General features: G+C 60.7%; 55 protein-coding genes (2 of these 55 cut by a window edge). 20 read left to right on the top strand and 35 right to left on the bottom strand.

The window, feature by feature from the left end:
• The 3 genes from P3S72_RS22635 to recR all read left to right on the top strand — a co-directional run.
• Positions 1 to 190: the 3' portion of a YbaB/EbfC family nucleoid-associated protein gene (locus P3S72_RS22635; RefSeq protein ID WP_017527493.1), read on the top strand. 149 nt of this gene lie to the left of the window's left edge; 190 of the gene's 339 nt are visible here — the last part of the coding sequence; its start codon lies off the left edge, out of view; it ends in the stop codon at positions 188 to 190.
• A 169-nt stretch (positions 191 to 359) separates the two neighbouring features.
• Positions 360 to 1,394, top strand: a complete 1,035-nt coding sequence (locus tag P3S72_RS22630; RefSeq protein WP_276194305.1) for an NADP-dependent oxidoreductase — start codon at positions 360 to 362, stop codon at positions 1,392 to 1,394.
• A gap of 66 nt (positions 1,395 to 1,460) precedes the next feature.
• On the top strand, positions 1,461 to 2,063 hold the full coding sequence (gene recR, locus P3S72_RS22625) for a recombination mediator RecR (RefSeq protein WP_017845247.1): 603 nt from the start codon (positions 1,461 to 1,463) through the stop codon (positions 2,061 to 2,063).
• Between the two features lie 191 nt (positions 2,064 to 2,254).
• Here the strand turns inward: recR and P3S72_RS22620 are convergent, their stop codons facing one another.
• Positions 2,255 to 2,803 carry an adenine phosphoribosyltransferase gene (locus P3S72_RS22620; protein WP_247406047.1) on the bottom strand — a complete coding sequence of 183 codons (549 nt, stop codon included), beginning with the start codon at positions 2,801 to 2,803 and terminating at the stop codon, positions 2,255 to 2,257.
• Positions 2,804 to 2,884: 81 nt separating this feature from the next.
• Positions 2,885 to 3,619 carry a fumarate/nitrate reduction transcriptional regulator Fnr gene (fnr, locus tag P3S72_RS22615; protein WP_276194304.1) on the bottom strand — a complete coding sequence of 245 codons (735 nt, stop codon included), beginning with the start codon at positions 3,617 to 3,619 and terminating at the stop codon, positions 2,885 to 2,887.
• A 152-nt stretch (positions 3,620 to 3,771) separates the two neighbouring features.
• Between fnr and P3S72_RS22610 the strand changes: the two genes are divergently transcribed.
• Positions 3,772 to 4,236 (top strand): hypothetical protein, encoded by a 465-nt coding sequence (locus P3S72_RS22610; protein ID WP_276194303.1) that lies wholly within the window; start codon positions 3,772 to 3,774, stop codon positions 4,234 to 4,236.
• A 6-nt stretch (positions 4,237 to 4,242) separates the two neighbouring features.
• Here the strand turns inward: P3S72_RS22610 and hemN are convergent, their stop codons facing one another.
• The 14 genes from hemN to ccoN (P3S72_RS22540) all read right to left on the bottom strand — a co-directional run bounded on the left by hemN (position 4,243) and on the right by ccoN (P3S72_RS22540) (position 18,415).
• Entirely contained in the window at positions 4,243 to 5,625 is a 1,383-nt protein-coding gene (gene hemN, locus P3S72_RS22605) for an oxygen-independent coproporphyrinogen III oxidase (protein WP_276194302.1), read from the bottom strand.
• 103 nt (positions 5,626 to 5,728) lie between these two features.
• Positions 5,729 to 6,412, bottom strand: coding sequence for a sulfite exporter TauE/SafE family protein (locus P3S72_RS22600; protein WP_276194301.1), 684 nt, complete (start codon positions 6,410 to 6,412; stop codon positions 5,729 to 5,731).
• Positions 6,405 to 6,623, bottom strand: a complete 219-nt coding sequence (ccoS, locus tag P3S72_RS22595; protein ID WP_276194300.1) for a cbb3-type cytochrome oxidase assembly protein CcoS — start codon at positions 6,621 to 6,623, stop codon at positions 6,405 to 6,407. The genes P3S72_RS22600 and ccoS overlap by 8 nt, the downstream gene beginning before the upstream one ends.
• 22 nt (positions 6,624 to 6,645) lie before the next feature.
• Complete coding sequence (locus P3S72_RS22590; RefSeq protein ID WP_276194299.1) at positions 6,646 to 9,096, bottom strand: heavy metal translocating P-type ATPase; 2,451 nt, start codon at positions 9,094 to 9,096, stop codon at positions 6,646 to 6,648.
• Between the two features lie 115 nt (positions 9,097 to 9,211).
• Positions 9,212 to 9,751 carry a FixH family protein gene (locus tag P3S72_RS22585; protein WP_276194298.1) on the bottom strand — a complete coding sequence of 180 codons (540 nt, stop codon included), beginning with the start codon at positions 9,749 to 9,751 and terminating at the stop codon, positions 9,212 to 9,214.
• Between the two features lie 15 nt (positions 9,752 to 9,766).
• On the bottom strand, positions 9,767 to 11,182 hold the full coding sequence (gene ccoG, locus P3S72_RS22580; protein ID WP_276194296.1) for a cytochrome c oxidase accessory protein CcoG: 1,416 nt from the start codon (positions 11,180 to 11,182) through the stop codon (positions 9,767 to 9,769).
• A 335-nt stretch (positions 11,183 to 11,517) separates the two neighbouring features.
• On the bottom strand, positions 11,518 to 12,495 hold the full coding sequence (gene ccoP / locus P3S72_RS22575) for a cytochrome-c oxidase, cbb3-type subunit III (protein WP_276194295.1): 978 nt from the start codon (positions 12,493 to 12,495) through the stop codon (positions 11,518 to 11,520).
• Positions 12,492 to 12,677, bottom strand: coding sequence for a CcoQ/FixQ family Cbb3-type cytochrome c oxidase assembly chaperone (locus P3S72_RS22570; protein ID WP_016775513.1), 186 nt, complete (start codon positions 12,675 to 12,677; stop codon positions 12,492 to 12,494). The genes ccoP (P3S72_RS22575) and P3S72_RS22570 overlap by 4 nt, the downstream gene beginning before the upstream one ends.
• 6 nt (positions 12,678 to 12,683) lie before the next feature.
• Positions 12,684 to 13,292 carry a cytochrome-c oxidase, cbb3-type subunit II gene (gene ccoO, locus P3S72_RS22565; protein WP_247401679.1) on the bottom strand — a complete coding sequence of 203 codons (609 nt, stop codon included), beginning with the start codon at positions 13,290 to 13,292 and terminating at the stop codon, positions 12,684 to 12,686.
• A complete protein-coding gene (gene ccoN, locus P3S72_RS22560; RefSeq protein ID WP_276194294.1) occupies positions 13,292 to 14,734 on the bottom strand; it encodes a cytochrome-c oxidase, cbb3-type subunit I in 1,443 nt (480 codons plus the stop codon). Before ccoN (P3S72_RS22560) ends, ccoO (P3S72_RS22565) begins: the two co-directional genes overlap by 1 nt.
• Positions 14,735 to 15,217: 483 nt before the next feature.
• Positions 15,218 to 16,165 (bottom strand): cytochrome-c oxidase, cbb3-type subunit III, encoded by a 948-nt coding sequence (ccoP, locus tag P3S72_RS22555; protein ID WP_276194293.1) that lies wholly within the window; start codon positions 16,163 to 16,165, stop codon positions 15,218 to 15,220.
• The gene (locus P3S72_RS22550; RefSeq protein WP_017845261.1) at positions 16,162 to 16,368 is read right to left on the bottom strand and encodes a cbb3-type cytochrome c oxidase subunit 3; all 207 of its coding nucleotides are present in this window, start codon (positions 16,366 to 16,368) and stop codon (positions 16,162 to 16,164) included. Before P3S72_RS22550 ends, ccoP (P3S72_RS22555) begins: the two co-directional genes overlap by 4 nt.
• A 3-nt stretch (positions 16,369 to 16,371) precedes the next feature.
• Positions 16,372 to 16,980 (bottom strand): cytochrome-c oxidase, cbb3-type subunit II, encoded by a 609-nt coding sequence (gene ccoO, locus P3S72_RS22545; RefSeq protein WP_276194292.1) that lies wholly within the window; start codon positions 16,978 to 16,980, stop codon positions 16,372 to 16,374.
• Positions 16,981 to 16,990: 10 nt separating this feature from the next.
• On the bottom strand, positions 16,991 to 18,415 hold the full coding sequence (ccoN, locus tag P3S72_RS22540) for a cytochrome-c oxidase, cbb3-type subunit I (protein WP_276194291.1): 1,425 nt from the start codon (positions 18,413 to 18,415) through the stop codon (positions 16,991 to 16,993).
• A gap of 79 nt (positions 18,416 to 18,494) precedes the next feature.
• Here ccoN (P3S72_RS22540) and P3S72_RS22535 point away from each other — a divergent pair, with 79 nt between their 5' ends.
• Positions 18,495 to 19,187, top strand: coding sequence for an alpha/beta family hydrolase (locus P3S72_RS22535; RefSeq protein WP_276194290.1), 693 nt, complete (start codon positions 18,495 to 18,497; stop codon positions 19,185 to 19,187).
• A gap of 124 nt (positions 19,188 to 19,311) precedes the next feature.
• Here the strand turns inward: P3S72_RS22535 and P3S72_RS22530 are convergent, their stop codons facing one another.
• Entirely contained in the window at positions 19,312 to 20,877 is a 1,566-nt protein-coding gene (locus P3S72_RS22530; protein ID WP_247401672.1) for a PAS domain-containing methyl-accepting chemotaxis protein, read from the bottom strand.
• Positions 20,878 to 20,950: 73 nt separating this feature from the next.
• Positions 20,951 to 21,742, bottom strand: coding sequence for a CPBP family intramembrane glutamic endopeptidase (locus tag P3S72_RS22525; protein ID WP_276194289.1), 792 nt, complete (start codon positions 21,740 to 21,742; stop codon positions 20,951 to 20,953).
• A gap of 436 nt (positions 21,743 to 22,178) precedes the next feature.
• On the opposite strand from P3S72_RS22525, the gene P3S72_RS22520 reads away from it, so the two are divergent.
• Positions 22,179 to 23,039, top strand: coding sequence for a DMT family transporter (locus P3S72_RS22520; protein WP_276194288.1), 861 nt, complete (start codon positions 22,179 to 22,181; stop codon positions 23,037 to 23,039).
• Positions 23,040 to 23,070: 31 nt separating this feature from the next.
• Here the strand turns inward: P3S72_RS22520 and P3S72_RS22515 are convergent, their stop codons facing one another.
• Entirely contained in the window at positions 23,071 to 23,967 is an 897-nt protein-coding gene (locus P3S72_RS22515) for a DMT family transporter (RefSeq protein ID WP_247401669.1), read from the bottom strand.
• Between the two features lie 256 nt (positions 23,968 to 24,223).
• Between P3S72_RS22515 and aceK the strand changes: the two genes are divergently transcribed.
• The 5 genes from aceK to P3S72_RS22490 all read left to right on the top strand — a co-directional run bounded on the left by aceK (position 24,224) and on the right by P3S72_RS22490 (position 32,205).
• The gene (gene aceK / locus P3S72_RS22510; protein WP_276194287.1) at positions 24,224 to 25,945 is read left to right on the top strand and encodes a bifunctional isocitrate dehydrogenase kinase/phosphatase; all 1,722 of its coding nucleotides are present in this window, start codon (positions 24,224 to 24,226) and stop codon (positions 25,943 to 25,945) included.
• 70 nt (positions 25,946 to 26,015) lie between these two features.
• Positions 26,016 to 29,927 carry an ATP-dependent RNA helicase HrpA gene (gene hrpA, locus P3S72_RS22505; RefSeq protein WP_276194286.1) on the top strand — a complete coding sequence of 1,304 codons (3,912 nt, stop codon included), beginning with the start codon at positions 26,016 to 26,018 and terminating at the stop codon, positions 29,925 to 29,927.
• Positions 29,928 to 30,155: 228 nt separating this feature from the next.
• Positions 30,156 to 31,277, top strand: a complete 1,122-nt coding sequence (locus P3S72_RS22500) for a beta-ketoacyl-ACP synthase III (RefSeq protein ID WP_276194285.1) — start codon at positions 30,156 to 30,158, stop codon at positions 31,275 to 31,277.
• A gap of 86 nt (positions 31,278 to 31,363) precedes the next feature.
• Positions 31,364 to 31,978, top strand: a complete 615-nt coding sequence (locus tag P3S72_RS22495; protein ID WP_247403507.1) for an RNA polymerase sigma factor — start codon at positions 31,364 to 31,366, stop codon at positions 31,976 to 31,978.
• Positions 31,972 to 32,205 (top strand): zf-HC2 domain-containing protein, encoded by a 234-nt coding sequence (locus P3S72_RS22490; protein WP_276194284.1) that lies wholly within the window; start codon positions 31,972 to 31,974, stop codon positions 32,203 to 32,205. The genes P3S72_RS22495 and P3S72_RS22490 overlap by 7 nt, the downstream gene beginning before the upstream one ends.
• Before the next feature lie 120 nt (positions 32,206 to 32,325).
• On the opposite strand, the gene P3S72_RS22485 is transcribed toward P3S72_RS22490, so the two are convergent.
• Positions 32,326 to 33,648, bottom strand: coding sequence for a putative porin (locus P3S72_RS22485; RefSeq protein ID WP_276194282.1), 1,323 nt, complete (start codon positions 33,646 to 33,648; stop codon positions 32,326 to 32,328).
• A 283-nt stretch (positions 33,649 to 33,931) separates the two neighbouring features.
• On the opposite strand from P3S72_RS22485, the gene P3S72_RS22480 reads away from it, so the two are divergent.
• Positions 33,932 to 35,056 (top strand): GNAT family N-acetyltransferase, encoded by a 1,125-nt coding sequence (locus P3S72_RS22480; protein ID WP_276194281.1) that lies wholly within the window; start codon positions 33,932 to 33,934, stop codon positions 35,054 to 35,056.
• Between the two features lie 12 nt (positions 35,057 to 35,068).
• Here P3S72_RS22480 and aqpZ read toward each other — a convergent pair whose 3' ends face one another.
• The 5 genes from aqpZ to P3S72_RS22455 all read right to left on the bottom strand — a co-directional run bounded on the left by aqpZ (position 35,069) and on the right by P3S72_RS22455 (position 40,175).
• Positions 35,069 to 35,770, bottom strand: coding sequence for an aquaporin Z (gene aqpZ, locus P3S72_RS22475; protein WP_276194280.1), 702 nt, complete (start codon positions 35,768 to 35,770; stop codon positions 35,069 to 35,071).
• Between the two features lie 180 nt (positions 35,771 to 35,950).
• Entirely contained in the window at positions 35,951 to 37,783 is a 1,833-nt protein-coding gene (locus tag P3S72_RS22470) for an ABC transporter ATP-binding protein (protein WP_276194278.1), read from the bottom strand.
• Between the two features lie 83 nt (positions 37,784 to 37,866).
• The gene (locus P3S72_RS22465) at positions 37,867 to 38,430 is read right to left on the bottom strand and encodes a peptidylprolyl isomerase (RefSeq protein ID WP_253397827.1); all 564 of its coding nucleotides are present in this window, start codon (positions 38,428 to 38,430) and stop codon (positions 37,867 to 37,869) included.
• Between the two features lie 3 nt (positions 38,431 to 38,433).
• Positions 38,434 to 39,237, bottom strand: a complete 804-nt coding sequence (locus P3S72_RS22460; protein ID WP_276194277.1) for an alpha/beta hydrolase — start codon at positions 39,235 to 39,237, stop codon at positions 38,434 to 38,436.
• 14 nt (positions 39,238 to 39,251) lie between these two features.
• A complete protein-coding gene (locus P3S72_RS22455) occupies positions 39,252 to 40,175 on the bottom strand; it encodes a LysR family transcriptional regulator (protein ID WP_253397824.1) in 924 nt (307 codons plus the stop codon).
• Between the two features lie 49 nt (positions 40,176 to 40,224).
• Here P3S72_RS22455 and P3S72_RS22450 point away from each other — a divergent pair, with 49 nt between their 5' ends.
• The 4 genes from P3S72_RS22450 (at position 40,225) to P3S72_RS22435 (ending at position 42,853) form a co-directional block, all read left to right on the top strand.
• The gene (locus P3S72_RS22450) at positions 40,225 to 40,539 is read left to right on the top strand and encodes a 3-phosphoglycerate kinase (RefSeq protein ID WP_247397373.1); all 315 of its coding nucleotides are present in this window, start codon (positions 40,225 to 40,227) and stop codon (positions 40,537 to 40,539) included.
• A gap of 151 nt (positions 40,540 to 40,690) precedes the next feature.
• Complete coding sequence (locus tag P3S72_RS22445; protein ID WP_276194276.1) at positions 40,691 to 41,290, top strand: FMN-dependent NADH-azoreductase; 600 nt, start codon at positions 40,691 to 40,693, stop codon at positions 41,288 to 41,290.
• 202 nt (positions 41,291 to 41,492) lie between these two features.
• Positions 41,493 to 42,368, top strand: coding sequence for a carboxylate/amino acid/amine transporter (locus tag P3S72_RS22440; protein WP_247397379.1), 876 nt, complete (start codon positions 41,493 to 41,495; stop codon positions 42,366 to 42,368).
• A 68-nt stretch (positions 42,369 to 42,436) separates the two neighbouring features.
• Positions 42,437 to 42,853 carry an Lrp/AsnC family transcriptional regulator gene (locus P3S72_RS22435; RefSeq protein WP_247397381.1) on the top strand — a complete coding sequence of 139 codons (417 nt, stop codon included), beginning with the start codon at positions 42,437 to 42,439 and terminating at the stop codon, positions 42,851 to 42,853.
• 37 nt (positions 42,854 to 42,890) lie between these two features.
• On the opposite strand, the gene P3S72_RS22430 is transcribed toward P3S72_RS22435, so the two are convergent.
• From P3S72_RS22430 to P3S72_RS22405, 6 genes are all read right to left on the bottom strand, one after another.
• A complete protein-coding gene (locus tag P3S72_RS22430) occupies positions 42,891 to 43,568 on the bottom strand; it encodes a phenylalanine--tRNA ligase beta subunit-related protein (RefSeq protein ID WP_247397383.1) in 678 nt (225 codons plus the stop codon).
• A 4-nt stretch (positions 43,569 to 43,572) separates the two neighbouring features.
• Positions 43,573 to 44,790, bottom strand: a complete 1,218-nt coding sequence (locus P3S72_RS22425; RefSeq protein WP_276194275.1) for an ATP-grasp domain-containing protein — start codon at positions 44,788 to 44,790, stop codon at positions 43,573 to 43,575.
• 11 nt (positions 44,791 to 44,801) lie between these two features.
• Positions 44,802 to 45,983, bottom strand: a complete 1,182-nt coding sequence (locus tag P3S72_RS22420; protein WP_276194274.1) for an MFS transporter — start codon at positions 45,981 to 45,983, stop codon at positions 44,802 to 44,804.
• A gap of 8 nt (positions 45,984 to 45,991) precedes the next feature.
• Positions 45,992 to 46,306 (bottom strand): Rieske 2Fe-2S domain-containing protein, encoded by a 315-nt coding sequence (locus P3S72_RS22415; protein WP_276194273.1) that lies wholly within the window; start codon positions 46,304 to 46,306, stop codon positions 45,992 to 45,994.
• Positions 46,307 to 46,318: 12 nt separating this feature from the next.
• Positions 46,319 to 47,416 (bottom strand): iron-containing redox enzyme family protein, encoded by a 1,098-nt coding sequence (locus P3S72_RS22410; protein WP_276194272.1) that lies wholly within the window; start codon positions 47,414 to 47,416, stop codon positions 46,319 to 46,321.
• A 557-nt stretch (positions 47,417 to 47,973) separates the two neighbouring features.
• Positions 47,974 to 49,263: a mechanosensitive ion channel family protein gene (locus P3S72_RS22405; protein ID WP_276194271.1), complete on the bottom strand. Its 1,290-nt coding sequence runs from the start codon at positions 49,261 to 49,263 to the stop codon at positions 47,974 to 47,976.
• 193 nt (positions 49,264 to 49,456) lie between these two features.
• Between P3S72_RS22405 and P3S72_RS22400 the strand changes: the two genes are divergently transcribed.
• Both P3S72_RS22400 and P3S72_RS22395 read left to right on the top strand, forming a co-directional pair.
• Positions 49,457 to 50,803: a DEAD/DEAH box helicase gene (locus tag P3S72_RS22400; protein WP_276194270.1), complete on the top strand. Its 1,347-nt coding sequence runs from the start codon at positions 49,457 to 49,459 to the stop codon at positions 50,801 to 50,803.
• A gap of 211 nt (positions 50,804 to 51,014) precedes the next feature.
• Positions 51,015 to 51,404 carry a transcriptional regulator gene (locus P3S72_RS22395; RefSeq protein WP_247397393.1) on the top strand — a complete coding sequence of 130 codons (390 nt, stop codon included), beginning with the start codon at positions 51,015 to 51,017 and terminating at the stop codon, positions 51,402 to 51,404.
• A gap of 32 nt (positions 51,405 to 51,436) precedes the next feature.
• Here P3S72_RS22395 and P3S72_RS22390 read toward each other — a convergent pair whose 3' ends face one another.
• The 3 genes from P3S72_RS22390 to P3S72_RS22380 form a co-directional block, all read right to left on the bottom strand.
• Positions 51,437 to 52,303, bottom strand: coding sequence for a DUF6279 family lipoprotein (locus P3S72_RS22390; RefSeq protein ID WP_276194269.1), 867 nt, complete (start codon positions 52,301 to 52,303; stop codon positions 51,437 to 51,439).
• Positions 52,304 to 52,369: 66 nt separating this feature from the next.
• Entirely contained in the window at positions 52,370 to 53,092 is a 723-nt protein-coding gene (locus P3S72_RS22385) for a TorF family putative porin (RefSeq protein WP_276194268.1), read from the bottom strand.
• 210 nt (positions 53,093 to 53,302) lie between these two features.
• The gene (locus tag P3S72_RS22380) at positions 53,303 to 53,482 is read right to left on the bottom strand and encodes a hypothetical protein (RefSeq protein WP_003193095.1); all 180 of its coding nucleotides are present in this window, start codon (positions 53,480 to 53,482) and stop codon (positions 53,303 to 53,305) included.
• Positions 53,483 to 53,804: 322 nt separating this feature from the next.
• Between P3S72_RS22380 and P3S72_RS22375 the strand changes: the two genes are divergently transcribed.
• Positions 53,805 to 54,641 (top strand): S1-like domain-containing RNA-binding protein, encoded by an 837-nt coding sequence (locus tag P3S72_RS22375; protein ID WP_028617391.1) that lies wholly within the window; start codon positions 53,805 to 53,807, stop codon positions 54,639 to 54,641.
• 51 nt (positions 54,642 to 54,692) lie between these two features.
• Positions 54,693 to 55,091, top strand: a complete 399-nt coding sequence (locus P3S72_RS22370) for a DUF2177 family protein (protein ID WP_276194267.1) — start codon at positions 54,693 to 54,695, stop codon at positions 55,089 to 55,091.
• 104 nt (positions 55,092 to 55,195) lie between these two features.
• Here the strand turns inward: P3S72_RS22370 and P3S72_RS22365 are convergent, their stop codons facing one another.
• Positions 55,196 to 55,358 carry the 3' portion of a YbfB/YjiJ family MFS transporter gene (locus P3S72_RS22365; RefSeq protein ID WP_276194266.1) on the bottom strand. It continues 1,055 nt past the right edge of the window, so the window shows 163 of its 1,218 coding nt (coding positions 1,056-1,218); its start codon lies beyond the right edge, outside the window; the stop codon is at positions 55,196 to 55,198.

Here is a 55,358-nt window from a genome sequence, read left to right as displayed (position 1 = left end):
CATCAAGCGCGTGAGCATCGACCCGAGCCTGCTCGAAGGCGTCAGTGATGACGACCGTGAAGTGCTGGAAGATCTGTTCGCTGCGGCCGTCAATGACGCTGTGCGCAAGATCGAAGCCAACAGCCAGGACAAAATGTCCGGCGTGACCGCTGGCATGCAACTGCCTCCGGGCATGAAACTGCCGTTCTGATCGGCCAGCCTTAGCTAGACTGAAATGCCAGGCATCGCGCCTGGCATTTTTTTTGGCTGTTAACCCCTCTGCATTTGCTACCGGGCGGCAACTATGACGAACCTCGGCGCCTTGGCCAGTGTCTGCACTTAATGCCATTGAATTCGCTCATCGATAAAGGAGTCCCTCGATGCCTCAAGCACCGATTCTTAACCAGCGCATTGTTCTCGTCTCGCGCCCTCAAGGCGCGCCAACCCCGGAAAACTTCCGCCTCGAACGCGTGACGCTGCCGGAACTGGCAGACGGCCAAGTCTTGTTGAAGACGCTGTACCTGTCCCTCGACCCCTACATGCGTGGGCGCATGAGTGATGCTCCGTCCTACGCCGCTCCGGTAGAAATCGACGAAGTGATGACGGGTGGCGCTGTCAGCCGTATCGAGCAGTCGCGCAACCCGAAATTCGAAGTGGGCGACCTGGTGGTCGGCTCCACTGGCTGGCAAAGCCACAGCGTTTGCGACGGTCGCAACCTGATACCGGTGCCCAACGGCCTGGCCAGTCCGTCGATGGCATTGGGTGTGCTGGGCATGCCGGGCATGACCGCCTACATGGGCCTGATGGATATCGGCCAGCCCAAAGCCGGGGAAACCCTGGTGGTGGCGGCAGCGTCCGGTGCGGTGGGCTCGGTGGTGGGCCAGGTGGCCAAGCTCAAGGGCCTGCGCGTGGTGGGGGTTGCGGGCGGGGCCGACAAGTGCCGTTACGTGGTGGATGAACTGGGCTTTGATGCCTGCATTGACCACAAAAGCGAGCACTTCGCCGATGAATTGGCCCATGCCTGTTTCAAGGGCGTGGATATCTACTTTGAAAGCGTCGGTGGCAAGGTGTTCGATGCCGTGGTGCCGCTGCTCAACCCCAAGGCGCGGATTCCGCTGTGCGGGCTGATCGCCGGTTATAACGCCGATGAAGCGCCGAGCGGCCCTGATCGACTGCCGGCGCTGCAACGCACCTTGTTGACCAAGCGCGTGCGTATCCAGGGCTTTATCGTGTTCGATGACTACGGCGATCGCCAGCCGGAATTCCTCAGCGCCATGGCGCCGTGGGTACGTGACGGCAAGATCAAGTTCCGCGAAGACGTGGTCGATGGCCTGGAGCAGGCGCCTGAAGCGTTTATCGGTTTGCTCGAAGGACGCAACTTCGGCAAGTTGGTGGTACGCGTCGCGCAGGATTGAGCATTTGACGCTAATCCGGGGCGCGGGTATAAACCGCGTCTCGTTGTTTTGTCGGACCTTTCGCCCATGAGCTTCAGCCCCCTGATTCGCCAACTGATCGACGCCCTGCGTACCTTACCCGGCGTCGGCCAGAAAACCGCCCAGCGCATGGCGCTGCAACTGCTGGAGCGTGATCGCAGCGGCGGTACCCGGTTGGCCCAGGCCTTGAGCCAGGCCATGGAAGGCGTTGGCCACTGTCGCCAGTGCCGCACCCTCACCGAAGAAGAACTCTGCCCGCAATGCGCCGACCCTCGCCGCGATGACACGCTGTTGTGCGTGGTGGAAGGACCGATGGACGTGTACGCGGTGGAGCAGACCGGTTATCGCGGGCGCTACTTCGTGCTCAAAGGCCATCTGTCGCCGTTGGACGGTCTGGGCCCCGAGGCCATCGGCATTCCGCAACTGGTGGCGCGGATTGAAGCGCAGGGCACCTTTACCGAGGTGATTCTGGCCACCAACCCGACCGTGGAAGGTGAAGCGACCGCCCATTACATTGCCCAACTGCTGAGCAACAAAGGCCTGGTCACCTCACGTATCGCCCACGGCGTGCCGCTGGGTGGCGAGCTGGAATTGGTGGACGGCGGCACCCTGGCACACTCGTTCGCAGGGCGTAAACCGATCGCCCTCTAAGCCACGCCGCAGGACAAGTTGTGGGAGGGGGATTGCTCCCGATAGCGGTGCTTCAGTCACCTTTGCATTGGCTGATATGCCGCCATCGGGAGCAAGCCCCCTCCCACATTGGTTTTGTGTTGTCGGTGATATACGTGCCTGGTTTGATGGGCAAGCAAGTTGTCCATCGAGGGCGCCAGTTCAGACAACCCTCAGCGCTCGCTCAACGCAAACTGCGTCAGGCAAAACGTTGGAATCTCCATATCTTCCAGGCGTTGCGAGCCACCCAGCTCCGGCAGGTCGATAATCGCCGCCGCTTCAAAAACCTTCGCGCCCATGCGCCGCACCAGGTTCGCCGCAGCGATCAGCGTGCCGCCGGTGGCGATCAGGTCATCGAAGATCAGCACCGAGTCGCCCTCACACAGGCTGTCGGCATGCACTTCGAGGAAGGCTTCGCCGTATTCGGTCTGGTAACCCTCGGCCAGCACGTCGGCCGGCAGCTTGCCTTGCTTGCGGAACAGGATCAGCGGTTTGTTCAATTGGTAGGCGATGATCGAGCCGATCAGGAAACCCCGGGCATCCATCGCACCAATGTGGCTGAAATCGGCTTCGACATAGCGGTGGACAAAGGTGTCGGCCACCAGGCGCAGGGCCTTGGGCGACTGGAACAGCGGCGTGATGTCGCGAAAGATCACCCCAGGCTTGGGGAAGTCGATGACAGGGCGGATCAGGGATTTGATGTCGAACGAATCGAAGGTCATCGTCGAAGAGTCCTGGGGCGGAAAACGGACTCGAAGTATACCTTGCGGCCTTGCCGATTGGCGCGGCCGCAAATGTCTGGATCAGCCCTCCAGGGAGCCGCCCGCCAACGCACACAGTTGGATCGGGTCGAGGATATGCACTTCCTTGCCTTCGGCGGCAAGCAGCTCGTTCTGCTGGAAACGGGTAAACACCCGGGACACGGTTTCTACCGCCAGGCCCAGGTAATTGCCGATTTCATTGCGCGACATGCTCAGGCGGAACTGGTTGGCCGAGAAACCACGGGCACGGAATCGCGCTGACAGGTTGACCAGGAAGGTGGCGATACGCTCGTCGGCGGTTTTCTTCGACAGCAGCAGCATCATTTGCTGGTCGTCACGAATCTCGCGGCTCATGACGCGCATCAGTTGGCGGCGCAGTTGCGGCAATTGCAGGGCCAGTTCGTCCAGGCGCTCGAAAGGAATTTCGCATACCGATGTGGTTTCCAGGGCCTGGGCCGACACCGGATGAATCTCGGTGTCCATTCCCGACAGTCCGACCAGCTCGCTCGGCAGGTGGAAGCCGGTGATCTGCTCTTCGCCGCTGTCGCTCAGGCTGAATGTCTTCAATGCACCCGAACGTACTGCATAGACGGAATCGAACTTGTCGCCCTGGCGAAACAGAAACTCGCCTTTTTTCAGCGGGCGCCCGCGTTTAACGATTTCGTCCAGCGCATCCATGTCTTCCAGATTCAATGAAAGTGGTAAGCAGAGGGGTGCCAGGCTGCAATCCTTGCAATGGGCCTGGCTGTTAGCGCGCAGCTTAACGGGCTCGGACATTTCTTAAATCCTTGTGGGAAAACACACATAAGACGTAAGGGTAACGCACTGTGGGTAGAAGAGGCCAGCATGGACGAAAAACCAATGGGTATGAAGATTTTCCAGCAGCGGCCGATGCATTGCTGTCGAACAGAAACTCAGTGGTTTACAAAATGCTTTCTTTTACTACGAATTTGGTTTCTCGCACCCTGATACAGGTGCAGCCTGAAACCAAACAGGTTAATGCCGCAAACGAAATTGCTGCGGCGTCGGCTACCGATGAGGTCAAACCGGCGGTTTCCGTCACTATTTCCGGCGCTGCAATGAAAGCTTCGGCAACCGAAAAAAACGCCAACAGTGACATTGACGACAGCGGCCTGGCAGACAACGTCAAGAATTTGCTGAAGATGCTTCGTAATATCAAGAAGCAAATTGCCGAGAAGCAGGCAGAGATGGCTGCAGTGATGGCTGATAAGCGCCTCAGCCCTGAACAAGCACGCGCCAAGCTTTCCGGCTTGCAAGCTGCTTTGGGCGGGCTGCAAGCCAGCATGACCAGCGCTCAGGCTTCCCTGGCCAAAGTGATGAAGGGCATGGGTGCCAGCGATGCGATGACCACCGCCAGCCTGGCGATGAAGTAGGCGCGCTCAGATCACCCGCGAAAACCGCTGCCTGTTCTGATGCTCAAGATAGGCATCGAACACCATGCACACCGAGCGCACCAGCAGCCGCCCGGCGGGTAGAACGCAAATGCCTTGTGCGTTCAGTTCGATCAAGCCGTCTTCGGCCATCGTTTCAAGTTGTGGCCAGATGTCGTCGAAGTAGCCGCGAAAATCGATATTGAACGCCTGTTCGATCTGCTCGAAGGTCAGGCTGAAATTGCAGATCAATTGCTGAATCACTTCCCGCCGCAACCGATCATCGGTGGTGCAGATCAGGCCGCGGTTGGTCGCCAGTTGCGCATCGGCCAGGGCGTGCTGGTAGCTATTGATGTCGCTGGTGTTCTGGCAATACAGATCGCCGATCTGGCTGATGGCCGAGACCCCAAGCCCGATCAGGTCGCAATGACCGTGAGTGGTATAGCCCTGGAAGTTGCGTTGCAGGGTGCCTTCTTCCTGGGCGATGGCCAATTCGTCATCCGGTAGCGCGAAGTGGTCCATGCCGATATAGCGGTAGCCAGCGTTGGTCAGTTGTTCGATGGTGGTTTGCAGCATCAGCAGTTTTGCCTCCGGGGACGGCAGTTCATCGGCGTTGATCCGCCGCTGAGGCATGAAACGTTCCGGCAAGTGCGCATAGTTGAACACTGACAGGCGATCCGGTTGCAGCTTGATCACCTCTTCTATGGTGCGCGCGAAGTTGATCGGTGTTTGCTTGGGCAGGCCGTAGATCAGGTCGATATTGATCGAGCGGTACTGCAGGGTGCGCGCCGCATCGATGACGGCGCGGGTCTCTTCCAGGCTTTGCAGGCGGTTGACCGCCCGTTGCACTTCGGGGTCGAGGTCTTGCAGGCCGATACTGACGCGGTTGAAGCCCAACTCGCGCAGCAGCCCCATGGTTGCCCAGTCGGCTTCGCGCGGGTCGATCTCGATGCTGTAGTCGCCGGAATCATCATCGAGCAGGTTGAAATGCTTACGCAGGGAGGTCATCACCTGGCGCAGTTCGTCATGGCTGAGAAAGGTCGGGGTGCCGCCGCCGAAATGCAGCTGTTCCACGGTTTGTTTCGGGTCGAGGTGGCAGGCGATCAGTTGGATCTCCTGTTCCAGGCGCTGCAGGTAGGGTTGGGCGCGGCCGCGGTCCTTGGTGATGACTTTGTTGCAGGCACAGTAATAGCAAATGTTTGCGCAGAACGGCACGTGCACATACAGCGACAACGGTCGTGCAGCCTTGCGGCTGTCGCGCAGGGCGTGGAGCAGGTCGAACGAGCCAACCTCGCTTTCAAATTGCACAGCGGTGGGGTAGGACGTGTAGCGCGGTCCGGCCAAGTCGTAGCGGTGAATCAGATTGGTGTCCCAACGAATGGCGTCGAGCATGCGGGCGTTCCCCCGGATAGACTAATGGGTCGAGTCTAGGGGCGTGGCGGATAGCGCATCTTGATTTGCGTCAACGGGGAGCGGCGCTATGCCACACGGCCTTTTAGTGGCCCATTAGCCAGTGCTGATGGGGCCCGGGCAAGGTCCAAATCCCGAACAGCATCACCAGCACGCCGCCGGCCGTGCGCACACTGCGCTTGCGCAATAGTGCCGTGACGCGTTCGGCTGCCAGTCCGGTCGCCAGCAGCACTGGCCAAGTACCTAGCCCGAACGCCAGCATCAGCACCGCACTGTCCAGTGCATTGCCTTGGCTGGCGGCCCACAGCAGGGTGCTGTAGACCAACCCGCACGGCAACCAGCCCCACAGCGCGCCCAACAGCAGGGCGCGGGGCAGGCTGGATACCGGCAGTAAACGGTTGGCGAACGGCTGGATGTGCCGCCACAGGCCGCGGCCGAGGCTTTCGATGCGGGTGAGGCCGCTCCACCAGCCGGCCAGGTACAGGCCCATGCTGATCAGCAGCAGGCCGGCCAGCACGCGCATGAACATCGCCGCCGGGCTGTTGGCCACGGCCCAGCCGGCCAGGCCGATCAGCAGGCCGGCGGTGGCATAGCTGAGGATGCGTCCCAGGTTGTACGCGAGCAGCAGGCGGAACCTGCGGCTGCGTTGCTCCTTGGGGATCGCCAGGGTCAGCGCGCCCATCAGGCCGCCGCACATGCCCAGGCAATGGCCGCCCCCCAGCAGGCCAAGGATCAGCGCGGAGACCAGCAGCGGCGCCAAATCAAGCATGGGGCGGATCTTTGGGGGCTGCGGGGGGCTCGGGGCTTTTGGCCTTGTCGATGGCGGCCAGGTGGTTGGGGTCCTGATCGTCGAACAGCACGCTGTGGGCCGGACCATCGAGGTCGTCGTACTGGCCGCTGTCCACTGCCCAAAAAAAGATATAGATGGCGATGGCCACAATCAGCAGCGCCGCTGGAATCATTATGTATAAAGCTGGCATCTGCACTCCATGCCCGTGCGGCTCATACCGGCAGCGGACGGGTTACTGAGGGGGCGCCGACGGCCGGCGCGCTCGGCAGGCGAGTCAGGCGCAGGGCGTTGAGCACCACGGTCAACGAACTGAGGGACATGCCGACCGCCGCCCAGATCGGTGTGATCCAACCGAGGGCCGCAAACGGCAGCATAAGGCCATTGTACAGTCCGGCCCACAGCAGATTCTCCGTGATGACCCGACGGGTGCGGCGCGCCAGGGTAAACGCTTGTACCAGGGCGTCCAGGCGGTTGGACAGCAACACCGCATCCGCGCTGGTTTTTGCCAGGTCGGTGGCCGAGCCCATGGCCACGCTGATATCGGCAGCGGCCAGCACCGGCACATCGTTCACCCCGTCGCCGAGCATCAGCACTTTGCGCCCTTCTTTATGCAATTGTTGCAGCACTCGCAGCTTGTCATCGGGGCGCAGGCCGCCGTGGGCTTCGTCGATGCCCAGTTCGGCGGCGACGCTTTCGACCATCGGCGAACTGTCGCCCGACAGCAGCAGTGTGCGCCAGCCGCGGGCCTTGCAGGCCGCGAGCAGGGCGGGGGCGTCGCTGCGCAGGCGGTCATCCAGGACGAACCAGGCGAGGGCGCCGTCACGGTCGCCCAACAGCAGCCATTGCCCGGCTTCATCCGGCGCGGCAGGGATCGGGCAACTGCTGAGTTCGCACGCATAGCCTGGCTGGCCGATGCGCAGTTGGCGCTCGCCCACCCAGCCTTCCAGACCGAGTCCGGGGGCGCTGAGCACTTCGTCGGCGGCCAGGGGCGCTCGGCCGAAGGCGCGGGCGATCGGGTGTTCGGAGCGATTTTCCAGGGCGGCGGCGAGGCCCAGGCACTGGTCGCTGTTCAACGCGCCCAGGGGGCGGATCGCACGCAGCGCCAGGCGCCCCTCGGTGAGGGTGCCGGTCTTGTCGAAAATCACCGTGTCGATCTGGTTCAGGCCTTCCAGCACATGGCCACGGGTCAGCAGCAGACCGAGTTTGTGCAGGGTGCCGGTGGCGGCGGTCAGGGCGGTCGGCGTGGCCAGCGACAGCGCGCACGGGCAGGTCGCCACGAGCATTGCCAGTACGATCCAGAACGCCCGCGATGCGTCCAACTGCCACCACAACAGGCCGATCAGCACGGCAGCGATCAGCGAGCACAGCAGGAACCACTGCGCGGCGCGATCGGCGATTTGCGCCAGGCGCGGTTTTTCCGCCTGGGCCCGCTCCAGCAGGCGCACGATGGCGGACAGGCGCGTGTCATGGCCCAAGGCGCGGACTTCGACGGTCAGCGCGCCTTCGACGTTGAGGGTGCCGGCCGTTACCGCATCGCCGACTTGACGCGGTTGCGGCAGGTATTCGCCGGTGAGCAGGGATTCATCGATGCTGGACTGGCCGTCGAGGATCACCCCATCTGCCGGCAGCACTGCGCCGGGATGAACCAGCACGCGGTCGCCCAGGGCTAGTTCGGGGAGCAGGATGCGTTCGCTCTGACCTTCAGCATTCAAGCGCAGGCACGAGGCCGGCAGCAGGTTGACCAACTGCGCGGTCGCGGCGGCTGTGCGTTCGCGGGCACGCCGCTCCAGGTAGCGGCCGGTCAGCAGGAACAGCGCGAACATGCCCACCGCGTCGAAATACAGTTCACCCACGCCGGTGATCGCGGTCCAGATCCCTGCGAGGTAAGCCCCGCCAATGGCCAGGGATACCGAGACGTCCATGGTCAGGTGGCGGGTGCGCAGGTCGCGCATGGCGCCCTTGAAAAACGGCGCACAGCTGTAGAACACAATGGGCGTGGTCAGAAACATCGCGACCCAACGCAGGATGACATGCAGCTCCGAGCTCAGGTCGATATTGAATTCCGGCCAGGTGGCCATGGTTGCCATCATCGCCTGGAACCACAGCAAGCCGGCAACGCCGAGTTGGCGCAAGGCCAGGCGGTTTTCGCCGGCCAATTGCTCGGCGGCGCGGTCTGCCTGATAGGGGTGGGCGGCGTAGCCGATATGGCGCAGCTCACTGAGCAGTTGGCTCAACGGCAGTTGTCCGTCGGCCCAGCGCACTTGCAGGCGATGGTTGGACAGGTTCAGGCGCGCCTCGGCCACGGCGGGCAGGCTGCGCAGGTGTTTTTCGATCAGCCAGCCGCAGGCGGCGCAACTGATGCCTTCCATCAGCAGCGTGGCTTCGGCCAGTTCGCCGTCGTGGCGCACGAAGGGTTTTTGCACATCGGCGCGGTCATACAGCGCCAATTCGTCCACCAGTTGCACCGGCAGCGCCTCGGGGTTGGCCGAGGCTTCGCTGCGGTGCTGGTAATAGCTTTCCAACCCGCCCGCCACGATTGCTTCGGCCACTGCCTGGCAGCCCGGGCAGCAGAGTTCGCGGCGCTCGCCGAGGATCACGGCGGTGAAGCGGCTACCGGGTGGAACGGGCAGGGCGCAGTGGTAGCAGGGGGTTGGGGTGGTCATGGCGTTAGATCTTTGGTGGCGGGTAGGGCCTCATCGCGGGCAAGCCCGCTCCCACAGTGGATTGCGGTGTCCATGTGGGAGCGGGCTTGCCCGCGATGTGTGAAGCGCAGCCTGTTTACTTCTTCAGGTCTTCAGCACCCTGCAGCGGTTCATCCCCCAGCAGCAAGTCCTTGTCGTGGCTGATCTGTTCTTCTTCGAACAAGCGCCAGGTCCTGTCGCCTTCCACGCCGAGCAGTTCGACGAAGCGCCGGCCTTCGACCTTGTCGGTGACCTGGCCGATGTAGCGACCGGGTTCGCTGTCGCTGCGGGCCAGGTTGATCTTGCGGTCTTTCTCCGGCTGGGTCGGCGAAATCAGGTTCAGTTCCAGGCTGGCCGGGTTGCTGTAGCCAGTAAGGTGCAGTTCGACTTCGCCGGTCAACTCGTCCAGACGAACCTTGGCACGTAGCTGCAGGGTCTGGGCCAGGCGTTCGCGGTCCAGGGAGCGATTGATGCCTTTGCCTGCCTCGTAATAGTTGTCGTTGACCAGGTTGTCCGGGTTGTTCACTGCAATGGTCACCATGGACAAGGTCAAGGTCACTGAGCAGGCCAGGATTGCGATGATGATCCAGGGCCAGAGGTGCTTGTACCAGGGACTTGCGGCAGTGGCTACGGGCATTGTTCTGCTCTCTCGTTAACGAACTTGTGGGCCGATGAATCGGCTCTTGGCTTCAATATGAACGTTGGTGTCATCGGCATCCTTGAGGATAAACACCACCTCGTTGGTGCTCGACGGCAGTTGTTCCGGCGCGCTCGACAGTTCTACCGGCATGCTGACGATGTCGCCGGCAGCCACTTTGATTTCACGGCGGCCTTGCAGCTTGAGGTCCGGCAGGCCGGCAGCGTCAAGCACGTAAGTGTGGTCGCGCTGATCCTTGTTCATGATCTTCAGGCTGTAGACGTTTTCGATCCGCCCTTCGGCGTTTTCGCGGTACAGCACGCGGTCTTTGCTGACGTCGAAACCCACTAGCGGACGCAGGAAGAATGCTGTGGCCAACAGGCTCATCATTGCCAGCAACACCAGCGCATAGCCGATCAGGCGCGGACGCAGCTTGTGGGTTTTCTGCCCTGACAGGTTGTGTTCGGTGGTGTAGCTGATCAGGCCGCGCGGGTAGTCCATCTTGTCCATGATGTTGTCGCAGGCGTCGATGCACGCGGCACAGCCGATGCACTCGATTTGCAGGCCATCGCGGATGTCGATGCCGGTCGGGCACACCTGTACGCACATCGTGCACTCGATGCAATCGCCCAGGCCTTGGGCCTTATAGTCGCTGCCTTTTTTGCGCGGGCCACGGACTTCGCCGCGGCGCGGGTCGTAGGAGACGATCAGGGTGTCCTTGTCGAACATCACGCTTTGGAAGCGCGCGTAGGGGCACATGTAGATGCACACCTGTTCGCGTAGCCAGCCGGCGTTGCCGTAGGTGGCGAGGGTGAAGAAGCCGACCCAGAAATACGACCAGCCATCGGCTTGGCCAGTGAAGAAGTCAAACACCAGTTCGCGGATCGGTGAGAAGTAACCGACGAAGGTCATGCCGGTGACAAAGCCGATCAGCAGCCACAGCGTGTGCTTGCTGAATTTGCGCAGGAACTTGTTAGCCCCCATCGGCGCCTTGTCCAGCTTGATGCGCTGGTTACGGTCGCCTTCGGTGACTTTTTCGCACCACATGAAGATCCACGTCCACACGCTTTGCGGGCAGGTATACCCGCACCAGATGCGTCCGGCGTACACCGTGATGAAGAACAGGCCAAAGGCCGCGACGATCAGGATGCCCGAGAGGAGGATAAAGTCCTGGGGCCAGAAGGTTGCACCGAAGATAAAGAACTTACGTTCCGGCAGGTTCCACCATACGGCCTGGTGGCCACCCCAGTTCAGCCACACCGTGCCGAAGTAGAGCAGGAACAGACCGGCACCGCCAAGCATGCGCAGGTTGCGGAACAGGCCCGTGAAGGCGCGGGTGTAGATTTTCTCTCGCGACGCGTAGAGGTCGACACCGTTGTTGGCGTTTTTGGCAGGTGGAGTAACGTCTTGTACCGGTATTTGGTTGCTCATCATTGCATCCCACGGCGGTGGAGATTTGCCTCGGCCAGTACGTGCCAGTCGGGGTCAAATGAAGGGTCTTGCAGTGGCGTAATGATACGCCCCCGATCACGCGCAAAGGGTGCGACCTTTGGTCGCGTTGGGGGAAATCAATTGATGGTGTAGGTGACGTGGATCAATTGACTTGTGAAGTATGGACGGTTTTTGCGGGCTCAGTCTTCAAAACACTGACGATCCAATGTGGGAGCAAGCCCCCTCCCACATTGAATCTTCGGTGTTTTCAGGCAACTGCAACAAAAAAGGCCCATCACTTTTCAATGAACGGGCCTTTTTGTTGCTGCTTCGTCTTACTGCTCTTGAGCCTTCTTATCCCCATGGGACAAGCTGTAAACATACGCGGCCAGCAAATGCACCTTGTCGTTCCCTTGCAGTTGCTCCTGCGCAGGCATCTGGCCCTGGCGGCCGTAGCGGATGGTCTGCTGCAGTTGGGCGAAACTTGAACCGTAGATGAACGCACCCGGGTGAGTCAGGTCAGGTGCGCCCATGGCAGGCGTGCCTTTACCGGCCGGGCCGTGGCAGGCCACGCAGTTGGTGGCGAAGAGTTTCCCGCCGTTGGCCACGTCGGCCTTGGCGCCTTCCGGCAGTTTGCGGCCGTCCAGGTTGGTCACCACGAAGCCCGCCACGTCGGCCACGCCTTGTTCGCCGATGACTTCGGCCCAGGCCGGCATCACCGCGTGGCGGCCTTTCATGATGGTTTCCTTGATGGTCGCGGGCTCGCCGCCCCAGCGCCAGTCGGCGTCGGTCAGGTTAGGGAAGCCGTAGGCACCCTTGGCGTCGGAACCGTGGCACACCGAGCAGTTAGAGGCAAACAGACGGCCCCCCATCTTCAGCGCTTGCGGGTCTTTGGCGACGTCTTCAATCGGCATCGCGGCGAATTTGGCGAAGATCGGCCCGAACTTGGCGTCCGACTTGGCCATTTCCTTTTCCCACTCATGCACGCCGGTCCAGCCGGTCTGGCCGTTGGCGAAGGCGGTCTGCTTGTCGTTGTCGAGGTAGTTGTAGCCCGGTAGCAGGCCTTTCCAATTGCCCAGGCCGGGGTACAGCACCAGGTAGCCCAGGGCGAAGACGATGGTGCCGACGAACAGCATGAACCACCATTTCGGCAGTGGGTTGTCGTACTCCTCGATACCGTCGAACGAGTGGCCGACGGTCTCGTCCGTTTGCTCGGCGCGCTGGCCCTTGCGGGTCGACAGCAGCAGCCAGGTCAGGGCGAAAATGGTACCCAGACTGAGGACTGTGACGTACAGACTCCAGAACGTAGTCATTCTTTGTTACTCCTAGAAGCTTGCTCGACGTGCTTGATGGCTTCGGGGTCATCCGCAAAGGGCAGCATGGTTGCGTCGTCAAACTCCGACTTGCGCTTGGGGCTGAATACCCACAAGGCCAGGCCGATAAAGGCCACCATCACCACAACGGTGCCCAGGCCACGAATCATCCCGATATCCATGAAGAATCACCGTTTGCTTTTGATGATGGTGCCAAGGCCTTGTAGGTAGGCCACCAATGCGTCCATTTCGGTCTTGCCCTTCACGGCTGCGGATGCACCGGCGATGTCTTCGTCGGTGTAGGGCACGCCCAGGGTGCGCAAGACTTCCATTTTCTTCGCGGTGTCCTTGCCGTCGAGCTTGTTTTCCACGAGGAACGGGTACGCCGGCATTTTCGATTCCGGCACGACGTTGCGCGGGTTGTACAAGTGCGCGCGTTGCCAGTCATCGGAGTAACGGCCGCCGACACGGGCCAGGTCCGGCCCGGTGCGCTTGGAGCCCCACAGGAACGGGTGGTCCCACACGCTTTCACCGGCTACTGAGTAGTGGCCATAACGTTCGGTTTCGGCGCGGAACGGGCGGATCATCTGCGAGTGGCAGCCGACACAACCGTTGGCGATGTAGATGTCGCGGCCTTCCAGTTCAAGCGCGGTGCGCGGCTTCATGCCTTCGACCGGCTTGTTGGTCACGTCCTGGAAGAACAGCGGAACGATCTGGGTCAGGCCGCCGATACTCACGGCGATAACCATGAAGAAGGCCAGCAGGCCGATATTCTTCTCGATTACTTCATGCTTCATCAGTGGGCTCCCACAACGGCGATCTTGGCGGCGGCTTCGGCTTCTGCAGGGTCGGAGGCACGCACGGTGCGCCAGACGTTGTAGGCCATGAACAGCATGCCGGAGGCAAAGAACGCGCCGCCTATGGCTCGGACGATGTAGCCCGGGTGGCTGGCTTGCAGCGCTTCGACGAAGGAGTAGGTGAGGGTGCCGTCATCGTTGATCGCACGCCACATCAGGCCTTGGGTGATGCCGTTGACCCACATCGAGGCGATGTAGAGCACGGTGCCGATGGTGGCCAGCCAGAAGTGCGTGTTGATCAACACGACGCTGTGCATCTGCGCACGCCCGAAGATTTTCGGGATCATGTGGTACAGCGCGCCGATGGAGATCATCGCTACCCAGCCGAGTGCGCCGGCGTGTACGTGGCCGATGGTCCAGTCGGTGTAGTGGGACAGGGAGTTGACGGTCTTGATCGCCATCATCGGCCCTTCGAAGGTCGACATGCCGTAGAACGCCAGGGACACGACCAGGAAGCGCAGGATCGGGTCGGTGCGCAGCTTATGCCAGGCGCCCGACAGGGTCATCATGCCGTTGATCATGCCGCCCCAACTCGGGGCCAGCAGGATGATCGACATCGCCATGCCCAACGACTGTGCCCAGTCCGGCAGTGCGGTGTAGTGCAAGTGGTGCGGGCCGGCCCAGATGTACAGGGTGATCAACGCCCAGAAGTGCACGATGGACAGGCGATAAGAGTAGATGGGGCGTTCGGCCTGTTTCGGCACGAAGTAGTACATCATCCCCAGGAAACCGGTGGTGAGGAAGAACCCTACAGCGTTGTGGCCGTACCACCACTGGATCATCGCATCCGTCGCCCCGGCGTAGGCCGAATAGGACTTGAACAGGCTGACCGGCAACGACGCATGGTTGACGATGTGCAGCATCGCCGTCACCAGGATGAAGGCACCGTAGAACCAGTTACCCACATAGATGTGCTTGGTCTTGCGCTTGGTGATGGTGCCGAAGAACACCACCGCGTAGGTCACCCACACAATCGCGAGCAAAATGGCGATGGGCCATTCCAGCTCGGCGTATTCCTTGGTGGTGGTGTAGCCCAGCGGCAACGAGATGCCGGCCCCCACGATCACCGCTTGCCATCCCCAGAAGGTGAAGGCGGCGAGGCCGTCGGAGATCAGTCGCGTCTGGCAGGTTCGCTGCACGACATAGTAAGAGGTGGCAAACAGTGCACATCCGCCGAAGGCGAAAATCACCAGGTTAGTGTGCAGCGGGCGTAGGCGGCCGAAGGTCGTCCATGGCAAGCCGAAATTCAATTCCGGCCAAACCAGTTGCGAGGCGATGAAGACCCCGAGCCCCATGCCAAGGATCCCCCAGACCACCGTCATGATGGCGAACTGGCGGACTACCTTATAGTTATAAGCAGTCGGACTGATTGCTGTGCTCATTCTAAGGTTCCACGGTTTAGGTTTTTTTATAGGTAAAAATCGGTCGCAAGTATGTAGAAACCGAGGTGCCATTGCAACGCAAGGGTGACCTGTGTCAATACGTTCCACGCCAGATTCTGCGCCCTTTCCATGTTTGATGTAAGGACAAAATCCGAAATCAAAAGCTGATCGATCGGACAGGAATTTTTTCGGGGCACGCCGGCGGATGACTGGCTGTGTGTCAACACGCGGCGCAGGTGATGAGTGGTCAGTAGCACGACAGCCGGTCACTGCCTGCCTTTGCGCGTGTCATCCCTGCAGAAGCGTTCAACCCATTGAGTGCAAGTCGACCGTCGACCGGTCCGTACCGATCCACTGTGCAGACAAGCGTAGACCCGAATGGCAGGAGGGGAAAGCAGTGCTTTGGAAGGGTGCGACACTTGGTCGCGTAGAAGGGTAGAGCTACCGCCCCTGGATCAGGGGCGGCAGTTCAGGGGTGAAGCGTTACTGTGCCTGGCGTTGCGGCGTTGCGCCGTCAGCGTTGTGGGACAGGCTGTAAACATAAGCGGCCAGCAGGTGAACCTTGTCATTGCCTTGCAGCACTTCCTGCGCCGGCATCTGGCCTTGGCGGCCGTGGCGAATGGTTTGCTGCAACTGCGCCAGGCTGGTGCCGTAGATAAAGCCGCTTGGCTCGGTCAGGTTCGGCGCGCCCATGGCTTCGGTGCCGTGGCCTTGCGGACCGTGGCAGGCCACGCAAGTGGTGTTGAACGTGGCTTGGCCGGCGACCAGGTCGGCGCCGCTGTCGGCTGGCAGTGGCAGCTTGGCCAGGTCGTGACGCACATAGGCCGCGACGTTTTTCACACCGTCCTCGCCCAGTACTTCGCCCCAGGCCGGCATCGCCGCATGGCGACCGCCCATGATGGTGGTCTTGATCGCGTCGGCGGAACCGCCCCAGCGCCAGATATTGTCCGCCAGGTTCGGGAAGCCATACGCGCCCTTGGCATCCGAGCCGTGGCACACCGCGCAGTTGGAGGCAAACAGGCGACCGCCCATTTTCAGCGCTTGCGGGTCTTTGGCGACTTCTTCCACCGGCATGGCCGAGAATTTAGCGAAGATCGGCCCGAACTTGGCGTCGGCCTTGGCCATTTCCTTGTCCCATTCCTTGGCCGAGGTCCAGCCGCCTTCATAGCCCGGCAGGACGCCTTTCCAGTTGCCCAGGCCCGGGTAGAGGATCAAGTAGCCGACGGCAAATACCAGCGTGCCGGCGAACAGCATGAACCACCACTGGGGCAGCGGGTTGTCGTATTCCTCAATGCCATCGAAGGCGTGGCCCATGGTCTGGTCGACACTGCCCTTGGTCTCGCCCTTGCGGGTGCCGAACAACAGCCAGGTCAGGCCGATCAGGCTGCCGAGGGTCAGTACGCAGATCCATGTACTCCAGAAGGTAGTCATGGCCGATTGCTCCTTGTTGCAGGCGCTTCTTGAGCGTCGGATGGGGTGGCGGTGGGTTCGTCGGCAAACGGCAGCAGGCGTGCCTGCTCGAATTCCGCATTGCGTCGGTTGTTGAATACCCACAGCGAGAGGCCGATAAAGGCGATGGCGACGACTAGTGTGCCGAGGCCGCGGATGGTGCCCGCATCGAATTCAAATCCCATGGCTCACCTCTTGCTCTTGATGGCGGTGCCGAGGACTTGCAGGTACGAAACCAGCGCGTCGATCTCGGTCTTGCCCTTGAGGCTGGCCACTGCACCGCTGATGTCTTCGTCGGTGTAAGGCACGCCGAGGGTACGCATCACTTTGAGCTTGGTCACGGTATCGCTGCTGTCGAGCGGCGCCGTCACCAGCCATGGGTAGGCCGGCATTTTCGACTCAGGCACTACGTTGCGCGGGTTGTACAAGTGCGCGCGGTGCCAGTCGTCCGAGTAGCGTGCGCCGACGCGAGCCAGGTCTGGCCCGGTACGCTTGGAGCCCCACAGGAACGGATGGTCCCATACGCTTTCGCCCGCGACCGAGTAGTGGCCGTAGCGCTCGGTCTCGGCGCGGAACGGACGGATCATCTGCGAGTGGCACTGTACGCAACCTTCGCGGATGTAGATGTCGCGGCCTTCCAGTTGCAGCGCGGTGTAGGGCTTCATGCCTTCCACCGGTTTGTTGGTCACGTCCTGGAAGAACAGCGGGACGATCTGGGTCAGGCCGCCGATGCTCACGGCAAGCACCATCAGCAGCATCAGCAGACCGACGTTCTTTTCAATCGTTTCGTGTTTCATCACTGACTCCTCAGGCCGTCTGCGCGGCAGGGGTGGCTTCGACAGGTTGTGCCGAGCGCACGGTGCGCCATGTGTTGTAAGCCATCAGCAACATGCCGCTGAGGAACACCGCACCGCCTACCAGTCGCACGACGTAGCCCGGGTGGCTGGCTTGCAGCGCTTCGACAAAGGAGTAGGTGAGGGTGCCGTCATCGTTGATCGCACGCCACATAAGGCCCTGGGCGATGCCGTTGACCCACATCGAGGCGATGTAGAGCACGGTGCCGATGGTGGCCAGCCAGAAGTGCGCGTTGATCAGGCCGACGCTGAACATCCGCTCGCGCCCAAACACTTTCGGGATCATGTGGTACAGCGCGCCGATGGAGATCATCGCTACCCAACCGAGTGCGCCGGCGTGTACGTGGCCGATGGTCCAGTCGGTGTAGTGGGACAGCGAGTTGACGGTCTTGATGGCCATCATTGGCCCTTCGAACGTCGACATGCCGTAGAACGCCAGCGAGACGACCAGGAAGCGCAGGATCGGGTCGCTGCGCAACTTATGCCAGGCACCCGAGAGGGTCATCATGCCGTTGATCATGCCGCCCCAGCTTGGCGCCAGCAGCACCAGGGACATCACCATGCCCAACGACTGTGCCCAGTCTGGCAGAGCGGTGTAGTGCAGGTGGTGCGGACCGGCCCAGATGTACAGGGTGATCAGTGCCCAGAAGTGGACGATCGACAGGCGATAGGAATACACCGGACGTTCGGCTTGCTTGGGTACGAAGTAGTACATCATCCCGAGGAAGCCGGCAGTCAGGAAGAAGCCTACTGCGTTATGCCCATACCACCACTGCACCATGGCATCCGTCGCACCGCCGTACAGCGAGTAGGACTTGGTCAGACTGACCGGGATTTCCAGGTTGTTGACGATATGCAAGATGGCCACGGTGATGATGAACGCACCGAAGAACCAGTTGCCGACGTAGATGTGCTTGGTGTTGCGCTTGGCCACAGTGCCGAAAAACACAATGGCATAAGCCACCCAGACAATCGTGATCAGGATGTCGATCGGCCATTCCAGCTCGGCGTATTCCTTGGAGCTGGTGTAACCCAGCGGCAAGGTGATCGCTGCCAGGACAATGACCAGTTGCCAGCCCCAAAAGCAGAACTGAGCGACTTTTGGCGCGAACAGCTGGGTCTGGCAGGTGCGCTGTACCGAGTAGAAGGAGCTGGCAAACAGCGCACAACCCCCGAAGGCGAAGATCACCGCGTTGGTGTGCAGCGGGCGCAAGCGGCCGAAGCTGGTCCAAGGCAAGTCAAAGTTGAGTGCAGGCCACACCAATTGGGCCGCGAGAAAAACCCCGAGCCCCATGCCGACGATGCCCCACACCACCGTCATAATGGCGAATTGGCGGACCACCTTGTAGTTATAGGCGGTACTTAAAGTAGTGTTCATGGTTCCCCATCCACGGTTCAACCCAAGCAGATGCGACACTTGGGCTGGAGTTATAGGCAGACTAAAAAGCGAGGTAAGCATGGGCAAAGAGCACAAGGCCAGTATTGACGGGGATCAATGGGCACGGTGTGTGCAGGAACATGGTTGGCGATGGGATGTTGCCTCGGGCGCTCCCACGCATACGCCGGTGACGCTGATCCTGGCGCACGGCGCCGGCGCGCCGATGGACTCATCCTTCATGGACGACATGGCTGCGCGCCTTGCCGGGCAGGGTGTAAGCGTCTTGCGTTTCGAGTTTCCCTACATGGCCCAGCGCCGCGTGGATGGCGGCAAGCGCCCGCCCAACCCGGCGCCGAAACTGCTGCAGAGCTGGCGCGAGGTCTATACCGAGGTGCGACGCCATGTCGCTGGGAAACTGGTCATTGGTGGCAAGTCCATGGGCGGGCGCATGGCCAGTTTGCTCGCCGATGAATTGGGTGCCGATGGGCTGGTGTGCCTGGGCTATCCGTTCTATGCGGTGGGCAAGCCGCAAAAGCCGCGAGTCGCACATTTGGCCGGGTTGAAGACGCCGACATTGATTGTGCAGGGCGAGCGCGATGCGTTGGGCAATCGAGCGGCGGTGCAGGGGTATGACTTGTCGCCGAGCATCGAGGTGATGTGGCTGGCGGCGGGGGATCATGATTTGAAGCCGTTGAAGGCGTCGGGGTGCAGTCATGAGCAGCATTTGGAGGCTGCGGCGGTGCAAGTGGCTCAGTTTCTCGGCGCTTGTTAGGGCCCTATCGGGGGCAAGTCGAATCGTCGCACCGCCCCTCCCACATTTAACCGCGTACACCCCTTGGAATGCAGTCGAATGTGGGAGGGGCGGTGCGACGATTCGACTTGCCCCCGATAGCGGTTTAGCGGTTAAAACGCTCAACCAGCGAATACTGGGTATGCGCCGTGTGCGTCAACTCTTCACTCAACTGCGCCGAGTTCAACGCCTGTTCCGACGTCTGATCGGCCAGTAGCGCGATGGTGCTGATATTGCGGCTGATCTCTTCGGCAACCGAGCTTTGCTCTTCCGTGGCGGCGGCGATTTGGGTGGTCATGTCGGTGATGTTGGCCACCGCTTCGCTGATGCCCACCAGCGCCTGATCCGCCTCCATCACCCGCGCTACGCCTTCTTCGGCCTGGCGATGCCCGGCGTCCATGGTTTGTACGGCAGCGGCAGCGGTTTGCTGCAGCTTGGCGATCAGGGTATGGATCTGCCCGGTCGATTCAGCCGTGCGTTGCGCCAGTTGGCGGACTTCGTCGGCAACCACCGCAAAACCACGGCCCATCTCACCGGCACGCGCGGCTTCGATCGCGGCGTTCAAGGCCAGCAGGTTGGTCTGGTCGGCAATGCCTTTGATCACGTCGACCACGCCGCCGATTTCATCGCTGTCCTTGGCCAGTTGGGTGACGGTCACGCCGGTCTCGCCAACCGCGACCGACAGCCGCTGAATCGCCGCGCGGGTTTCCCCGGCGATATCGCGGCCGCGCCCGGTGAGGCGATTGGCTTCCTGGGTGGCATCGGCCGTGCGCTGCACATGGCTGGCGACTTCCTGGGTCGTCGCCGCCATCTGGTTGACTGCGGTGGCCACCTGTTCGGTTTCCACGCGCTGGCGTTCCAGGCCGCTGGAGCTGTTGTGCGCCAAGGTGTTGGACTGCGCCGCCTGCTCGTTGAGGTGTTCGGCGGTGTCCTGCAAGCGCGTGAGACAGGTCTTCAGACGTGCCTCCTGGCTGAGGATCGACATTTCCAGGCGTGCCTGGGCGCCACGGCTGTCGGTGTACATCTGCGCGATCAACGGATCGGAGGTGGTCTGTTCGGCCAGGCGCAGCAAACGCTTGAGGCCGCGCTGTTGCCAGCTCAGGCCCAGTAGGCCCAACGGCACCGACAACCCCGCCGCGAGGGCAAAGCCCCAGTGGGAGTTGAGCGACGCGCCAATCATGAAGCTCAACTGGCTGACCAGGATAAACGGCAGCCAGTCCTGCAGCACCGGCAGCCACTTGTCCCGTTTGGGAATGGCGGACTTGCCCTGATTGATGCGTTGGTAGAGCGCTTCGGCCCGGCGGATCTGCTCGGCGGTGGGCTTGACGCGCACCGATTCATAGCCGACCACTTGGTTGCCGTCAAACATCGGCGTCACATAGGCGTTAACCCAGTAGTGATCGCCGGTCTTGCAGCGGTTCTTGACGATGCCCATCCATGGCAAGCCTTGCTTGAGCGTGGACCACATGTGTGCGAACACAGCCCCCGGAACGTCCGGGTGGCGAACCAGGTTGTGCGGGGCGCGCACCAGTTCGTCGCGGGAGAAACCACTGATTTCGACGAAAGCGTCGTTGCAGTAAGTGATGACACCCTTGGCATCTGTGGTGGAGATCAACCGTTGCTGAGCGGGGAAGGTCCGTTCGCGCTGGGTAACGGGTTGGTTATTACGCATGGTTATTCAATCCGCGAGGCTTTCAATGGGTATCGGCGATGGCGATCATATATTTAACTTATTTTTGCAATAATCAGCCGGCGAGCATTGGGTAGGAAAACAGTCCGAAATGCAGAAAATTAAGGCCGAAATGCGTGGCAATCGCCGCGCCCAGGCCGCCAAAACGATAAGCAAGGCCATAACCGACGCCAGCGATGCTGGCCAGCAGCACCCACTGCCAGCCCGCGCCCAGGTGTACAAGGCCGAATAGCAGAGCGGCCAGCAGCAATGCGAGGTTTTCGCCGTAGGGCAAGTGTTTGAAGCGTCGGCTCAGGCCGCCCTGAATGTAGCCGCGCAACAGCGCTTCTTCCACTAACGTCACCAACAACAGGTTATTAAGCACCCACAACCACGCCTGGTCCGGCCACTTCGGCGCCCAACTGATGACGCCCAGCAACGCCGCGCCACCCAGTGCCACTATGGCTGTCAGAGTCAACGCCAAGGCGGTGACGCAGATCGACAGTCGCAATGAGCGCCGCGCCACAATCCACGGGCAGGCCAGCAGCAGCCAGAAGCCGATCAGCGGTTTGTCCTGGTTGAGGTACATCGAGAAGGGCACGGCATCGGCGGTGAAACGCTGGGGCGCGATACCGCGCCCGTTGTCGAACCCCGGCAGCCAGTGCATTGCAAGGCCCAAGGCCAATACGATGAACAACCCGTTGCCGACGTAACGCCCCCATGCGGTCCGTTGCTGGCGTACCGCATACCCGGCGATCAGCAGCAGGGCCACGGAGATTGCCGCCAGCACCCCCAGTTGGCCGTAGACCAACGCCATGACATAGCCGATGGATAGGAGAGCGAGGTACAGCCAGGGCAAAGCGGCCATGTGAAATCCTTGGAAAAAACCGGGCGGTAGTATAGCGGGCGGCCTGCGCGGCCAAAATGAAAAAGCCATCACGCGAAAGCGGTTCTGCTGGAGCGATTGCAAAATATGTCGGCGGCTGGTTATAGTCGTCGCGCTTTCATCTCCTCAAAAGATCAGCCCATGCCTGCATTCCTGTGCATAGCGGTAGTCGATTCAGCGTCCAGCGCTGTGGTCGTGCCGTGCGGGAATCAGCAGCCTGCGCAGATCAGTCACTACCCCCCTCCACCTGTCAGTAGCACGCCGGTGTACGCAGTCGTATCACCGCCGGGTGTTGGCATTTCGGGCTGATCAGCTGATTGCTGTTCCCGTATGCCCGCCTGAAAAAAACCTACTGAGCTAAACCCACGCGCTTTAGCTTTTGCTGAATCGGCTTTTTGCCTGATTACAGGTGGTAACCATGTCTGTTATTTCGAAACAATCCGTGGCCGCGGCGGCTTCGACGAGCCTGTTTGTATTGCTGTGGAGCAGCGGGGCGATTTTCTCCAAGTTGGGCCTGGCCCATGCGTCGCCCTTCGCCTTTTTGCTGATCCGTTTTGCCATCGCCCTTGCGGGGTTGGTGATTTTGGTACCGATCCTCAAGCTCAAACTGCCGCAACCCGGCAAGCCGCTGCTGTATGCGGCGACCACGGGGCTGGTGTTGTTGGGGGCGTACCAGATTTTCTATCTGCTGGCCCTGGACCTCAAAGTCACCCCAGGGGTGATGGCAACCATCATGGGGGTGCAGCCGATTCTCACCGTGGTGCTGATGGAGCGCCAACGCTCCTGGCGCCGGATGTTCGGCCTGGGGTTGGGGTTGGTGGGGCTGATCATGGTGGTCTACCAAGGCATCGGGCTGTCGGGGATGTCCCTGGCCGGGATGCTCTTCGGTTTGTTGGCCCTGGCAAGCATGACCTTCGGCTCAATCATGCAGAAGCGCATCACCGACAACCCGTTGGGCACGCTACCCGTGCAGTACCTGGCAGGGCTGCTGCTGTGCTCGGTGTTTGTGCCGTTCCAGCCGTTCCACTTTGAGCACAACGCCAGCTTTTACCTGCCGGTGCTGTGGATGGGCCTGGTGGTGTCGCTGCTGGCGACGCTGTTGCTGTACCGCCTGATCGCCCGGGGCAATTTGGTCAATGTCACCAGCCTGTTCTACTTGGTGCCTGCGGTGACAGCGGTGATGGATTACCTGATCTTCGGCAACCGGCTCGCGTTATTGAGCCTGCTGGGGATGGGGTTGATCATCATGGGTCTGGTGTTTGTATTCCGTAAAAGCTGACGTCTGAACACGCTGTAGGGGCAAGGCGCCCCTACAGCGCTTTGGCCAATGTCCCCGGCCGCAACACCAACCATAACGCCCCCGCAATCAACACCCCGCCATACAGATGCGCCATCGACAATGGCTCATCCAACAGCAACGCTCCCCACAGTACCCCGAACGGCGGAATCAGGAAGGTGGTGGTCATCGACTTCACCGGGCCAATCGCCGTCAGCAGGCGAAAGTACAGGACGTAGGCAAACGCCGTACACATCAGCCCCAACCCCAGCAGCGACAACCACACGTGCCAGCCGCCCCAGCTTGCCGGCGGATGGCGGATGGCGCTGTAGGCAAACAGCGGCAGCAGGAACAAGGTCGCGCCGAGCATGCTGCCCAGGGCCGCGAGCCGACTGTCGAGCCCGCCGCGCTGATCCAGCCAGCGCCGCGCGAGAAAACCGGCGAAGCCATAGCAAGTGGTGGCCAACAGGCAGGCCAACGCGCCCATCAACAATTCCAGGTCAAATGCCACTGGCCCGGCGCGGGTCAGTACGCCCACGCCAAACAGGCCCAGGCACACCCCGCCGACTTTCGATGGCGTCAGGCGTTCGCTGAAAAACAATCCGCCAATCAGCACGCCCATTAACGGCGTGGTGGCATTGAAGATCGCCGAGTAACCCGCCGGCAACACCTGGGCGGCCACGGAGTACAGGGTCGCGGGTATGCCGGAGTTGATCACGCCCAGCAGCAGGATGGTCTTGAACTTGCCCTGAAAGTCCCAGTTCACGCGCATCACCGCCAGCATCACCAGCAAGCCGGCGGCGGCAATCGACACGCGAAAAAACGCGGTCGGCAGCGTGCCGATTTCCGGCGCGATAATGCGCATGAACAGGAAACTCGCGCCCCAGATCGCGGCCAGCCCCAGCAGGTACAGGGTGTCGACAGGTCTCACAGAAAACTCCTACATCAAGAAGGCGGCGAGTGTTGCCCAGCGACTGGCTCGACACAATCACTGATTACAGGACAACCCGCATCACCGCGCGGTGCTGGCCGATATGCGCATTGGCCGCGGTGAGTGTTCTCAATAACGCGCATAAATCTGCGAAATGAACGAAAGTCCACAAACAAGCATGCTAAATGACTGCTTCTCCTGGCTCCCTTGACTGGCTAAGCTCTGGGCTTCCAGATGCCCGTTCGAGGTTTCCCGCATGTCGCAGCGCACACCCGCCCTCGCTATCGCCCAGATGATCCTCGATGGCTTCGACGATTACCGCGAGCACTTCCGCCAGATCACCGATGGAGCCCGTGAACGTTTCGAAAAGGCCCAGTGGCAGCAGGGCCAGGCAGCCTCGGCGGCGCGTATCAACCTGTATGAGGAGAAAGTCAGCGAAGTGACGAACCGCCTGCAGGCGAGTTTCGATGACGCTACGCTGCAGGCCATTGATGCCTGGCCCTTGGTCAAAAGCGCCTACATCGGCCTGATCGACCTGCGCTTTGACGATGAGCTGTCCGAGACCTGGTACAACTCGATCTTCTGCAGCCTGTTCAGCCATGACCTGATCACCGACGGCTGCATGTTTGTCCATACCACTCGGCCGAGCCTGCGCCGGGCGAGGGCGGCGCAAACGCGGATCTACACGCCTGTCGGGAAGATCTCCGACATGCTGGCGCAGATTTTCGCGGATTACAGCTTCAGCGAGCCCTACGCGGATTTGCCGGCCGACCTGTGCCGCCTCGAAGTGCAATTGCGCGAGAACCTGCCGGACTGGGTGTGCAAGGACCCTGAGCTGAAGGTCGAGCTGTTTTCCTCGGTGCTCTACCGCAACAAGGGCGCCTACGTTGTCGGACGCATCTACACCCGCGACGAGCAGTGGCCGCTGGTAATCCCGTTGCTGCACCGCGAAGGGCAGGGTATCCAGATCGACGCGCTGATTACCGACGAAGCCGATGTGTCGATCATTTTTTCCTTCACCCGCTCCTACTTCATGGTCGACGTGCCGGTGCCGGCGGAGTTCATCGGCTTCCTCAAGCGCATCCTGCCGGGCAAGCACATTGCCGAGCTGTACACCTCGATCGGCTTCTACAAGCACGGCAAGTCGGAATTCTATCGCGCCCTGATCAACCACCTGGCCACCACCGACGATCAGTTCATCATGGCTCCCGGTATACGCGGCATGGTCATGAGCGTGTTTACGTTGCCGGGCTTCAACACGGTGTTCAAGATCATCAAGGACCGCTTCTCGCCGTCGAAAAACGTCAGCCGCGCCACCGTGATCGAGAAGTACCGCCTGGTCAAAAGTGTCGACCGCGTCGGGCGCATGGCCGATACCCAGGAGTTCGCTGATTTTCGCTTTCCGTTGAGCAAGTTCGAACCCGAGTGCCTGGCCGAATTGCTCGAAGTGGCGGCCGGCACGGTTCAAGTCGAAGGCGACAGCGTGCTGATCCGCCACTGCTGGACCGAACGGCGCATGACCCCGCTCAACCTCTACCTTGAGAACGCCAACCCCGCCCAGGAACGCGAAGCCTTGGAAGACTATGGCCTGGCGATCAAGCAACTGGCGGCGGCGAACATTTTCCCCGGCGACATGTTGCTGAAGAACTTCGGCGTCACCCGCCACGGCCGCGTGGTGTTCTACGACTACGACGAGATCTGCTACCTCACCGAAGCCAACTTCCGCCACATCCCCGCACCCCGCACGCCAGAGGATGAAATGGCTTCGGAGCCCTGGTACTCCATCGGCCCGCTGGATGTGTTCCCCGAAGAGTTCCCACCGTTCCTGTTCGCCGACGCCGGCCAGCGCAAGTTGTTCGATAAGCTGCACGGCGAGTTGTACAACGCCGACTATTGGAAGGGCCTGCAGGACGCGATTCGTGCTGGAAAGGTGATCGATGTGTTTCCGTATCGGCGCAAGGAGCGCGATAACGAATGAGGGGCGCGCGTGCCGGCGGTTTTCTGCGACAATCCGCCCCCTGCATAAATAGACGACCAAAACGCACCTGATGACTGACCAAGCGCCTGCTATCGACCAACTGCTGAAAAATCTCGATCACGCCATGCTCGCCGACCGCCCCCGTTTGCGGCGGCAGTTGCTCGAGCTGCGCAAGAAGCCCGATGAGGAGAAGCTGGCGCAGTGGGTGACGCGCATGCAGGCGTCCTGCGCCCAGGTTACGGCGCGGCGCGCCAGCCTGCCGCTGATCCGCTATGACGACAGCCTGCCGATTGCCGCCAAGCGTGACGAAATCAAGGCGGCGCTGCTCAAGCATCAGGTGCTGATCATTGCCGGTGAGACCGGCTCGGGTAAGACGACCCAACTGCCGAAAATCTGCCTGGAAATCGGTCGTGGCCAATACGGCCTGATCGGTCATACCCAGCCGCGCCGGATCGCGGCGCGCAGCGTCGCCAGTCGGGTCGCCGAAGAGTTGGCCACGCCGCTCGGTGCGCTGGTCGGTTACCAGGTGCGCTTCGAAGACCAGAGCGATTCCAACACCCTGATCAAGCTGATGACCGACGGCATCCTGCTGGCGGAAACCCAGAACGACCGCTACCTCGAACGCTACGACACGATCATCGTCGACGAAGCCCACGAACGCAGCCTGAACATCGACTTCCTGCTTGGCTACCTGAAAACCCTGCTGCCGCGTCGCCCCGACCTGAAAGTCATCATCACCTCGGCGACCATCGACCTGGAACGCTTCTCCAAGCATTTCGACGATGCGCCGATTGTCGAGGTGTCGGGGCGTACTTTCCCGGTGGACACCTGGTACCGCCCGCTGACCCTGGAACAGGATGAAGAGGGCAACCGCGTCGAGGACGACTTGACCGTCGACCAGGCGATCCTCGCCACCCTCGATGAAATCGCCGCCTATGAGCGCAGCGAACGGCGCAGCCCTGGCGACGTGCTGGTGTTCCTGCCCGGCGAGCGCGAGATTCGCGACGCCGCCGACATGCTGCGCAAGGCCCAGCTCAAGCACACCGAGATTTTGCCGCTGTACGCGCGCCTGTCACCGGCCGAACAGCAGCGCATTTTCCAGTCCCACCCCGGCCGGCGCGTGGTGCTGGCGACCAACGTCGCGGAAACCTCGCTGACCGTACCGGGCATTCGCTATGTGATCGACAGCGGCACCGCGCGCATCAGCCGCTACAGCTACCGCGCCAAGGTGCAGCGTCTGCCCATCGAGGCGATCTCCCAGGCCAGCGCCAACCAGCGTAAAGGCCGGTGCGGCCGGGTCGAGCCGGGGATTTGCATCCGCCTGTACAGCGAAGAAGACTTTATCGGTCGCCCGGAATTTACCGACCCGGAGATCCTGCGCACCAACCTGGCTGCCGTGATCCTGCAGATGCTGCACCTGCGCCTGGGTGAAATCACCGATTTCCCGTTTATCGAACCGCCGGATGGCAAGGCCATCAGCGACGGTTTCAACCTGCTGCAAGAGCTGTCGGCGGTTGACCGCAACAGCCAGCTGACCCCGCTGGGCCGCCAGTTGGCGCGCCTGCGGGTGGACCCGCGCATGGGCCGCATGCTGCTCGAAGCCGCCAAGCTGGGCAGCTTGCAGGAAGTGCTGATCGTGGCCAGTGCCATGTCGATCCAGGACCCGCGCGAGCGCCCGCCGGAGCGTCAACAAGCCGCCGACCAGGCCCACGCGCAATGGAAGGACGTCGATTCGGACTTCGCCGGCCTGGTCAATCTGTGGCGCGGCTTTGAAGAGCAGCGCCAGGCATTGACCGCCAGCCCGCTGCGTAACTGGTGTCGCAAGAACTTCCTCAACTACCTGCGCCTGCGCGAGTGGCGCGATTCCCATCGCCAGTTGAGTCTGATCTGCCGCGACATGCAGTTGAGCCTCAACAAGGAACCGGCGGACTTCGCCAAATTGCACAAGGCCGTGCTGTCCGGCCTGCTCAGCCAGATCGGGCAGAAAACCGAAGACGGCGATTACCTCGGCGCGCGTCAGCGGCGCTTCTGGATTCACCCGTCGTCGGGCATCGGCAAGAAACGTCCGCAATGGCTGATGGCCGCCGAACTGGTGGAGACCACCAAGCTGTATGCGCGCATGGTGGCGAAGATCGATGCCGACTGGATCGAGCCGCTGGCCGGGCACCTGATCAAGAAAAACCACTTCGAACCCCACTGGGAGAAGAAGCGCGGCCAAGTGGTGGCGTTCGAGCAGATCACCCTGTTCGGGCTGATTGTGGTCGGGCGGCGTCCGGTGCATTACGGGCCGATCGACCCGGTGGTGTCGCGTGAGCTGTTTATCCGCGAAGGCCTGGTGCGCGGCGAGATCCAGTCGCGGGCCCAGTGCCTGACGGCCAACCAGCAACTGCTGGAGCAGCTCGACGAACTGGAGGCCAAGGCGCGTCGTCGTGACATTCTTGCCGACGAAGAGACGCTGTATGCGTTCTACGATGCGCGCTTGCCGGCGGAGATCCACCAGACCGCGACGTTCGACAGTTGGTACAAGGTCAACAGCCAGAAAGACCCGCAATTGCTGATCATGCGCGAGGAAGACGTACTGGCCCGCGACGCCAGCGAAGTCACCGCTGCGCATTACCCGGACACCCTGCACCTGGGCGACCTGGCGCTGGCCTTGAGTTACCACTTCGAACCCAACCATCCGCGTGACGGCGTGACCCTGCGCGTGCCGGCGCCGCTGTTGCCGGCCTTGCCCGCCGAGCGCCTGGAGTGGTTGGTGCCGGGGGTGATCGAAGCCAAGTGCATCGCCCTGGTGCGTAACCTGCCTAAGGCCCTGCGCAAGAATTTCGTGCCGGTGCCGGACTTCGTCAGGGCTGCCCTGCAACGTATCGAATTCGCCCAGGGTTCGCTGCCCCAGGCGCTGGGGCGCGAGTTGCTGCGCATGACCGGCGCACGCGTCAGCGATGAAGCCTGGGCCGAGGCCGCGCAGCAGGTGGAAAGCCACCTGAAGATGAACCTGGAAGTGGTCGACGGCCAGGGCAAGTTTCTCGGCGAAGGCCGCGACCTGGCCGAGCTGACCGCGCGCTTTGCCGAGGCGAGCCAGGCCGCGCTGGCCGTGCCGCAAACCGCGAAAAGCCAACAGCCGGTGGAGGCCAAGGGGTTTGCGGCGGTAGCCGAGAAGACCCAGCAAAAGATCGCCGGGTTGTCGATGACGGTGTATCCGGCGCTGGTGGAAGAAAACGCCACGGTCAAGGAAGGGCGTTTCTCCACCGCCGCCGAGGCCGAATTCCAGCACCGGCGCGCCTTGCAGCGCCTGTTGATGCAGCAATTGGCTGAGCCGGCAAAATTCCTGCGTGGCAAATTGCCCGGCCTGACCGAACTGGGCCTGATGTACCGCGAGCTGGGGCGCATCGACGCGCTGGTGGAAGACATCCTGCTGGCCAGCCTCGACACCTGCGTGCTGGACGGCGAAGCCAACCTGCCGCGTGACGGTGCCGGGTTGGCGGCGTTGGCCGAGCGCAAGCGTGGCAGTTGGACCGAACATGCCGAGCGCCTGGCGCGCTTGACGCTGGACGTGCTGAAACTCTGGCACGGCCTGCAAAAGCGCTTCAAAGGCAAGATCGACCTGGCGCAGGCGGTGGCCTTGAACGATATCAAGCAGCAACTGAGCAATCTGGTCTATCCCGGTTTTGTGCGGGAAACCCCGGCGCTGTGGTTAAAAGAATTGCCGCGTTTGCTCAAGGCCATCGAGCTGCGCCTGGAAAAACTGCCCAGCCAGGTGCAAAAAGACCGGGTATGGAGCGGCGAGCTGGGCGGCCTGTGGGCGCAGTACCAGAACCGCTTGAACAAGCACGCCCAGGAAGGCAAGCGCGACCCCCAGCTAACGCTCTACCGCTGGTGGTTGGAGGAATATCGGGTGTCGTTGTTTGCCCAGCAGTTGGGCACCAAGGTACCGATTTCGGACAAGCGCCTGAGCAAGCAATGGAGCCTGGTGGAGGCTTGATCACACTAATGTGCAATGGCGCTTATCCGGGATATGGCGCCAAATCCCCAGGGTTGTGGCAAACTTCGCGGTTATAAATGCCGGGATCGTCGTGATGGGCTGGTGTGCAGCCGCGGCGCGATGGAATAAAGCGTTGCCAGTTTGAAGCCCGCTGGATGGCCTCAAACGACCTACAGTTTGGTACGACGGTACCAATATCTTCTGCCTGACAGATTTAGAGGAACGACCGTGCATAACGTCGTCATCAGCGGCACTGGCCTGTACACCCCGGCCAACAGCATCTCCAACGAAGAGCTGGTGCAGTCTTTCAATACCTACGTGCAGCAGTTCAACACGAAGAACGCCGCTGCCATCGAACGCGGTGACGTGCAGGCGCTGACCGAGTCCAGCGCGGCCTTCATCGAGAAGGCGTCGGGCATCAAGAGCCGATTTGTGATGGACAAGGACGGCATTCTTGACCCGCAGCGCATGACTCCGCGCCTGCCCGAGCGCAGCAACGACGAGTGGTCGGTGCTCTGCCAGATGGCCGTCGGCGCCGCCGAACAGGCCCTGCAGCGCGCCGGCAAGACCGCCGCCGACATCGACGGGGTGATCGTCGCCTGCTCCAACCTGCAACGTGCCTACCCGGCCATCGCCATCGAAGTCCAGGAAGCCCTCGGCATCGCAGGTTTCGGTTTCGACATGAACGTGGCGTGTTCCTCGGCAACCTTCGGCATCCAGAACGCCGCCAACAGCATCAAGCTGGGTCAGGCGCGGGCAATCCTGATGGTCAACCCGGAAGTCTGCACTGGCCACTTGAACTTCCGCGACCGCGACAGCCACTTCATTTTCGGTGACGCGGCCACTGCGGTGATCCTCGAACGCGCCGACCTGGCAACCTCCGAGCACCAGTTCGACGTGGTGAGCACCAAGCTGCTGACCAAGTTCTCGAATACCATCCGCAACAACTTCGGCTTCCTCAACCGCGCGGCGGAAGAGGGCATCGGTGCGCCCGACAAACTGTTCGTGCAGGAAGGCCGCAAAGTCTTCCGCGACGTCTGCCCGATGGTCGCAGAGTTGATCGGCGCGCACCTGGCGCAAAACCAGTTGAACGTCGACGACGTGAAGCGCTTCTGGCTGCACCAGGCCAACCTGAGCATGAACCACCTGATCGTGAAGAAGCTGCTGGGGCGTGAAGCCACGCTGGTAGAAGCGCCGGTGATTCTCGACACCTACGCCAACACCAGCTCGGCGGGATCGGTGATTGCGTTCCATACTTACCAGGACGACTTGCCCAAAGGCGCTGTGGCGGTACTTAGCTCGTTCGGCGCGGGCTACTCGATCGGCAGCGTGATCCTGCGCAAACGCTGATTCTGCGGCTCGCCGCGGTCAAATGTGGGAGCTGGCAAGCCAGCCCCCACACAGATCGCGTTCTCACTTGGAAACCGAGGTCTCGAATGGCAGCAGCGGACGACGCGCACCTGCTTGAACGCTTGCTCAAGGGCGAGCAGCGGGCCTACAAGGAATTGGTCACGCAATACCAAAGCGCAATGCGCGCGGTGGCTTATGCGATTGTCGGCCAGCGCCATGCCGACGAAGTGGTGCAGGACGCCTGGCTCTCAGTGGTGCGCAACCTGGCCAAGTTCGAAGGGCGCTCCAGCCTCAAGACCTGGCTGCTGACCATCACCGCCAATGCCGCCAAGGGCCGCTACAAGCAGAATCGTCGCGAAGTATTGCTCGATGATTTGCCCTCGCCCCACGGTACGATCGGGGATGAGCGTTTCATGCCGGATGATGGCCACTGGGCTGTCGCCCCCTTTGCCTGGCATCAGGACACCCCGGAAGCCCTGCTCACTGAGGATGAGCTGCGCAAATGCCTGGAGCATACGTTGCTGAATTTGTCGGAATTGCAAAGCAGCGTCCTGGTGCTGCGTGAACGTCAGGGTCTGGAGCTGGAGGAAATTTGTAATCTTCTGACGCTTTCGCTCTCCAATGTACGGGTGCTGTTGCATCGTGCGCGGCTTAAAGTCTTCGCCACGGTGGAGCATTTTGAGGAAACCGGCGAATGTTGACGTGTAAAGAGCAAGTGGCACATTCCAGTGACTTTCTCGATGGGCAGTTGACCTTTCGCGAGCGGCTGCTGGTGCGTCATCACTTGATGTTCTGCCCCAATTGCCGGCGTTTTATCCGTCAGATGCGCCTGATGCAGGCCACGTTGCGGATCATGCCGCAGGCGCCGGTACAGGGTGTGGATGCCTTGGCTGAACGGCTGGCCGCCGAGCGGCGCAAGGATCAGTAACGGCGGGGGAAAGGCAGACTCGCGCGGGGGAATCGGACGGATGATGGGGACCGACTCACCCACGCCAGGCTGTTAAAGCCACCCAGGGCCATCCTGGCCCCAGGCGTGTCGCACTTACATTTAGAACTTGGCTTCAGCATCCAACTGCAGGGTGTTGGTGTTGGCATCACGCTGCGTGCGGCTGGCGTAGTCAGCCTTGGTCAGGTAGTACGTGGCGCCGACGGCGAAGTTCTTATCGATGTCGTAGCTGACCTTCATCTTATGGCCGCGCGAACCGGTGGTGCCGTTGGCGAAGTCCGAATCGGTGAAGGCGCCGACTACAGCGTTACGTTGCGTATCGCGGTAGTTGTAGTCCAGGTTGAACCCGAACACCTTGGACTTGGCACCCAGCAACCAGGCGGTGTCCTGATCGTTGGACGCATCGTTGTTCTTCACGTACTGGCCGTAGAACGCGAGTGGCACGGCCAGGCCACCGATGTCGGCCTGGGCAAAACCTTCATACAGACGGAATTGTTCGTTCGCCGAGTTGCCGTTGACTGCCAGTGCGCAAGGCGTGGTGCTGCTCGTACAGGCGCTGCTCTGGTCGTTCTGGTAGGCGTAGATACTGCCGCCCAGGGTCATTTTCAGGTTGTCGGTCACCGAGAAACGCGTACCCAACTGGCCGGAAGTCAGGCGCAGGTCGTTGCGAAATTGCACGCCGTCGCCGTCGACGTTGTCCTTGAGGTTGTAGTTACCGAGGCTGCCGAACAGCTCGGCGCTGCTACCCAGCGGGTATTTGTAGGTCAGTGCCAGACCTTCCGGGTTGATATCGCTATCCCAGATTATGTCGCCCATGCTCACCCACGGCTGGAGCATCTTGCCGCCGATGACGTGCAGGTTCTTGATCTGGTCCGGGTGGTAGTCGATGTAGCCAAGGTCCAGCCAGATCGACTTCTTGTTGAAGTAGTTGTCCTGATCCTGGTTGGTGGAGCGTGCGTCGTCGCTGCTGCCGGTGGAGATACGAATGCCGGTGTCGACTTGGTTGTTGATCTCGGTGTAGGCGCCCAGGCGGGCACGGATGCGCTGACGGTCCTTGTCACGGCCACCGTTGTTGGATTCGCCCTGGATCTTCACGGTTTCCTGGCGGAAACGCACGTCACCCTTGAACTGGGTCCTGGCGGCCCAGGCGAGTTTCTGGTCGAACACGCTCAGGTCGTTGGTTTTTTTCGCGGTGGCCGCGATCTGTTCGTTGGTCTCTTGTTGAGCTTGCTGTGCGATCTGCTTTTCTTTCTGATCCTTGGCCAGCTCAGCTTGCAGTTCAGTGTACTGCGAACCGGTGATCTGACCGTTGGCCTTGAGCATGTCGAGCAATTTAGCGTCGACTGCAGCGCTGGCCGGAACGCTCAGGGCCAGCAACAAGCCGCCACATAGGGCCGCCGCAGTTTTAGTGGAAGCAAGACGCATATCAATCTCCGAAAGTGAGGAGGGATGGCAAACCATCCAGGACACAACCGACCGATGACGGACGGAAAAATAACCGCCCGGGTAGAACCAGGCGCGCTAAAAACAGGCGTTAGTATCACGATCGTTTATGACGAAGAGGTGGCGAAATGATGTCATGAAGATGACAAATTATTTAGAATGGAACTATTGGTTTAGAGCCTTGTCCGTCGATTCGGGGGTGTGTTGGGAGTGGCGATAAGCGATACTCGCGAGGCTTTCACGCCCTGAAGTAGTGAGGATGCCGATGCCGCTGCAACGCCTGGACAGCCTGTCCGAAATCGCCCCGCAGGTCTGGGACGCCCTGGTGCCGCAGGCCCAACCCTTTGTGCGACATGCGTTCCTGAGCGCGCTGGAAGACAGCGCCAGCCTGGGCCCGCATTCGGGCTGGCAGCCCGAGCATTTACTGCACTGGGAAGACGATCGGCTGGTGGCGGCTTTGCCCGGTTATCGCAAATGGCATTCATCCGGCGAGTACGTCTTCGACCACGGTTGGGCGGATGCCTGCCAGCGGGCCGGTATCGATTACTACCCCAAGCTGTTGGTCGCCGTGCCGTTCAGCCCGGTCAGCGGCCCGCGCTTGCTGGCCGCCAGCGCTGAAGAGGCTTTCGAGCTGCTCAACAGCCTGCCGGGCTACCTGGAAATCGAAGGGCTCTCCAGCGCGCATATCAACTTCACCGATCCGCTGGCGGATGGCGCCCTCGCCCAACAGCCGGGCTGGTTGCAGCGCCTGGGTTGTCAGTTTCACTGGCAGAACCGTGGCTACCGAGACTTTCAGGACTTCCTCGACGCCTTGAGTTCGCGCAAGCGCAAACAGATGCGCAAGGAACGCGAACAGGTGGCGGGGCAGGGCATCGAGTTCGAATGGTTGCAAGGCCATGAACTCGGCGAGGCGCAGTGGGATTTTGTCTACGCCTGCTACGCCAACACTTACGCGGTGCGCCGCCAAGCGCCGTACCTGACCCGCGCGTTTTTCAGCCTGCTGGCCGAACGCATGCCCGAAGCGATCCGCGTGGTGCTGGCTAAACAAGGCACACGCCCGGTGGCCATGGCGTTCAGCCTGATCGGCGGCGACAGCTTCTATGGTCGTTACTGGGGCTGCCTGGCGGAATTCGACCGCTTGCATTTCGAAACCTGCTTCTACCAAGGCATGGATTACGCCATTGCCCACGGCTTGCAACGCTTCGATGCCGGCGCCCAGGGCGAACATAAATTGATTCGCGGGTTCGAACCGGTGATCACCCGGTCGTGGCATTACCTGCGCCATCCGGGGTTGAAGAATGCGGTTGAGGATTTCCTGGCGCGCGAGCGGGTGGGGATTCTGGCGTATGCCGAAGAGGCGAGGGCAGCCCTGCCGTATCGACAGGGCTGAACCCGTTTTGCTTCAGGCCGGCTCCTCCTTGCCCAGCCATCGATAGGCCATGCCGCCGATCACCGCGCCAAGGATCGGCGCGAGCCAGAACATCCACAATTGCTGGATCGCCCACCCGCCCACGATCAGCGCCGGCCCCGTACTGCGGGCCGGGTTGACCGAGGTGTTGGTCACGGGAATCGAGATCAGGTGGATCAAGGTCAGCGCCAGGCCGATGGCGATGGGTGCGAGGCCCTTCGGGGCACGGTGGTCGGTGGCGCCGAGGATGATCAGCACGAACATCGCTGTCATCACCAGCTCACAGACGAACCCCGCCGCCAATGAATAACCGCCAGGCGAATGCTCGCCATAGCCGTTGGACGCCAAGCCTGACGCCAGTTCGAACCCCGGTTTGCCGCTGGCGATCACATACAACAGCGCAGCCGCGACAGTGCCACCAATGACCTGGGCCACGATGTACGCCGGTAACTCCCTGGCCGGAAACCTGCCGCCCACGACCAACCCCACCGATACCGCCGGGTTGAGGTGACAACCGCTGATGTGCCCGATGGCGACTGCCATGGTCAGCACCGTGAGCCCGAAGGCCAGGGCCACCCCCAACAACCCGATGCCGACTGCGGGAAACGCTGCGGCCAACACCGCACTCCCGCAGCCGCCCAACACCAGCCAAAACGTACCTAAACCCTCTGTGACTGAACGCTTGAACAAAGACATGCCACACGTCCTTGATAGATCGCTCTACCGAATCAGTAAATCAGTGATGCTCCCTGCAGATTTACTTCAGCGCCCGTCTGGGCACTGCACTGATTACAGCAGGGTTGTGGCACAAATCCAGGCCACCCATGTGGGAGGGGGCTTGCTCCCACATGTTGAGTTGCGTAGGGCCGGCAGTTTTCAGTCGATGCCGACAAAACCTCCGGTCTGGTGCTGCCATAGCCGCGCATACAACCCGCCGTGGGCGAGCAGCTCGGCATGGCTGCCCGTCTCGGCGATCTGGCCTTTCTCCAGCACCACCAGGCGGTCCATCCGCGCGATGGTCGACAACCGGTGCGCAATCGCAATCACCGTCTTGCCTTGCATCAGGGTTTCCAGGCTTTCCTGGATCGCCGCTTCGACTTCCGAGTCCAGCGCCGAGGTGGCTTCGTCCATGATCAGGATCGGCGCATCCTTGAGCAGCACCCGCGCGATAGCGATGCGCTGGCGTTGCCCGCCCGACAGTTTGACCCCGCGCTCGCCCACATGGGCATCCAGCCCGGTGCGGCCTTCGGCGTCTGACAGCAGCGGGATGAACTCATCGGCACGCGCCTTGTGTATGGCTGCCCAGAGTTCTTCGTCGCTGGCGTCCGGCTTGCCATACAGCAGGTTTTCGCGGATCGAGCGGTGCAGCAGCGAGGTGTCCTGGGTGATCATGCCGATCTGTTCGCGCAGGGTTTCCTGGGCGACCTCGGCGATGTTCTGGCCATCGATCAGGATGCGCCCGCCTTGCAGGTCGTATAGGCGCAACAGCAGGTTGACCAGGGTCGATTTGCCCGCGCCGGAGGGGCCGATCAGGCCGATTTTTTCACCGGCCTTGATGTTCAGGTTCAGGCCGCCAATGATCCCGCTCTTCTTGCCGTAGTGGAAATCCACCTGCTCGAAGCGCACTTCGCCATGGGGTACGGTTAGGCGTGGAGCGTTGTCGCGGTCGACCACGGCCAGCGGCTGGGCGATGGTTTTCAGGCCGTCCTGCACCATGCCGATGTTTTCGAAAATGCCATTGACCACCCACATGATCCAACCGGACATGTTGACGATGCGAATCACCAGGCCGGTCGCCAGGGCAATTGCGCCCACGGAAATCAGCGAGTGGGTCCACAGCCACAGGGCCAGGCCGGTGGTGGTGACGATCAGCAGGCCGTTCATGGTAGTGATCACCACGTCCATGCTGGTCACCACACGGCTGGCCAACTGGGTTTTTTCGGTCTGCTCGATGATCGCTTCCTTGGCGTATTCCTGCTCGGACTGGGTATGGGCGAACAGCTTCAAGGTGGTGATGTTGGTGTAGCCATCGACGATGCGCCCCATCAACTTGGAGCGTGCCTCGGAGGAAATCACCGAACGCTCTTTCACCCGTGGCACGAAGTAGCCCAATGCCAGGCTGTAGCAGACGATCCAGCTCACCAACGGGATCATCAGGCGCCAGTCGGCCTCGGCAAACAGCACCAGGGAACTGATGGCGTAGATCGCCACGTGCCAGATCGCATCCACGGCCGCCACGGCGGAGTCGCGCAGGGAGTTGCCGGTTTGCATGATGCGCTGGGCGATACGCCCGGCGAAGTCGTTCTGGAAGAAATTCAGGCTCTGCTTGAGCACGTAGCTGTGGTTCTGCCAACGGATCAGGCTGGTCATGCCGGGGCTGATGGTCTGGTGGACCAGCAAGTCATGCAGGGCGCCGAAGATCGGACGCAGCAGCAGGGCGACCACGGCCATCCAGATCAGCTCGGTGCTGTGAACCTGGAAGAAATTCGCCGGTGGTGTGCCCTGGGCCAGGTCGATGATGCGGCTCAGGTAGCTGAACAGCGCGACTTCGATCAGTGCGCCGATCAGGCCCACCACCAACAGTGCGGCAAAACACGGCCACACCTGACGCAAGTAGTAGAGGTAGAAGGGCAGGACTTTGTCGGGAGGGGCGGCGCTGGGCGCGTCGCGGAAAATATCGATCAGTTGTTCGAAACGACGATAGAGCATTAGGGTTGACGCCCGCCCGGCGGGCTCTCCTGTTCAAATGCGCACGGCGCCTTGTGAGCGCCGCGCGAAACTACCTGCAGACCTCAGTCGATGCGCTTGGCCGACTTGATCAGGACAGGATCGATGGGCACGTTTTGCATGCCTTGTTTGGTGGTGGTCTGCGAGTTGACGATGATGTCGACGACGTCCATGCCCTTGACCACTTTGGCGAACACGGCATAACCGGCATCGCGACCTGGGTCGAGGAAGGCGTTGTCCGCGACGTTGATGAAGAATTGGCTGGTGGCCGAATCCGGGTTCGAGGTGCGGGCCATCGACAGCGTGCCACGCACGTTATGCAGGCCATTGCTGGCTTCGTTCTTGATCGGTGGATTGGTGTCTTTTTGCGCCATCTGCGTGGTGAACCCGCCGCCCTGGACCATGAAGCCCGGGATCACACGGTGGAAAATCGTGTTGGTGTAGAAACCCTTGTCGACGTAGGCCAGGAAGTTCTTGGTACTGATCGGCGCCTTGACCGGGTCCAGTTCGATTTCAATGTCGCCGTTGGTGGTGGAGATCAATACGTGGGGCGCCTTGGCAGGCTCGGCCGCCATCAGGTTGGCAGCGAACAGCACGGAACCGGCAAAGAAGGCGATTTTTTTCAGCATGGGTCAGTGATCCTGGGTAGTGGTTTCGACTGTCTTTAGAAAATCGAGAAGGGTAGCGTTAAAGACTTCGGGTTGATCTAAGGGCGTGGCGTGGCGGGAATCTTCGATCACCACCAGCCGCGCATCGGGCAGCAGTTTTACATAGATTTCTTTCTGCGCCACTGGGGTGTAGTCGTGGTCGGCGCTGATGACCAGGGTTGGACAGGTAATTCTGCAAAGTTGTTCCTGCACGCCCCAGCCCACAATCGCATCGAAGCTGGCGAGATAAGCACGTTTGTCGTTTGTTGCCCAGCGCTCGGCCATCTTGCGGCGCAGGTCGGCTTGCTGCGGTTTGGGAAACAGCCGGTCGCCCAGGGCCTTGCCGATGGTGCCCAGGCTGAGGACGCGCGCCAGGGTCCAGCGCTTGGCCCATTGCCAGTAATCGTCGGCGCTGCGCACCTTGACCTCGGGCGCGCTGTTGACGATGCACAGGCTCTTGACCCGCGCCGGTTCGTCCACCGCCAGTTGAAACGCGATCATGCCGCCCATGGACAAGCCCACCACATGGGCGGGAGGCAGGTCCAGGTGTTCGATCAGGGCGATTAGGTCGAAGGTGAAACCTTTGATGCTGTAGCGCTCCCGGGGTTTGTCCGAGCGCCCGTGGCCGCGCACATCCACCACGATCAGCCGGTAATGCCTGGCCAGCACCGGAATCTGCAGTTCCCAATCCTGGCTGCTGGAGCCCAGGCCGTGGATCAAAATCAGTGGGGCGCCGTGCCCATATTCCTCGTAATGCAGGCTGCACCCTTCATGTTCGAACCAGGCCATGCATGAACTCCGTTTCAGGCTTGCTGCGGGGCGGCGAAAGGCGCATCCAGGGGCGCGGTGTCAAATGTGCGTAGCAGTTCCACGAGGATCTGCGTCGCCGGCCCCAGGGGTTTGTCCTTGTTCGAGTACAGGTAGAACGTGGGGTGGCGGCTGCCGCCCTGTTCCAAGGGTAGCTGCTTGAGCACGCCCTCGGCGAGTTCGCGCTCGATCATGTGCCGGGGCAACCAGGCAAAGCCCAGGCCGCTGCCGACGAAACTGCTGGCCGTGGCGAGGCTGCCGACGGTCCAGCGCTGTTCCGCGCCGAGCCAGCCGACATCGCGCGGCTGTTGGCGCCCGGAGTCGCGGATCACCACTTGCATCTGGCTTTCCAGGTCCTGGAAGCTCAGTTCGCGGTTCATACGGTGCAGGGCATGCTCTGGATGAGCGACGGCGACAAATTCCACGTTGCTCATCTCCGTGCCGAGGTAACCGGGGATGCTGAAGCCGCTGATCGCCAGGTCGGCCACGCCTTCGATCAACAGCTCTTCAACGCCCGACAGCACCTCCTCGCGCAGGCGCACGCGACAGCCACGGCTCTGCGGCATAAAGGCGGTCAGGGCGCGCACCAGGCGCGCATTCGGGTAGGCGGCATCGACCACCAGGCGCACCTCGGCTTCCCAGCCTTGTTCCATATGATGGGCGAGGTCTTCGAGTTGGCTGGCGTTTTTCACCAACTGCCGGGAACGGCGCAACAGCACTTCGCCGGCGTCGGTGAGCACGGCCTTGCGCCCGTCGATGCGCAGCAGCGGCACCCCGAGCTGGTCTTGCATGCGGGCCACGGTGTAGCTCACCGAGGACTGTGAACGGTGCAGCGCTTCGGCCGCCTGGGCGAAGCCGCCATGGTCGACCACGGCTTGCAGTGTGCGCCATTGATCGAGGGTAACGCGGGGCGCTTTCAAGATGAGCTCCTCTTGTCCTAAGCTGGCGGTCCTTATTGGAGACTGCCGAATGAGAAAATTGTGTTGTGTGTTGCTGGCGCTGCTGCCGTTAAGCGCGTTTGCCTACCCGATCGACGTGACAAAAAAAATCGACGGCGTGAGCGTGGATTACACCGCGTCCGACGTGGACGGTGACATCAGTTCGATCCAACTGAACAACTACGGGACCAACGACGCGGTGTGTTCCGTCACCTTCACCAATGGGCCGGAAGCGCCACGTCGCCGTACTGTTAGCGTGCCGGCGGGCAAGAGCACCAACACCACCGCCAAGTTCAACCGCGCAATCATCAAGATGCGTATCGCCCTGGCCTGTGCCCCGAAATAAAGCAGCAGCGGAGCATGTCTACAGGAATACTCCGCTTATAAACAAATTTCTAGATGGGTTGTAGCAGTTTTTTGCGCTTTTTTATCGAATTGGCCCTGGTTAATCTTTTCTCCATCGACTTACAGCAATCACAGATGGAGCCTACGCAGCCATGTCCAACGTTCTGATCATCGAAAGCAGCGCCCGCCAGCAGGATTCGATCTCCCGCCAACTGACTCGGCAGTTCATCAGCCAGTGGCAGGCGGCTCACCCGGCGGATCAGATCAGCGTGCGCGACGTGGCGCTCAACCCGCTCCCACACCTGGACGCCAACCTGCTCGGCGGCTGGATGAAACCGGCGGATCAGCGCAACGCCCGCGAGCAGGCATCTCTGGATCGCTCCAACGCATTGACCGACGAATTGCTCGCCGCCGACGTGCTAGTGATGGCGGCGCCGATGTACAACTTCGCTATCCCCAGCACCCTCAAAGCCTGGCTGGATCATGTGTTGCGCGCGGGTGTGACCTTCAAGTACACCGCCACCGGCCCCCAGGGTTTGTTGATCGGTAAGCGGGCCATCGTGCTCACCGCCCGTGGCGGGATTCACACCGGCGCGAGCTCCGATCACCAGGAACCTTACCTGCGTCAGGTGATGGCGTTTATCGGGATTCATGACGTGACGTTCATTCACGCCGAAGGGGTGAACCTGAGTGGGGACTTCCAGGAAAAAGGCATCAACCACGCCAAGGCGTTGCTGGCGCAGGTCGCGTGATCCTTTAATCGTCAGATAATCGCGGGGTGTTTATATCTCCCCACGCAAACCCTTCAAGTACGCGTAAGAACCTCCCTTTGCACTTGTTGCTCCTGAGTGCTCCTGCCCGACTGCCGCTCTAGCGAGGTCGGGTTTTTTTTGCCCCGAGTTTCGTGAACCGCCGAAAACCTTTAATGTCCCGCCCATTCGATACGAGGCGCGCATGGGCTACTTACTGGTTGTCACCCTGATACAGGCATTTTCCTTCAGCTTGATCGGCGAATACCTTGCCGGTCACGTCGACAGCTACTTCGCGGTGCTGGTGCGCGTGCTGTTGGCCGGGCTGGTGTTCATTCCGCTGACGCGCTGGCGCTCGGTGGAGCCGACCTTCATGCGCGGCATGCTGGTCATTGGTGCGCTGCAATTCGGTGTGACCTACGTTTGCCTGTACCTGAGCTTTCGCGTGCTGACGGTGCCGGAGGTGCTGCTGTTCACCATCCTTACGCCGTTGCATGTGACCCTGATCGAAGACGCCCTCAACCGGCGCTTCAACCCCTGGGCACTGGTCGCCGCCCTAGTCGCGGTGGCGGGCGCGGCGCTCATCCGCTTCGATCAAATCACCCCGCACTTCCTCATGGGCTTCCTGCTGCTGCAACTGGCCAACTTCACCTACGCCGCCGGGCAAGTGATGTACAAGCATCTGGTGGCGCGCTACCCCAGTGATCTGCCGCACTACCGGCGTTTCGGCTACTTCTACCTCGGCGCGTTGCTGGTGGTGTTGCCGGCGTTCCTGGTGTTCGGCAAGGCCGATTTCCTGCCCGAAGCGCCGCTGCAGTGGGGTGTGCTGGTGTTCCTCGGGCTGGTCAGCACGGCCCTGGGCATGTACTGGTGGAACAAGGGCGCGTGCCTGGTCAACGGCGGCACCCTGGCGGTGATGAACAACCTGCACGTGCCGGTGGGGCTGCTATTGAACCTGTTGATCTGGAACCAGCACGAGCCCCTGGGCCGCCTGGCGCTGGGCGGCTTGGTGATTCTGGGCGCGGTGTGGATCAGTCGGTTGGGCATAAAACCCGAAGCAGGCGTACAGTCTGCGGGGTGATAGGCCCTGGGCATGCGTGAGCGGGAATGAAAGTCTGTTATCGAAGAGAAAAGTGTGGGGGCGGCAGAGTGGACAAGGTTGACGAACAGATAATTGCGGCCTTGAAGGACGACTCCCGGGTCAGCCTGGCGCAGTTGGCGCGACAAGTTCACAAGTCTCGAACCGCCGTCGAATCGCGGGTTCAAAAACTGATCGAAAAGGGCATTATCCTCGGCTTCACTATCAACGTCGCTGAAGATGAAGAAGCCCAGCAGTCGGCGTTTCTGATGCTCATGCTCAATGGCAGCAACTGTCACCTGGTGTTTCCGAAGATCTACCAGTTCCGCGAAGTGGTTCAGGCTTACTCGCTGTTCGGCGACGTCGACATGATGCTCGAGGTCAAATACCGCAACTTCGAAGAGCTGATGGTGTTCAAGGACAACCTGCTGAAGATCGAGCATGTGCGCGAGGTGGTGGTCAACCCGGTACTCAAGGCCTGGCGCTAGCCGCTGCTGTTTCGGCAACGGCTACGCGGCATCAGCCTCAGGCGTGATCGTGTACGGTCTCGAGAAAGTGATGACTCAAGGCCGGCATTCGCTGGCGCAGGGTGTCGACGAACTCTTCAATGACGGCCTGGTTGAAGGCAAACGTCGTGTCGTCGTGCCCCAGCACCACCACCAGCAGGCTGGACGAGTCCTTCGTCAGCCTGAAGTCATGGGCGTCGGCGTCGACCTTGCCGATGCTCGCCAGGGGCACGTCACCGCAGGTATAGACGATGTCGCCCGCCGGAATCGTAATGTCCTTCTTGGCGAACAATGGTCGGAAAGCCCTGGGGGCCTGCGAGCGCATGACATAAATATCATCCTGCTGATGATAGGTGTGTACGCCGATGCTGACCCCATGCCGGATCGCCACGGCGTTATAGGCATCGACGATGTTGTTGATGGGGTGGACGCCTTTGGCGATGAAACGCCGCAACAGTTTCTCGTTGGCGCTGACGGTGTTTTCGTAGCCGAGTTTTTTGAGTTGCTTGGCAAAGCCGTCGTAAATGACGTTGGAGTCCAGTTCGTTGAGGTGGGACGCAACGTGATTGAGGTTGCTTTGCAGGACACTGACGAAGCTCTGGTCGTCCGACACGGTAATGTCTTCGATAACCGCTGCGCACGCATTGTTGATGCCCAGATCACTGGCTGACTTTCGGATGATCAAACGACTTTTCATTGCCTTAACACCACAGTTTTTTACGTAGATTGGCGGTACTGATGTCCAGTTGCGGCGCCGAAAGGTGTTGCAGCCAGAACAGCCCCGGACAGGTGGCGAAGTCGATCGTGATCGGCGTGGTATCGCCGGCGTCGATGAAGTAGCGGTGGCCGCAATACGCCTCGTCCTCCATCACGCTCTGCAAGGCCTGCGACGAGGGTGCGGCGAAGGTGCGTTGTTCATCGGAGCAGAAGAACCCGATCCGGCCGTGGCTGATCTGGCTGACCGCATCCGTGCGGGGGCGTGGGCGGCCGAGGTAGCTGTCGATGGCCAGCGACAGCAAGTCGGGGTGGTACACCTGTTGAAACAACAGCGGTGCGATGCCGCCATGCAAGCGGCCGCCGGCTTCAATCATCACCGGGCCGTCTGCAGACCAGATGATTTCCATATGAATCGGGCCGACCTCGATGCTCAGCGCCGCAGCGGCCTGGCGGGCATAGTCGTTCAGCGGCTGCAGTTCCTCGGCGCGGGGATCGAGGGTGTCCAGGCTTTCGTAGACAAACATGCTGCCGTTTTTCTGGACCTTGGTGTATCTGCACACCGAGGCAATGATGTACACGCCGTCAAAGGCGACCATATCCACGACATATTCCGGGCCCGAGACGAACGGCTGCACGATGAAGCCGAGGTTGATTTCCCCCAGGTCGTTTTTGCGCTGCCAGGCCGCATTGTTCAAGGCAGTTTCGACGCCAGCCCGGCCTTGGGCAAACACCACGCCTTCGGTGGCGGCGGAATTGAGCGGCTTGACTACATAGGTGGCGGTGTCTTTCAGCGTGGCAACCACCTCTGCAATGCGCGTTGGCGAGCTCAGCAGTTGCGATTCAATGTTCGCCAGCCCGTGTTTTTTCAGGGCATGCTGCATCGAGAACTTGTTGCGACGCAGGTCGCTGGTGATGCGGCTATTGCCGGGAATACGCAGGACTTCGGTGAGGTAGTCGGTCAGGTAGATCGCGGTTTCGCAACCCGCGATCACGGCGCTCAGCGACAGCAGTTCGAGGATCTCCAGCAAACCCTCTTCCCAGTTGTAGACCGCGTCGAAGTTTTCTCTGATCAGGTCATCGGTGAAATGCTTGGGCAAGCTGTCGGTGGACATCACGGCAATGCACCTTACGCCCTGAGCCTTGAGCAAGGGCGCGTAGAGTTTGCCTGTGGAGAACGGGTCAACGATCAGTACGGTTTCCAAAGCAGGTACTCCTATTCGGTGGTGGCGGTGGCCGCGACGGCAGGGGTGAGGTTCCACGCCAGTACGGCAGCAGCCAACAGCGCGGCGGAGACGATCATCAGCACGCGCGCACCTTCGAGCCCGAGGAAGGCTGCGGTGGTGAAGAACGTCAGGATCATCGGCGCCGAGCCACTGACCAGCAGGTAGTAGAGCGAGCTTTTGGCGGCGATCACGTCGGCGATCCGTGCGTTGGGCGCCGACTCGATCAGGGTTTTACGCAATTGGATGCGCAGGCTGTTGATGCAGAAACCCAGCAGGAAGGCGGCGCCCATCATCACGTAGAGGTTATGGAAATAGACGATTGCTACGTCGGCCAGTATCACCAGCAGGATCGCGCTGTAGCTGTTGAGCTTGATCCGTGGCAGCACTGCGGCGCTGAAGGCACCCAGGCCCGCCAGGCCGCTGGCGACGCCAAACAGGGTGGCGTTCCATTCGTTGAGTTTCTGGAAAACGATGGGCACCAGGCTGTTGAAGGCGCCGATATGGAAGCCGATCATGCTCAACACGATGATCAGGATGTACAGGTTGCGCGGCAGGTGCAGGGGCTGCGCCGTGTGGCCGTCGGCGGCCTGCTCGGGGGTATCGGCGACGGGGGTTGGCGCCACAAAAAGAATCGCCGCCAATGACAGGATCGCCCCCAGGCTGATGATCTGCAGGGTCTGGTTGACGCTGAACACATCCACAATCACGCCGCCCAGCAGCGCACCGCCGAAGGCCCCGATCTGGATGGAGGTTTGCATCAAGCGCGCCGAGGTGTCGCTGTTGGTCAGCCCGGCCAGCACCAGCTTGGTGTTTTTCGATTCCAGGGTACTGATGGTGAAGTAGTCGGTGACCCCCACCACGAAGGCAATCGCCAGGAAGCCGATCGGCAACAGCGCCGCGTCGGTAAACGACAGCCCCAGCACGGCGGCGAACGCGGTCAGGCGAATGTACAACAGTCGTTTCATGCTCAGTTCAATGGTGAAGAACTTGCCGATGTACTGTTCGCACAAATACGGCACCACGGTCGCCACGCATAAGGTGGCGCCCACCAGGAACGTCGAGCCGGTAGTCTCCAGGCCGAACCAGACCATGGCGATCACAATCGCCATGTCCAGGCCGGTGAAGAGGGTCACGATCGAATAAAACGCAGCAAGGGTCGATTTATTATTCATGGGCACCATCAGTCGTAACGAGAGAGTTTAAGGAGAGGCACGCATCGCTCGGTGTCACCGATGACGGTACTGATCTGGTTTCTGACGCGAACGGTGGGCAGCGACTTCTTTTCCAGGTTGCAGACCTTGTAGGCGTTGTCGTGCCAGGGGCAGATCACGCTTTGCCCGTCACCCGTCACTTCCCCCATGTGCAGCGGGCCGCCGCGATGGGGGCAGGCTGTCGGCAGCAGTTGAGTCGAATGCGCATGACGCTTGAGAAAGTAGGTTTTCCCGTCCACCGCCACATAGTGGGTATGGCTGAGGTTCATGCTGATGGCTTTCATGGGGCGGCGTCCTCACATGGCCGTGACGGTGTAAGTGCAGGAGGGGCTGACGATGCAGGTGCCATGCAGCATGCCCTTGGGAATCACCACGCCTTCCCCGGCCTTGAGCCGCACGGTCAGTTCGGGGCTGGCGACAAAATCCAGCTCGCCGGATTCGACCCAGAACAGTTCGTCATTGGGGTGGGTGTGCAGCACCGAAAGCTCGTGTTCAGGCTCGGTGATCGTCAGGTCCACCGGCTTGCGGCCATGGAGGGCGCGGGCGTTGGCACGGTGTTCATCCATCTCGTCATGCCACTTGATATGGGCATAAAGCTCATCGTCGGCGATGTCCTGCAGTAACCGGAACTCCTCAAAACCGCGGATAAGGTCGGGGATGATCGCGTTGCCGAACTGTTTGATCATCGGCAGGATCAGGCGTTGCAGGGCCATTCTTCCGTGATGCACATCGATGTGTGAGTGCTCGTCGAAGTATTCGGTGGAGACCGTGCCGTTGAAGATCGTCTTGATCGCGCGTGACTGATGCTGGGTGGTCAGGGCCAGTGTGGCTTCGGTGTAGTACATGGCGCCGATATAGCGGAACAGCTCGCCATGGTTGGCCGACACGTAGTGGAAGTAGTTGGTGAGCGACAGCGAGGCGGGGGTATAGAACTGCCAGTAGTGATGCACGTGATGGGACATGTCCATGTCCTTGAGCATGTCTTCAAAAATGGTGCTGTGCTTCTTCTTGTCGATGCCGTAACCGTATTCGTCGATCAGGATCTTGAACAGTTCGCTGGTGTACACGCCGCCGTTACCCAGCACATTGCGCGCCATGGCCGAGGCTTCACTGAGGAAGTCGCCGGCGCATTGCGTCATGAAAAACCGCGCAGCACGTTCGGGATGGCGGCTGGTGGTCAGGACTTCATGGAGCTTGGAGTCGGACCGGGCCACATCGTCCAATACCTTGTCGGTGTGGGCGACAAAGGAGTCTAGGCACCAGGGACCGTTGATGTGAACCTCTTCCTTGAGCCAGTTGTAGAGGTATTGCTCCAGTAGCGGACGAATCTTTTTACCGGACGCGGCATGCTGCGGATCATAAAAATTCTTGAATGCCTTGAGATCCAGTGCCATGGGCGGCTTGGGTAAAAAGACCAAGTCTTGTTCATAGATGTTCAATAATAAGCGTTGCGCCAAAAGATGCTGGCTGTGTGAAAGTTGGTCGCTTGTCAGGCGGGTGCTGATAATTGCATCGGTCACGTCCTGCGGCCTTGAAGGTCGCTGGTAAGGGCTGTCGGTATAAAAGTCGCGAGGTTGAGAGAAGCCAGTTGCACTGCAGTAGTGAGTCAGTGCTTCCGCATCCGAACTTAATAAAAAGTGTGCCGCATCATCTGAAAGCTTAGTTGTCCATAACATAAGTAATGCCTTCTCACAGAGTTGTTCGATGGCCAGATGCTATAGCTTTGGTTTTTCTAAAAACAGATTAAAAATCGGGCGCCTGGATAGTGAAAATCACTAAATGTATAGGTGAAGTTTTCTTTGTTGTTGCGTGGGTTTGATTTTGCGGCGTGGGCAACTAAACATGTTCGTCAGCTATTTGCCGGGCAGGCTTGGCCTGTAGCGCAAGGCCTGATTTAGCGCGGGGGGATTCAACAGGCGAGGGGCAAGGGAGCCCCTCACCGTGCGCTTTGTCAGTTCTCCGGGGCTTGCGCGGCGGTGGTGTTCTGCGTCATTGCAAACAGCCCGCTGCGCAGGTCAGTGCCGCTCGGCTGTTGGTACAGGCTCAAGCCGAATTCCGGCAGCACCGCCAGCAGGTAATCGAAGATATCCCCTTGAATCCGCTCGTAATCCGACCACGCCGTGGTGCGGGTGAAACAGTAGATTTCCAGCGGTACGCCCTGGGCGGTGGTTTGCATCTGACGCACCATGCAGGTCATGTTCGGCTGGATATCCGGGTGGCTTTTCAGATAGGCCAGGGCATACGCGCGGAAGGTGCCGAGGTTGGTCATGCGCCGGCGATTGGCCGACAACTGCGCGCTTTGGCCCTGGGCTTCATTCCAGGCCTTGAGCTCGGCCTGCTTGCGGCTGATGTAGTCGGTGAGCAGGTGGACCTGGCTCATGCGCGCCTCTTCATCGTCGCGCAGGAAGCGCACGGCGCTGGCGTCGATGAACAGGCTGCGCTTGATCCGACGCCCGCCGGACGCCTGCATGCCGCGCCAGTTCTTGAACGACTCGGACATCAGGCGCCAGGTCGGAATCGAGACGATGGTCTTGTCGAAGTTCTGCACCTTGACCGTATGCAGGGTGATGTCCACCACGTCACCGTCGGCGCCGACCTGGGGCATTTCGATCCAGTCGCCAACCCGCAGCATGTCGTTGCTGGTCAACTGCACGCTGGCGACGAACGACAGCAGGGTGTCCTTGTACACCAACAAGATCACCGCCGACATCGCACCCAGGCCGGACAGCAGCAACAGCGGTGAGCGGTCGATCAGGGTGGCGACGATGATGATCGCGCCAAACACGAACAGCACCATCTTCGCCAACTGCACATAACCCTTGATCGAGCGGGTACGCGCGTGTTCGGTGCGCGCATAGATGTCGAGCAGGGCGTTGAGCAGTGCGCTCATGGCCAGCACCATGAACAGAATGGTGAACGCCAACGCCACGTTGCCGATAAACAGGGTCGCGGTCTTGCTCAGGTCCGGCACCAGGTACAGGCCGAACTGGATCACCAGCGACGGCGTCATCTGCGCCAGGCGGTGGAAGACTTTGTTGTGGCGCAGGTCATTGAGCCAGTGCAGGGACGGTTGCCGTCCGAGCAATTTGACCGCATGCAGGATGAGGTAACGCGCCGCCCGTCCGAGCAACAGGGCCACCACCAGCAGCACCAGCAAGCCCAGGCTGGAATGCAGCAGGGGATGTTCGTCGAGGGCGCTCCAAAGGTCTTTGACGTTGAGCCAGAGCTGTTTGATATCCATGGGTGAAACCGATTCTTCTGTAAGACAAGACCGTGCGATTAGAGCATCTAAGTGCCGCAACATTGGCGTTACAGACAAACGCCTTAACAAAAAAACAGCTGATTGACGCTGTTCGCGTAAAGAAACTCGGTTTGGACGCCCGAAACCGTTACCCTATGCAGCTGATATTTTGTATTTCTTCGAGGTAGCACCCGTGTTTTCCCAATTCGCCCTGCACGAACGCCTGCTCAAAGCCGTGGCCGAGCTTAAATTTGTCGAGCCTACGCCTGTGCAGGCAGCGGCCATCCCGCTCGCGCTCGAAGGGCGTGACCTGCGGGTGACGGCTCAAACCGGGAGTGGCAAGACCGCCGCTTTCGTCCTGCCGATTCTTAACCGCCTGATCGGCCCGGCTAAAGTGCGCGTCAGCATCAAGACCCTGATCCTGCTGCCGACTCGCGAGCTGGCCCAGCAGACCCTGAAGGAAGTGGAACGTTTCTCACAGTTCACCTTCATCAAGTCCGGCCTGATCACCGGCGGCGAAGACTTCAAGGTCCAGGCCGCCATGCTGCGCAAGGTGCCGGACATCCTCATCGCCACCCCGGGCCGCATGATCGAGCAACTCAACGCCGGCAACCTCGACCTCAAGGAGGTCGAAGTGCTGGTGCTCGACGAGGCCGACCGCATGCTCGACATGGGCTTTGCCGATGACGTGCAGCGCCTGGTGGCTGAATGTGTGAATCGCCAGCAGACCATGCTGTTCTCCGCCACCACCGGCGGTTCGACCCTGCGCGACATGGTTGCCAAGGTCCTGAACAACCCCGAGCACCTGCAGGTCAACAACGTCAGCGACCTGAACGCGACCACGCGCCAGCAGATCATCACCGCTGACCACAACGTCCACAAAGAGCAGATCCTCAACTGGCTGTTGGCCAACGAGACCTATCAGAAGGCCATCGTGTTCACCAACACCCGGGCTGCGGCCGATCGTATCTACGGTCGCCTGGTGGCGCAGGACTACAAGGCGTTCGTCCTGCACGGCGAGAAAGACCAGAAGGACCGCAAGCTGGCGATCGACCGTCTCAAGCAAGGCGGGGTGAAGATCCTGGTCGCCACCGACGTCGCCGCGCGCGGCCTGGACGTCGATGGTCTGGACATGGTCATCAACTTCGACATGCCCCGCAGCGGTGATGAATACGTACACCGTATCGGCCGCACCGGGCGTGCCGGCAACGATGGCCTGGCGATCTCATTGATCTGCCACGGTGACTGGAACTTGATGTCGAGCATCGAGCGCTACCTCAAGCAGTCGTTCGAGCGCCGCACCATCAAGGAAGTCAAAGGCACCTACACCGGGCCGAAGAAGGTCAAGGCGTCGGGCAAGGCCGTGGGCGTGAAGAAGAAAAAAGTCGACGCCAAGGGCGACAAGAAAAAGGCCGGCGCCAAGTCGCCGACCAAGCGCAAGATCGCCAACCGGCCGAAGACCGACAACCTGTCGTTGGTCAGCAAGGACGGCATGGCGCCACTCAAGCGTCGCAAGCCGGAAGCGCCGGCTGCCGAATAAGCCTGGGCCGCAATAAAAAAACCGGACGTTGTCCGGTTTTTTCTTGCCCTCGGTTTTTGCATTGGTCGCAGCTTCTTTCCGCTCAGGTGAGGCGGCGAACGTCTGGAAAGTTCAGCGCAATGACGCCTGTCCATTCGGCTGAACGGCCAGTGACGTCGCGTGTCACACCTCTAGACGGGTTACTTTCCTTTGGCCCGCAGGAGGAATCAGGATGACGACTTACAACTGGGATCTGATCGAGCGTCTGCTGCATGAAGTGCAGAATGGCGAGGGCAGCTTTGCCCCGCGCAAATACGCCGAGGAGGAAGCCGCTGATAAGGCCACGGCGGGCGAGTCCACCGGCAATCTGGATGCGCTGAAAAAGACCGCTGCGGATTACGAGGCGCTGTTGTTCAAGCGCGGGTTTATCGAGTCGCGGCCAGAGGACGAGGGTGGCAGTGGTGAGAACTTTGTTTTGACGCCGCGAGGTGCCCAATTGCTGGCCTTGATAGACAGCTCAATACCGGGCAACGCTCACCCACGTCAGGTGCTGGATGAGCAGGCGGATGCGCTGGAACCGGTGACGTTCGACGCTGTGGCGTCGAAGGCGGCGATTGCCTGAAGAGCATGTGGGAGCGGTCTTGCCCCCACGTTCTAGTCAGCGGCGGCTTTTAGACATTTGAGCGCCTTGAGATCGCTGCGCACGCCCTCGATTTTGTGCGTCAGCTTCTGGCGTTGTTGTACGCTGCTTTGCGCCATTAGATCCACGATCAGGCTGCGCGCTGCTGTTTCTGTCTGGGCATAGGCCTCCCGATATTCCGGGGTCCATAGGCCTTCTCGGTCCACCAACAATTGTTGCATTTTTTGCGCAAAGTCAGCGTCGTGGCGTTGTTGCACTGCGTCGATGAACTGCCCCTGCCAGCGGGCGCGGTTGTCGAGCCACTGCTGGTTCTGTTCACCCAGCTCTGCGGACCAGGCCGTCACGCGTTGCTGCTGGCTTGCGCTGAGCGGCCCGATCCACGTATCGAGGCGCTTGCTCATACGCTCGGCCCGCTCCTGGACCTGTTGCGGCAGGGGCGGTTTGAGGTATTCGTCCTGGCGCTTGCGCAGGTCTTTGGCCAAGGCGTCGTTCATGTCCTTGACCTGCTGGTCGTCCAGCCCGCGCAGCAAGTGGACGGCCGACGGGGTGATCGCGCGCGCGATCTCGTTAACCGCCTGTTTGGCTTCGCCGGTACGGCTCTGCAAGGCGCTGTCGCTGACCTGATGGTTGTCGACCATTTGTTGCAGGCGGTCTAACCAGTCCAGATAGCCCGGTAACTGCGTGGTGCAATGCCAGGCCAGGTGTTGCTGGAGTGTGTCGTTGAACCAGCGCTTCTGCACGGCGTTCATGGCCAGGTAGTCACTTAGGGTCCACGGGATGATCACGTCGAGATTGCGGTAGGCCAAACCCACGCGGTTGCAGCCGCCAAGCGCCAGGCTCGCGATCACGAATACCAGCAGAAATGTGAGCCGATGCAACATGGGCAGGTCCTTGCGCAGAGGGGGTTGATGCATGTGAACCCGCGCTGGGTGCGACAGTTCAGCCCATCAATAAAACGTCCGCGCGGCCTTCAGGGTCAACAGCCCATCGCATTGCGAATTGTGTCCGGAGTAGGCCGAGCAGTCGCCGCCATTGAGGCTGGAGTCGCTGTAGATCAGGTCAAGGTCAACGCCCATCCACGCCCTCGAGAATTGCACCGACCAGTCGCTGAAGCTGCGAATCGAGCCGCTATCCACCGACACCGGGCTACCCAGTTGGTGCGTCGTGTACTTCATGCTGACGCCGATGCCGAAAGGCTGCGTGCCGCCAAGGTCGGCGAATAGCGTGCTGTCCTGGCGGTCGGGGTCATTGCTGAAAGACGCGCCGAAGCGATTGCCCAGCAGGTTCAGGCCGCCGTAGAACTCCTGGCTGTCGAGGAGGCTGAGCGAGGGGTAGCTGTAGTGGATCAGTCCTACTTCGTAGCCCAGCGTCTGGTCGAAGGGGTGCTTGAAACCCATGTATGAGTCGACTTCGAGGTTGCTCGCCGAAGACAGGCCCATATTCGGCGAAAACTGGCCGAAATACAGGCCGCTGTTGTGGCTCAGGTCGAGGCCGCCGTGGAAGGCGTCGCTGCCCGGCGAGGTGGGCTTGACCAGGCCCTGGGCCATGCTGCGGCTGGGCGTGGTGCCCAATTTCAGATCGAAGTCGCCCAATTCGCGCTGGAAAATTTGCGCTTCGGCCAGTGGGCTCGCGGCGAGGGCGCTGAGCAGGAAAATAATCGGTTTGAGCATGCTTCACTCCATGAAAAGCGAGGAGCAGTAACGAAAGAAATCAGGCGGATGCCCGTGCTAGACGCGTGCAAGCATACCGGCGAATACCAGGTGCTGAGGCCCGTTCGTCGATTTTGTGGAGCAGGGGGTGAAGCAAGAGGGTGTTTCGGACTCTAGTCCTAGCGCCTTGCTGGCAAGACGCTTAGGGACCAGGTGTATTGCGCCGTCAGCTTACTTCTTGCCCAGGCTGATCTGCTTGGACGGGCCGAAAGTCTGGCCGCTCACGCCCTTGGCAATCTGCTGGATTTCGCCACCGGACTTGAGGAACGCAGCGATCTGGCTGTTGATCGACTCGCTGGTTTCGACGGCGGGAGCTGGCTTTGCTTTGCTATTGGATGCTTTTACGCGCATGGCGGCCACTAACCTGTAGAAAATTAACTTGGCCAGGCATCGTACAGGAAATGCTTGACAATTGCTTGGTAAATATCCCCTGGTATTTACAGTGATGGCTGAAACACGCAAAGTTTGTCGTCGAAATAAGCCCCTAACTTGCTGTTTTAACTCGAAACCACGCGGCCTGCCGGGTGCAGCAAGCGCTGCAAAATTCAGCCGACTGATCAGACGAGCGGGGCGCAGCCAGTAGAACGCCATGCAAGCCCGCGATTTTTCAAGCGCGCGCGCGTGCCGGGCACAACTCGGGTAGAATGCCGCCCACGCAATGAGGGTATTGGAAATGGCTTTAGTCGGGCGCTACAACAGCTTGCAAGTGGTTAAACACACTAACTTTGGTTTGTACCTGGATGGTGCGCAAGACGGTGAAATCCTCTTGCCTAATCGGTATATCCCCAAAGATATTCCCAGTGAAGATGAAGACTGGCTTAACGTATTCATTTACTTGGACAGCGATGACAAACTTATCGCCACCACTGAAAAACCCAAAGTTCAAGTCGGCGAATTCGCTAGTTTGAAAGTCGTCGAAGTCAACAGCATTGGTGTTTTCCTCGATTGGGGTTTGCCCAAGGATCTGTTGCTGCCGTATTCGGAAGAAAAACGTCAATTGACCGCTGGCGAATATTGCGTGGTGCATGTCTACCTCGACAAGCACACCAAGCGCATCACCGCGACCGCGCGTCTTGACCGCTACCTCGATAAGACGCCCGCCAACTACCAGGTGGGCCAGGAAGTCGACCTGCTGGTGGCCGAGGCCACGGACATGGGCTTCAAGGCGATCATCAACAACAAGCACTGGGGCCTGATCCACAAGAACGAAGTGTTCAAGTTCCTGCGCCCGGGCAAGGAAGAGAAAGGCTTTATCAAGGAAATCCGCGCCGACGGCAATATCAGCCTGAGCCTGCAACCGGTCGGTCAGGAAGCGGCCTCCAGCCTCAACTCGAAGATCCTCGCCAAGCTGCGTGAAAACAACGGCAGCTTGCCGGTCAGCGATAAAAGCGACCCGGCAGTGATCAGCAACTTGTTCGGCGTTAGCAAAGGCAACTTCAAGAAAGCCATTGGTGCGCTCTACAAGCAGGGCCAGATTGTGATTCACGCGGATCGTATTGAACTAAGCTAAGTGCGGTTTGCTCTTCTGTAGGAGCAAATCGCTCCTACAGAGGCTGTGCCGATGCCCCGCAAATCCTTGTTCGCTTACCTCGGCACCTTGCTCGCCTTTCTGGTGTTCGACGGCCTCTGGCTCGGTGTCCTCATGGGGCCGACCTACAAAACCCTGTTGGGCCCGCTGATGCTCGAGCAGCCGCGGCTGTTGCCTGCCATGCTGTTCTATCTGCTCTATGTCCTCGGTTGCGTGGTGTTGGTGATCTTGCCCAGCGGCACTTGGCTGCGCGCGGCGCGCCTGGGGGCTTTGTTCGGTCTGGTGGCCTACGGCACGTATGACCTGAGCAACTGGGCCACGCTGCAAGGTTGGTCGGCGGGGCTGGCGCTCATGGACATGGCCTGGGGCACGTTTCTCAGCGCTGTTTGTTGCACGGTTGGCCATCTGTGTGCGCAACGGGCGTGCAAGTGATTGTGTACAGAATTTAGGCGCGCACCGTTGCTGAGCCTAATACAACACCTTTGCCTTCTGCGGGCCGTTGTTCGGGATTCTGCTGGTGGACTTCTACGCCGGGTTTACCGGCTGCTTCCTGGGTGGGCTGTTTTTGCTGGTGCTCGCTCGACGCGAACAAGCTCGCGTGTCAACGCCGGTGATTGCTGGGTGACCGTCGTAGCGTGGCGCAGCAACACCGCGCCCGCCAATAACAGCCCGCAACCGGCAATCACCAGCGCCGGTTGC

This window comes from Pseudomonas sp. D3 (assembly GCF_029320995.1).
Lineage (GTDB): Bacteria > Pseudomonadota > Gammaproteobacteria > Pseudomonadales > Pseudomonadaceae > Aquipseudomonas > Aquipseudomonas paraveronii.
Note: the sequence above shows the minus strand (reverse complement) of the source record. Positions and strands in the feature narration are given on the sequence as shown.

What these genes read in the sequence shown, in the direction of transcription:
- P3S72_RS22620 (WP_247406047.1), bottom strand. Translation starts at nt 2,803, where the DNA reads ATGACCTTCGATTCGTTCGACATCAAATCCCTGATCCGCCCTGTCATC.
- ccoP (WP_276194295.1), bottom strand. Translation starts at nt 12,495, where the DNA reads ATGACTACGTTCTGGAGTCTGTACGTCACAGTCCTCAGTCTGGGTACC.
- ccoN (WP_276194291.1), bottom strand. Translation starts at nt 18,415, where the DNA reads ATGAACACTACTTTAAGTACCGCCTATAACTACAAGGTGGTCCGCCAA.
- P3S72_RS22450 (WP_247397373.1), top strand. Translation starts at nt 40,225, where the DNA reads ATGAGAAAATTGTGTTGTGTGTTGCTGGCGCTGCTGCCGTTAAGCGCG.
- P3S72_RS22495 (WP_247403507.1), top strand. Translation starts at nt 31,364, where the DNA reads ATGGCAGCAGCGGACGACGCGCACCTGCTTGAACGCTTGCTCAAGGGC.
- P3S72_RS22480 (WP_276194281.1), top strand. Translation starts at nt 33,932, where the DNA reads ATGCCGCTGCAACGCCTGGACAGCCTGTCCGAAATCGCCCCGCAGGTC.
- P3S72_RS22520 (WP_276194288.1), top strand. Translation starts at nt 22,179, where the DNA reads ATGTCTGTTATTTCGAAACAATCCGTGGCCGCGGCGGCTTCGACGAGC.
- P3S72_RS22385 (WP_276194268.1), bottom strand. Translation starts at nt 53,092, where the DNA reads ATGCTCAAACCGATTATTTTCCTGCTCAGCGCCCTCGCCGCGAGCCCA.
- recR (WP_017845247.1), top strand. Translation starts at nt 1,461, where the DNA reads ATGAGCTTCAGCCCCCTGATTCGCCAACTGATCGACGCCCTGCGTACC.
- P3S72_RS22390 (WP_276194269.1), bottom strand. Translation starts at nt 52,303, where the DNA reads ATGTTGCATCGGCTCACATTTCTGCTGGTATTCGTGATCGCGAGCCTG.
- P3S72_RS22470 (WP_276194278.1), bottom strand. Translation starts at nt 37,783, where the DNA reads ATGCTCTATCGTCGTTTCGAACAACTGATCGATATTTTCCGCGACGCG.
- P3S72_RS22530 (WP_247401672.1), bottom strand. Translation starts at nt 20,877, where the DNA reads ATGCGTAATAACCAACCCGTTACCCAGCGCGAACGGACCTTCCCCGCT.
- P3S72_RS22410 (WP_276194272.1), bottom strand. Translation starts at nt 47,416, where the DNA reads ATGGCACTGGATCTCAAGGCATTCAAGAATTTTTATGATCCGCAGCAT.
- P3S72_RS22630 (WP_276194305.1), top strand. Translation starts at nt 360, where the DNA reads ATGCCTCAAGCACCGATTCTTAACCAGCGCATTGTTCTCGTCTCGCGC.
- P3S72_RS22460 (WP_276194277.1), bottom strand. Translation starts at nt 39,237, where the DNA reads ATGGCCTGGTTCGAACATGAAGGGTGCAGCCTGCATTACGAGGAATAT.
- P3S72_RS22590 (WP_276194299.1), bottom strand. Translation starts at nt 9,096, where the DNA reads ATGACCACCCCAACCCCCTGCTACCACTGCGCCCTGCCCGTTCCACCC.
- ccoO (WP_276194292.1), bottom strand. Translation starts at nt 16,980, where the DNA reads ATGAAACACGAAACGATTGAAAAGAACGTCGGTCTGCTGATGCTGCTG.
- aceK (WP_276194287.1), top strand. Translation starts at nt 24,224, where the DNA reads ATGTCGCAGCGCACACCCGCCCTCGCTATCGCCCAGATGATCCTCGAT.
- P3S72_RS22395 (WP_247397393.1), top strand. Translation starts at nt 51,015, where the DNA reads ATGACGACTTACAACTGGGATCTGATCGAGCGTCTGCTGCATGAAGTG.
- aqpZ (WP_276194280.1), bottom strand. Translation starts at nt 35,770, where the DNA reads ATGTCTTTGTTCAAGCGTTCAGTCACAGAGGGTTTAGGTACGTTTTGG.
- P3S72_RS22585 (WP_276194298.1), bottom strand. Translation starts at nt 9,751, where the DNA reads ATGCCCGTAGCCACTGCCGCAAGTCCCTGGTACAAGCACCTCTGGCCC.
- P3S72_RS22420 (WP_276194274.1), bottom strand. Translation starts at nt 45,983, where the DNA reads ATGAATAATAAATCGACCCTTGCTGCGTTTTATTCGATCGTGACCCTC.
- ccoN (WP_276194294.1), bottom strand. Translation starts at nt 14,734, where the DNA reads ATGAGCACAGCAATCAGTCCGACTGCTTATAACTATAAGGTAGTCCGC.
- P3S72_RS22485 (WP_276194282.1), bottom strand. Translation starts at nt 33,648, where the DNA reads ATGCGTCTTGCTTCCACTAAAACTGCGGCGGCCCTATGTGGCGGCTTG.
- P3S72_RS22550 (WP_017845261.1), bottom strand. Translation starts at nt 16,368, where the DNA reads ATGGGATTTGAATTCGATGCGGGCACCATCCGCGGCCTCGGCACACTA.
- P3S72_RS22465 (WP_253397827.1), bottom strand. Translation starts at nt 38,430, where the DNA reads ATGCTGAAAAAAATCGCCTTCTTTGCCGGTTCCGTGCTGTTCGCTGCC.
- P3S72_RS22490 (WP_276194284.1), top strand. Translation starts at nt 31,972, where the DNA reads ATGTTGACGTGTAAAGAGCAAGTGGCACATTCCAGTGACTTTCTCGAT.
- ccoO (WP_247401679.1), bottom strand. Translation starts at nt 13,292, where the DNA reads ATGAAGCATGAAGTAATCGAGAAGAATATCGGCCTGCTGGCCTTCTTC.
- P3S72_RS22430 (WP_247397383.1), bottom strand. Translation starts at nt 43,568, where the DNA reads ATGAAAAGTCGTTTGATCATCCGAAAGTCAGCCAGTGATCTGGGCATC.
- fnr (WP_276194304.1), bottom strand. Translation starts at nt 3,619, where the DNA reads ATGTCCGAGCCCGTTAAGCTGCGCGCTAACAGCCAGGCCCATTGCAAG.
- hemN (WP_276194302.1), bottom strand. Translation starts at nt 5,625, where the DNA reads ATGCTCGACGCCATTCGTTGGGACACCAATCTGATTCACCGCTACGAC.
- P3S72_RS22535 (WP_276194290.1), top strand. Translation starts at nt 18,495, where the DNA reads ATGGGCAAAGAGCACAAGGCCAGTATTGACGGGGATCAATGGGCACGG.
- hrpA (WP_276194286.1), top strand. Translation starts at nt 26,016, where the DNA reads ATGACTGACCAAGCGCCTGCTATCGACCAACTGCTGAAAAATCTCGAT.
- P3S72_RS22525 (WP_276194289.1), bottom strand. Translation starts at nt 21,742, where the DNA reads ATGGCCGCTTTGCCCTGGCTGTACCTCGCTCTCCTATCCATCGGCTAT.
- P3S72_RS22610 (WP_276194303.1), top strand. Translation starts at nt 3,772, where the DNA reads ATGCTTTCTTTTACTACGAATTTGGTTTCTCGCACCCTGATACAGGTG.
- ccoP (WP_276194293.1), bottom strand. Translation starts at nt 16,165, where the DNA reads ATGACTACCTTCTGGAGTACATGGATCTGCGTACTGACCCTCGGCAGC.
- P3S72_RS22370 (WP_276194267.1), top strand. Translation starts at nt 54,693, where the DNA reads ATGCCCCGCAAATCCTTGTTCGCTTACCTCGGCACCTTGCTCGCCTTT.
- ccoS (WP_276194300.1), bottom strand. Translation starts at nt 6,623, where the DNA reads ATGCCAGCTTTATACATAATGATTCCAGCGGCGCTGCTGATTGTGGCC.
- P3S72_RS22440 (WP_247397379.1), top strand. Translation starts at nt 41,493, where the DNA reads ATGGGCTACTTACTGGTTGTCACCCTGATACAGGCATTTTCCTTCAGC.
- P3S72_RS22600 (WP_276194301.1), bottom strand. Translation starts at nt 6,412, where the DNA reads ATGCTTGATTTGGCGCCGCTGCTGGTCTCCGCGCTGATCCTTGGCCTG.
- P3S72_RS22405 (WP_276194271.1), bottom strand. Translation starts at nt 49,263, where the DNA reads ATGGATATCAAACAGCTCTGGCTCAACGTCAAAGACCTTTGGAGCGCC.
- P3S72_RS22380 (WP_003193095.1), bottom strand. Translation starts at nt 53,482, where the DNA reads ATGCGCGTAAAAGCATCCAATAGCAAAGCAAAGCCAGCTCCCGCCGTC.
- P3S72_RS22445 (WP_276194276.1), top strand. Translation starts at nt 40,691, where the DNA reads ATGTCCAACGTTCTGATCATCGAAAGCAGCGCCCGCCAGCAGGATTCG.
- P3S72_RS22570 (WP_016775513.1), bottom strand. Translation starts at nt 12,677, where the DNA reads ATGGATATCGGGATGATTCGTGGCCTGGGCACCGTTGTGGTGATGGTG.
- P3S72_RS22415 (WP_276194273.1), bottom strand. Translation starts at nt 46,306, where the DNA reads ATGAAAGCCATCAGCATGAACCTCAGCCATACCCACTATGTGGCGGTG.
- P3S72_RS22375 (WP_028617391.1), top strand. Translation starts at nt 53,805, where the DNA reads ATGGCTTTAGTCGGGCGCTACAACAGCTTGCAAGTGGTTAAACACACT.
- ccoG (WP_276194296.1), bottom strand. Translation starts at nt 11,182, where the DNA reads ATGAGCAACCAAATACCGGTACAAGACGTTACTCCACCTGCCAAAAAC.